The sequence below is a fragment of the Amycolatopsis roodepoortensis genome (assembly GCF_014873915.1).
GTDB lineage: Bacteria > Actinomycetota > Actinomycetes > Mycobacteriales > Pseudonocardiaceae > Amycolatopsis > Amycolatopsis roodepoortensis.
This window is the reverse complement of record NZ_JADBEJ010000001.1, coordinates 567,007-623,423: the sequence shown is the minus strand read 5'-3', so window position 1 is coordinate 623,423 and position 56,417 is coordinate 567,007. Positions and strand designations below refer to the sequence as shown.

53 protein-coding genes (2 of these 53 only partly in view) are annotated in these 56,417 nt (G+C 70.2%); 22 read left to right on the top strand and 31 right to left on the bottom strand.

Annotated features, from left to right (window positions below):
• Nucleotides 1–148 carry the 5' end (the start) of a hypothetical protein gene (locus H4W30_RS02975; RefSeq protein ID WP_192741369.1) on the bottom strand. Its footprint begins 287 nt before the window's first position, so 148 of the gene's 435 nt are visible here — the first part of the coding sequence; it begins with the start codon at nt 146–148; the stop codon falls past the left edge of the window.
• A gap of 49 nt (nt 149–197) precedes the next feature.
• On the opposite strand from H4W30_RS02975, the gene H4W30_RS02970 reads away from it, so the two are divergent.
• On the top strand, nt 198–1,148 hold the full coding sequence (locus H4W30_RS02970; protein WP_192741368.1) for an ArsR/SmtB family transcription factor: 951 nt from the start codon (nt 198–200) through the stop codon (nt 1,146–1,148).
• A gap of 4 nt (nt 1,149–1,152) precedes the next feature.
• On the opposite strand, the gene H4W30_RS02965 is transcribed toward H4W30_RS02970, so the two are convergent.
• The 4 genes from H4W30_RS02965 to H4W30_RS02950 all read right to left on the bottom strand — a co-directional run bounded on the left by H4W30_RS02965 (nt 1,153) and on the right by H4W30_RS02950 (nt 4,699).
• Nucleotides 1,153–1,488 carry a hypothetical protein gene (locus H4W30_RS02965; protein ID WP_192741367.1) on the bottom strand — a complete coding sequence of 112 codons (336 nt, stop codon included), beginning with the start codon at nt 1,486–1,488 and terminating at the stop codon, nt 1,153–1,155.
• A 128-nt stretch (nt 1,489–1,616) separates the two neighbouring features.
• The gene (locus H4W30_RS02960) at nt 1,617–3,596 is read right to left on the bottom strand and encodes an APC family permease (protein ID WP_192741366.1); all 1,980 of its coding nucleotides are present in this window, start codon (nt 3,594–3,596) and stop codon (nt 1,617–1,619) included.
• A 145-nt stretch (nt 3,597–3,741) separates the two neighbouring features.
• Nucleotides 3,742–4,290 (bottom strand): PadR family transcriptional regulator, encoded by a 549-nt coding sequence (locus H4W30_RS02955; protein ID WP_225948738.1) that lies wholly within the window; start codon nt 4,288–4,290, stop codon nt 3,742–3,744.
• A 19-nt stretch (nt 4,291–4,309) separates the two neighbouring features.
• Nucleotides 4,310–4,699 (bottom strand): VOC family protein, encoded by a 390-nt coding sequence (locus H4W30_RS02950; RefSeq protein WP_225948737.1) that lies wholly within the window; start codon nt 4,697–4,699, stop codon nt 4,310–4,312.
• A 258-nt stretch (nt 4,700–4,957) separates the two neighbouring features.
• Between H4W30_RS02950 and H4W30_RS02945 the strand changes: the two genes are divergently transcribed.
• The 4 genes from H4W30_RS02945 to H4W30_RS02930 all read left to right on the top strand — a co-directional run bounded on the left by H4W30_RS02945 (nt 4,958) and on the right by H4W30_RS02930 (nt 9,146).
• The gene (locus H4W30_RS02945) at nt 4,958–5,923 is read left to right on the top strand and encodes an anti-sigma factor RsbA family regulatory protein (protein WP_192741364.1); all 966 of its coding nucleotides are present in this window, start codon (nt 4,958–4,960) and stop codon (nt 5,921–5,923) included.
• Between the two features lie 350 nt (nt 5,924–6,273).
• Entirely contained in the window at nt 6,274–7,665 is a 1,392-nt protein-coding gene (locus H4W30_RS02940; protein WP_192741363.1) for an NAD(P)/FAD-dependent oxidoreductase, read from the top strand.
• 22 nt (nt 7,666–7,687) lie between these two features.
• On the top strand, nt 7,688–8,548 hold the full coding sequence (locus H4W30_RS02935; protein WP_192741362.1) for an alpha/beta fold hydrolase: 861 nt from the start codon (nt 7,688–7,690) through the stop codon (nt 8,546–8,548).
• Nucleotides 8,549–8,588: 40 nt separating this feature from the next.
• The gene (locus H4W30_RS02930; RefSeq protein WP_192741361.1) at nt 8,589–9,146 is read left to right on the top strand and encodes a PadR family transcriptional regulator; all 558 of its coding nucleotides are present in this window, start codon (nt 8,589–8,591) and stop codon (nt 9,144–9,146) included.
• Between the two features lie 264 nt (nt 9,147–9,410).
• Here the strand turns inward: H4W30_RS02930 and H4W30_RS02925 are convergent, their stop codons facing one another.
• Nucleotides 9,411–10,448, bottom strand: coding sequence for an ion channel (locus H4W30_RS02925; protein ID WP_192741360.1), 1,038 nt, complete (start codon nt 10,446–10,448; stop codon nt 9,411–9,413).
• A 188-nt stretch (nt 10,449–10,636) separates the two neighbouring features.
• Nucleotides 10,637–11,494 (bottom strand): SDR family oxidoreductase, encoded by an 858-nt coding sequence (locus H4W30_RS02920; protein WP_192741359.1) that lies wholly within the window; start codon nt 11,492–11,494, stop codon nt 10,637–10,639.
• Nucleotides 11,495–11,584: 90 nt separating this feature from the next.
• On the opposite strand from H4W30_RS02920, the gene H4W30_RS02915 reads away from it, so the two are divergent.
• Nucleotides 11,585–11,986 carry a winged helix-turn-helix transcriptional regulator gene (locus H4W30_RS02915; RefSeq protein WP_378233729.1) on the top strand — a complete coding sequence of 134 codons (402 nt, stop codon included), beginning with the start codon at nt 11,585–11,587 and terminating at the stop codon, nt 11,984–11,986.
• Nucleotides 11,987–12,479: 493 nt separating this feature from the next.
• Nucleotides 12,480–13,724, top strand: a complete 1,245-nt coding sequence (locus tag H4W30_RS02910) for a hypothetical protein (RefSeq protein WP_192741358.1) — start codon at nt 12,480–12,482, stop codon at nt 13,722–13,724.
• A 54-nt stretch (nt 13,725–13,778) separates the two neighbouring features.
• On the opposite strand, the gene H4W30_RS02905 is transcribed toward H4W30_RS02910, so the two are convergent.
• Nucleotides 13,779–14,591, bottom strand: coding sequence for a class I SAM-dependent methyltransferase (locus tag H4W30_RS02905; protein WP_192741357.1), 813 nt, complete (start codon nt 14,589–14,591; stop codon nt 13,779–13,781).
• Between the two features lie 96 nt (nt 14,592–14,687).
• A complete protein-coding gene (locus tag H4W30_RS02900) occupies nt 14,688–15,260 on the bottom strand; it encodes a helix-turn-helix transcriptional regulator (protein WP_192741356.1) in 573 nt (190 codons plus the stop codon).
• A 76-nt stretch (nt 15,261–15,336) separates the two neighbouring features.
• Here H4W30_RS02900 and H4W30_RS02895 point away from each other — a divergent pair, with 76 nt between their 5' ends.
• Both H4W30_RS02895 and H4W30_RS02890 read left to right on the top strand, forming a co-directional pair.
• Entirely contained in the window at nt 15,337–16,881 is a 1,545-nt protein-coding gene (locus H4W30_RS02895) for a DHA2 family efflux MFS transporter permease subunit (protein ID WP_192741355.1), read from the top strand.
• A 65-nt stretch (nt 16,882–16,946) separates the two neighbouring features.
• Nucleotides 16,947–17,714 carry an AfsR/SARP family transcriptional regulator gene (locus H4W30_RS02890; RefSeq protein WP_192741354.1) on the top strand — a complete coding sequence of 256 codons (768 nt, stop codon included), beginning with the start codon at nt 16,947–16,949 and terminating at the stop codon, nt 17,712–17,714.
• Nucleotides 17,715–17,773: 59 nt separating this feature from the next.
• Here H4W30_RS02890 and H4W30_RS02885 read toward each other — a convergent pair whose 3' ends face one another.
• The 3 genes from H4W30_RS02885 to H4W30_RS02875 are packed head-to-tail and all read right to left on the bottom strand — an operon-like array spanning nt 17,774 to nt 19,670.
• Nucleotides 17,774–18,502 carry a hypothetical protein gene (locus H4W30_RS02885; RefSeq protein ID WP_192741353.1) on the bottom strand — a complete coding sequence of 243 codons (729 nt, stop codon included), beginning with the start codon at nt 18,500–18,502 and terminating at the stop codon, nt 17,774–17,776.
• Between the two features lie 35 nt (nt 18,503–18,537).
• Nucleotides 18,538–18,930: a hypothetical protein gene (locus H4W30_RS02880; protein WP_192741352.1), complete on the bottom strand. Its 393-nt coding sequence runs from the start codon at nt 18,928–18,930 to the stop codon at nt 18,538–18,540.
• Nucleotides 18,931–18,935: 5 nt separating this feature from the next.
• A complete protein-coding gene (locus H4W30_RS02875) occupies nt 18,936–19,670 on the bottom strand; it encodes a hypothetical protein (protein ID WP_192741351.1) in 735 nt (244 codons plus the stop codon).
• A 127-nt stretch (nt 19,671–19,797) separates the two neighbouring features.
• On the opposite strand from H4W30_RS02875, the gene H4W30_RS02870 reads away from it, so the two are divergent.
• Together H4W30_RS02870 and H4W30_RS02865 are read left to right on the top strand one after the other, a co-directional pair.
• Entirely contained in the window at nt 19,798–21,018 is a 1,221-nt protein-coding gene (locus H4W30_RS02870; RefSeq protein WP_192741350.1) for a serine/threonine protein kinase, read from the top strand.
• Nucleotides 21,019–21,074: 56 nt separating this feature from the next.
• Nucleotides 21,075–22,286 (top strand): serine/threonine protein kinase, encoded by a 1,212-nt coding sequence (locus tag H4W30_RS02865; RefSeq protein WP_192741349.1) that lies wholly within the window; start codon nt 21,075–21,077, stop codon nt 22,284–22,286.
• A 221-nt stretch (nt 22,287–22,507) separates the two neighbouring features.
• Here H4W30_RS02865 and H4W30_RS44445 read toward each other — a convergent pair whose 3' ends face one another.
• Genes H4W30_RS44445 through H4W30_RS02835 form a run of 6 tightly spaced genes read right to left on the bottom strand, consistent with a single transcriptional unit; the run spans nt 22,508 to nt 30,874 of the window.
• Nucleotides 22,508–24,631 carry a transglutaminase family protein gene (locus H4W30_RS44445; protein WP_192741348.1) on the bottom strand — a complete coding sequence of 708 codons (2,124 nt, stop codon included), beginning with the start codon at nt 24,629–24,631 and terminating at the stop codon, nt 22,508–22,510.
• On the bottom strand, nt 24,628–25,800 hold the full coding sequence (locus H4W30_RS02855; RefSeq protein ID WP_192741347.1) for a DUF58 domain-containing protein: 1,173 nt from the start codon (nt 25,798–25,800) through the stop codon (nt 24,628–24,630). Before H4W30_RS02855 ends, H4W30_RS44445 begins: the two co-directional genes overlap by 4 nt.
• 5 nt (nt 25,801–25,805) lie before the next feature.
• The gene (locus tag H4W30_RS02850) at nt 25,806–26,759 is read right to left on the bottom strand and encodes an AAA family ATPase (RefSeq protein ID WP_192741346.1); all 954 of its coding nucleotides are present in this window, start codon (nt 26,757–26,759) and stop codon (nt 25,806–25,808) included.
• Nucleotides 26,760–26,781: 22 nt separating this feature from the next.
• Complete coding sequence (locus H4W30_RS44440) at nt 26,782–28,884, bottom strand: fibronectin type III domain-containing protein (protein ID WP_192741345.1); 2,103 nt, start codon at nt 28,882–28,884, stop codon at nt 26,782–26,784.
• A gap of 29 nt (nt 28,885–28,913) precedes the next feature.
• Nucleotides 28,914–30,209, bottom strand: coding sequence for a sensor histidine kinase (locus H4W30_RS02840; RefSeq protein ID WP_318780515.1), 1,296 nt, complete (start codon nt 30,207–30,209; stop codon nt 28,914–28,916).
• Entirely contained in the window at nt 30,206–30,874 is a 669-nt protein-coding gene (locus tag H4W30_RS02835) for a response regulator transcription factor (RefSeq protein ID WP_378233722.1), read from the bottom strand. The genes H4W30_RS02840 and H4W30_RS02835 overlap by 4 nt, the downstream gene beginning before the upstream one ends.
• Before the next feature lie 119 nt (nt 30,875–30,993).
• On the opposite strand from H4W30_RS02835, the gene H4W30_RS02830 reads away from it, so the two are divergent.
• Nucleotides 30,994–31,650: a response regulator transcription factor gene (locus H4W30_RS02830; protein WP_192741343.1), complete on the top strand. Its 657-nt coding sequence runs from the start codon at nt 30,994–30,996 to the stop codon at nt 31,648–31,650.
• A gap of 133 nt (nt 31,651–31,783) precedes the next feature.
• Here H4W30_RS02830 and ligD read toward each other — a convergent pair whose 3' ends face one another.
• Complete coding sequence (gene ligD, locus H4W30_RS02825; protein WP_378233849.1) at nt 31,784–33,772, bottom strand: DNA ligase D; 1,989 nt, start codon at nt 33,770–33,772, stop codon at nt 31,784–31,786.
• A 244-nt stretch (nt 33,773–34,016) separates the two neighbouring features.
• On the opposite strand from ligD, the gene H4W30_RS02820 reads away from it, so the two are divergent.
• Complete coding sequence (locus tag H4W30_RS02820; RefSeq protein ID WP_192741341.1) at nt 34,017–34,853, top strand: SDR family oxidoreductase; 837 nt, start codon at nt 34,017–34,019, stop codon at nt 34,851–34,853.
• A 96-nt stretch (nt 34,854–34,949) separates the two neighbouring features.
• On the opposite strand, the gene H4W30_RS02815 is transcribed toward H4W30_RS02820, so the two are convergent.
• From H4W30_RS02815 to H4W30_RS02775, 9 genes are read right to left on the bottom strand one after another with little or no spacing between them, the layout of a single operon-like run.
• Entirely contained in the window at nt 34,950–36,410 is a 1,461-nt protein-coding gene (locus H4W30_RS02815) for a class I adenylate-forming enzyme family protein (RefSeq protein WP_192741340.1), read from the bottom strand.
• Nucleotides 36,410–37,780, bottom strand: coding sequence for a CoA transferase (locus tag H4W30_RS02810; RefSeq protein ID WP_192741339.1), 1,371 nt, complete (start codon nt 37,778–37,780; stop codon nt 36,410–36,412). Before H4W30_RS02810 ends, H4W30_RS02815 begins: the two co-directional genes overlap by 1 nt.
• Entirely contained in the window at nt 37,777–38,568 is a 792-nt protein-coding gene (locus H4W30_RS02805) for a class I SAM-dependent methyltransferase (protein ID WP_192741338.1), read from the bottom strand. The genes H4W30_RS02810 and H4W30_RS02805 overlap by 4 nt, the downstream gene beginning before the upstream one ends.
• Nucleotides 38,559–40,052 (bottom strand): class I adenylate-forming enzyme family protein, encoded by a 1,494-nt coding sequence (locus H4W30_RS02800; RefSeq protein ID WP_192741337.1) that lies wholly within the window; start codon nt 40,050–40,052, stop codon nt 38,559–38,561. Before H4W30_RS02800 ends, H4W30_RS02805 begins: the two co-directional genes overlap by 10 nt.
• Nucleotides 40,049–41,353 carry a protoporphyrinogen/coproporphyrinogen oxidase gene (locus tag H4W30_RS02795; protein WP_192741336.1) on the bottom strand — a complete coding sequence of 435 codons (1,305 nt, stop codon included), beginning with the start codon at nt 41,351–41,353 and terminating at the stop codon, nt 40,049–40,051. Before H4W30_RS02795 ends, H4W30_RS02800 begins: the two co-directional genes overlap by 4 nt.
• Entirely contained in the window at nt 41,350–42,276 is a 927-nt protein-coding gene (locus tag H4W30_RS02790; RefSeq protein WP_192741335.1) for a UbiA family prenyltransferase, read from the bottom strand. Before H4W30_RS02790 ends, H4W30_RS02795 begins: the two co-directional genes overlap by 4 nt.
• On the bottom strand, nt 42,273–42,911 hold the full coding sequence (locus H4W30_RS02785; RefSeq protein WP_192741334.1) for a class I SAM-dependent methyltransferase: 639 nt from the start codon (nt 42,909–42,911) through the stop codon (nt 42,273–42,275). The genes H4W30_RS02790 and H4W30_RS02785 overlap by 4 nt, the downstream gene beginning before the upstream one ends.
• Nucleotides 42,911–44,032, bottom strand: coding sequence for a DegT/DnrJ/EryC1/StrS family aminotransferase (locus H4W30_RS02780; protein ID WP_192741333.1), 1,122 nt, complete (start codon nt 44,030–44,032; stop codon nt 42,911–42,913). The genes H4W30_RS02785 and H4W30_RS02780 overlap by 1 nt, the downstream gene beginning before the upstream one ends.
• Nucleotides 44,029–45,093 carry a DegT/DnrJ/EryC1/StrS family aminotransferase gene (locus tag H4W30_RS02775; RefSeq protein WP_378233716.1) on the bottom strand — a complete coding sequence of 355 codons (1,065 nt, stop codon included), beginning with the start codon at nt 45,091–45,093 and terminating at the stop codon, nt 44,029–44,031. The genes H4W30_RS02780 and H4W30_RS02775 overlap by 4 nt, the downstream gene beginning before the upstream one ends.
• A 250-nt stretch (nt 45,094–45,343) precedes the next feature.
• On the opposite strand from H4W30_RS02775, the gene H4W30_RS02770 reads away from it, so the two are divergent.
• From H4W30_RS02770 to H4W30_RS02745, 6 genes are read left to right on the top strand one after another with little or no spacing between them, the layout of a single operon-like run.
• Complete coding sequence (locus H4W30_RS02770; RefSeq protein ID WP_192741332.1) at nt 45,344–46,363, top strand: Gfo/Idh/MocA family oxidoreductase; 1,020 nt, start codon at nt 45,344–45,346, stop codon at nt 46,361–46,363.
• Nucleotides 46,353–47,171, top strand: a complete 819-nt coding sequence (locus H4W30_RS02765; protein WP_192741331.1) for a sugar phosphate isomerase/epimerase family protein — start codon at nt 46,353–46,355, stop codon at nt 47,169–47,171. The genes H4W30_RS02770 and H4W30_RS02765 overlap by 11 nt, the downstream gene beginning before the upstream one ends.
• The gene (locus H4W30_RS02760) at nt 47,168–48,388 is read left to right on the top strand and encodes a M20/M25/M40 family metallo-hydrolase (RefSeq protein ID WP_192741330.1); all 1,221 of its coding nucleotides are present in this window, start codon (nt 47,168–47,170) and stop codon (nt 48,386–48,388) included. Before H4W30_RS02765 ends, H4W30_RS02760 begins: the two co-directional genes overlap by 4 nt.
• A complete protein-coding gene (locus H4W30_RS02755; RefSeq protein ID WP_192741329.1) occupies nt 48,385–49,434 on the top strand; it encodes an Ldh family oxidoreductase in 1,050 nt (349 codons plus the stop codon). The genes H4W30_RS02760 and H4W30_RS02755 overlap by 4 nt, the downstream gene beginning before the upstream one ends.
• Entirely contained in the window at nt 49,431–50,375 is a 945-nt protein-coding gene (locus tag H4W30_RS02750) for a Gfo/Idh/MocA family protein (protein ID WP_192741328.1), read from the top strand. The genes H4W30_RS02755 and H4W30_RS02750 overlap by 4 nt, the downstream gene beginning before the upstream one ends.
• Nucleotides 50,308–50,709, top strand: coding sequence for a DUF6917 domain-containing protein (locus tag H4W30_RS02745; protein WP_192741327.1), 402 nt, complete (start codon nt 50,308–50,310; stop codon nt 50,707–50,709). The genes H4W30_RS02750 and H4W30_RS02745 overlap by 68 nt, the downstream gene beginning before the upstream one ends.
• A 36-nt stretch (nt 50,710–50,745) precedes the next feature.
• On the opposite strand, the gene H4W30_RS02740 is transcribed toward H4W30_RS02745, so the two are convergent.
• The 3 genes from H4W30_RS02740 to H4W30_RS02730 form a co-directional block, all read right to left on the bottom strand.
• On the bottom strand, nt 50,746–51,282 hold the full coding sequence (locus H4W30_RS02740) for an EF-hand domain-containing protein (protein ID WP_192741326.1): 537 nt from the start codon (nt 51,280–51,282) through the stop codon (nt 50,746–50,748).
• A gap of 81 nt (nt 51,283–51,363) precedes the next feature.
• A complete protein-coding gene (locus H4W30_RS02735; protein WP_192741325.1) occupies nt 51,364–52,611 on the bottom strand; it encodes a nucleotide sugar dehydrogenase in 1,248 nt (415 codons plus the stop codon).
• Nucleotides 52,612–52,645: 34 nt separating this feature from the next.
• On the bottom strand, nt 52,646–52,954 hold the full coding sequence (locus tag H4W30_RS02730; protein WP_192741324.1) for a hypothetical protein: 309 nt from the start codon (nt 52,952–52,954) through the stop codon (nt 52,646–52,648).
• 372 nt (nt 52,955–53,326) lie between these two features.
• Here H4W30_RS02730 and H4W30_RS02725 point away from each other — a divergent pair, with 372 nt between their 5' ends.
• The 3 genes from H4W30_RS02725 to H4W30_RS02715 all read left to right on the top strand — a co-directional run.
• Nucleotides 53,327–54,601: a threonine/serine exporter family protein gene (locus H4W30_RS02725; RefSeq protein ID WP_192741323.1), complete on the top strand. Its 1,275-nt coding sequence runs from the start codon at nt 53,327–53,329 to the stop codon at nt 54,599–54,601.
• A gap of 195 nt (nt 54,602–54,796) precedes the next feature.
• Nucleotides 54,797–55,171, top strand: coding sequence for a hypothetical protein (locus H4W30_RS02720; protein WP_192741322.1), 375 nt, complete (start codon nt 54,797–54,799; stop codon nt 55,169–55,171).
• An 813-nt stretch (nt 55,172–55,984) separates the two neighbouring features.
• Nucleotides 55,985–56,417, top strand: partial view of a peptidase inhibitor family I36 protein gene (locus H4W30_RS02715; protein ID WP_192741321.1) — the 5' portion only. Its footprint extends 428 nt past the window's final position; the window shows 433 of its 861 coding nt (coding positions 1–433); its start codon is at nt 55,985–55,987; its stop codon lies beyond the right edge, outside the window.

Below are 56,417 nucleotides of genomic sequence, written 5' to 3'. Positions count from 1 at the left end.
AGTTGGCCGATCCGTAGACCTCGTTCCCGGATCCGGTGGCCGCGCCCGTCGCCGCCGACGCGGTGCCCGTGAACGCCAGCGTCGCCGCCGACGCCACCACGGCCGCCGTCGCCACCCGCCGCAGGTTCCTGCTCAGAAAACGCTTCATGGTCCCCTCCGATGTGATAAATGAATGACGACTCCAGGGGGGAGGCGTCATGCTTCGTGTTCACTTCACCGACCGTGACCTGGCCCGTGTCCGGGTCGCGGCCGCACCGGATCCGCTGTGGGAAACGGTTCTTGCCATGCAAAAACTCACGCTCGACGGCATTCCCGCCTTCGCGCGCTGGCGGCGCCGGGTGCGGGAAGGACTGCGGGAACGCGACGCCCGGACGGCGGTGCGTTTCCTGCAGACGATCGCGCCACCGGCCCGGTACTTCCCGGACTTCCTCACCCCCGCCGAGTCCGAGGGCGGGCTGAAGGCCGGGCTGGCGGCACTACGCGGAACCCCGGCGGACCGGCTCGGGCGCGAAGTCGGGCTGATGGCACAGCACCGCCGCCTGCCCAGTTGGACACACGGACTCGCGGCGGGCACGGCGCTCGATCAGGTCACCGAAGCGTTGCGGATCGCCCACGACACCCTGGTCGCTCCACAGTGGACTACCGTGCGCACCCAGGTCGACACCGACCGGGCCGTACGGTCACGCCTCGCCGGCGAGAACGGCGCCCTCGGCCTGCTCGAGTCGCTCCGCCCGGCCTTCCGCTGGGAGGCACCGGTCCTGACCGTGCGCTACCCCGTCGACCGCGATCTCCACCTTCGTGGACGCGGCATCCGGCTCGTCCCGTCCTACTTCTGCTGGGACACCCCGGTCGCCCTCGCCGACGACGACCTCCCACCGGTCCTCGTCTTCCCGGTGTCCCACGAGCACGAACCCGCTCCTCTGCCGAAACACCTCGCCACCCTGCTCGGCCGGACCCGCGCCGCCGTCCTGTACGCGGTCGCGAGCTGCCCCACCAGCGGCGAACTCGCCGACCGGCTCGGCATTTCGGCGGCCGCGGTTTCGCGGCACACCACGGTGCTCCGCGACGCCGGGCTCATCACCAGCCGACGCCACGGAGCCGTGGTCCTGCACAATCTCACGCCAGTAGGCGCCGCGCTGCTGGGCTGAGCCGTCAGCGCACGATCCGCCACGGCGTGCAGCTGTCGTCTCCCGCGTCGTCCTCGCAGAGCCGGAACGACGTCACATCCGGGATCGTGGCGTGACCGCAGCCGATCTTCGAACCGTTGTTGTCGCGAAGAGTCAGAAAACCGATCTTCTGCCTGTACTGGGCGTAGACGCCGTTGCCGTCCTGCTCCTCGTCGCAGACCTCGGCGAAATCGCGGGTGGTCTCGTACTGCGCGTAATCGTGTCCCTGTTTGATGAGGTAACCGGCCGCCTCCGCGGTCGAAGTCCCCAGCACCAGCGCGGAGATCATCGCGCCACCGACGAACATCACTTTCCGGATCATCGTTCCCCTCCCCTTGCGCCCTCCCCTGGGCACGGGAACAGCCTGCCGCCTCTCCCCGCCGGACGACGACACTTTTGCGCCAGAGTGGAAAACCGCAGGCAGGGGCGCGGCTCGCCACCGGACTCCGGTCAGCCGACGTGGATTCCCGGCCGGAGCGCCGGATCGCGTTCGCTGGTGCGGATGATCTCCCGGACGACTGGCGCGGTGTCGCCGCGGCCGAGGATCAGGTAGCGGAACAGGTGTCCGAGTGGATTACCCTCGCTCCACTCGAAATGACATTGGGGCCGCACGCCGGTGGCGTCGCGCAGCGCGAGCAGGACAGCCGCGATGGCGTTCGGCGCGGCCGGGCTTTCCACCCGCAGGACACGGAATCCCTCGATCTCGACACCGCGGACCTTCAGCACGTCGCTGAAACCGGACGGATCGATGACGTCGATTTCGAGGAACAGGACGTCGGCGGCGCCCGGTACCGGGTTCAGGCCGCGCTGTTCGGCTTCCTTCGCCCGGTATTCGTCGGCGTCCCCGGCCTGGCGCCGGTTCGCGATGATGGTGAGCGCGCCGTCGTGCGCGATCGACTCGGTGACGAACCGGCGCGCGGGCTCGTCGAACTCGATGTGGTCCACGCGCAGTTCCGTGGTGCGGGTGACCCGCGACACCAGCGACACCACGATGATCCCGAGGATGAAGAACGCGGAGATGGTGAGCCCGTCGGGTTTCTCGATGACGTTCTCCACCAAGGCGTAGATCAGGATCAGGGTCAGCACGGCGAACGCGATCGCCGCCTTGCGCTGCCGTTTCTTCGCCGCGGAGATGGCCACCGCCACCGACGCCGACACCATCATCGCGAGGATCCCGGTGGCGTACGCCCCGGCCTGGGCGTTGACGTCGGCGTTGAAGATGATCGTGACCAGGACGCAGATCGCGGTGTAGACCAGCACCACCGGGCGGACCGCCCGCGCCCAGTCCGGCGCCATCCCGTACGCGGGCAGGTAGCGCGGCACGATGTTGATCAGCCCGGCCATCGCCGAGGCCCCGGCGAACCACAGGATCAGGATGCTGCTGATGTCGTACGCCGTACCGACCCATTCGCCCAGCAGCTCGTGTGCGAGGTACGCCAGCGCCCGGCCGTTGGCCTCGCCGCCCGGCTGGAACTTCTCGGCCGGGATCAGGACCGTGGTGACGAAGCTGGTCGCGATCAGGTACACCGACATGATCACCGCGGCGGCGGTGAGCAGTTTGCGGGTGTTGCGGATGCGGTTCGCCAGCTTCCGTTCGGCGTTCTCGCCCTTGGCCGCCACCAGCGGCATCATGCTCACACCGGTCTCGAAACCCGACAAACCCAGTACCAGCAAGGGAAACGCCAGGATCGCCGGGCCGATGACGCCGCCGAACCCGCCTCCACCGGAGGTGAGCGCGTCCAGCCAGCGGTCGAACGCGGCGGGATCCGCGATCACCTCGCCGATCCCGGCGACCACGACCACCGCGTTGAGCAGCAGGAAGATCGCGACCAGCGGGATCGCGACCCCGACCGCCTCGCTGAACCCGAGCAGGAACACCCCGCCGAGGATCAGCAGCAGGACGACCGTGATCAGCACCTCGTGCCCGTGCAGGAACGACGGCGCGATCGGATTCTCCAGCGCGTGCACGGTGGCGTCCGCCGACGACAGCGTGATCGTGATGATCCACGACGTGGCGACGAAACCCAGTAGCACCAGGACGAAGATCTTGCCGCGCCAGAACGGCAGCAGATTCTCCAGCATCGCGACCGAACCCTGACCGTGCGGGCTCTCCTTCGCCACCCGCCGGTACATCGGCAGCATGCCCAGCAGCGTCAGCGCCACGATCAGCAACGTCGCCAGCGGCGACAGCGCGCCCGCCGCCAGCGCGGCGATCCCTGGCAGATACGACAACGTGGAGAAGTAGTCCACGCCGGTGAGACACATGACCTTCCACCACGACTGCGGGGTGGCGTGCTCCTCGTGACTTTCCGGCCCCACCGGCTGGACCCGGTGCTCCATCAACCACCGGCCGACCTTCCCCGACGGCGCCGCCTGCCGGACCGGGCTCTCCACCCGCTCCGGCACAGCATGCTCCGGTACCTCGGTCATTCCGTGCCCTCCCCGATCGCGCACCCGGCAAGCCACCCTGACCCGTGATGGCCGCACACCGACGCGGACACTAACGAGCCGGCGCTAAGAATCACGGCGCCGGCCGTAAAGAAAACGTAAGTGTCGTAAAGGCGCACGTCCGCCCCTAGGCCTCGCCCGCCATCCGGTAGGCGCCGTCCTCCAGGCGCCGGATCAGCCGATCGGTCCATTCGACGCGGTGCCCGGCGGTGTGCAGCCACAACCCCACGACCTCGCCGACCGGGCCACAGTCGTCGAGGTCGGTGCCCGGCGGCAGATGCGCGGTGATACTCGCCTGCCACTGCCGCATGGCCTCGGCGCGTTGCCGGAGAAGGTCGATCGCCTCGGCGCGGGTCAGGTCCTCGATGAGGCCGACCGCGGCGGCGAGCATGTCCAGCCGGGGTTCGCGACTGCCGAGTGCCTTGCGGAGCAGGGTGAAGTAGCTCTGTTCGCCCTTCGCGGTGATCTCGTATTCCATCCGCGGCGGCCCGCCCGCCTCACTGGGGACGGTTTCGTGGAGAACGAGCAAATCCTGCCCGGTCATAGCCTTGAGCGCGTGGTACACCGAACCGGAGGTCGCCGTGGACCATTCGTGCGCGCCCCACGACTCCAGGTCGGAACGAACCTGGTAGCCGTGGGCGCGGCCACGCCGCCGGACCGCGCCCAGAACCAGCATGCGAACCGTCGACACGTATTCAGCCCGGCGAGTTCGTGCTGAGCCACCACAACGTCCCGAACGGGTCGACGAAGCCGCCCATCCGGCTGCCGTCGTCCTGCGCCGTGATCCGCATGGCGGGCTTCGCGCCCGCCTCGACCGCCCGCGCGAAGACGTCTTCGGGATCCGGCACGGTGACCCACAACTGGACGTGCACCGGCTCCGACGGCGACTCCAGGCAGCGCATCCCTCCGGCCCCGGAGTCGGCGAAGAACACCACACCGGTCCCTATCCGCGCTTCCGCGTGCACCATCCGTTCCGGATCCTCCGGCAGCGGAATCACGTTCGACACCTCGGCGGCGAACGCGTCTTCCAGAAACCGTCTGTAAGCCTTCGCGCTGTCCACCATCACATAGGGCGTAACCGACATCAGCCTCTCCCTACTAGCCAAATTTAGCTACTCGAACTCTACCCGCCTGCCGCCCATAGGTGAACCACCGGATTCGGGCCACTAAGCTGTCGGGGAGGAGTACTTATCGGTCGGCGGTCTCGACCCGCCGGCCTGGGAACGGAGTTCGGAGATGGTGGTGGCCGCCGGTGGCGGGACGAACGACCTGTCCCGGGCGTCGCGGAAGACACCGAGCCTCTTCCGGTACATGAATCCGCTGAACGAGGGCATCCGGTCACCGTGAATCCGAGCACGACGGCCGCGGATACCGACCCCTTCGTCCACCCGGCGCTGTTCTACCGCGGGCGGGACGACTACTTGACGGGCACTGTCCCCTTCATCCGGCAGGGCCTGGACAACGGTGAACCGGTCGCGGTCTCGGTTCCGGGTGCCAACCTGGAACTGCTGCGCACCGCGCTGGGCGACGACGCCGAGCGGGTACGGCTGCTGGACATGACCGAGGAAGGCCGCAACCCCGGCCGGATCATCCCCGGTGTCCTCCGCGCGTTCGCCGACAGTCATCCCGGACAGCGCGTCCGCATCATCGGCGAGCCCATCTGGGCCGAGCGGTCGGAGCTGGAATATCCGGCCTGTGCCCAGCACGAGGCCTTGATCAACCTGGCGTTCACCGGCCGCGAAGTCACCATCCTGTGCCCTTACGACGTCACCCGCCTCGACGCCCGCGCACTGACCGACGCCGAAGCCACCCACCCGCTCCTGATCGACTCCACCGGGGAGCGCGCCAGCCCCGGCTACGACCCCGGCCGCATCATCAACGGCTACAACACCCCACTGCCCGCACCGTCCCCGACCGAACCCGCCGCCCACACCACCCTCGACGCCGTCACCGGAGACGCGGCCTCCCTGGCCCGAGCCCGTGCGATGGCCCGCGGTCAGGCACAACGGGCGGGCCTCACCGGCGATCGAGTGGACGACGTCGAACTAGTGGTCGCCGAACTCGTCGCCAACAGCGTCGACCACGGTGGCGGGCAAGGACGGCTCAGCATCTGGCCGGAGGGCGGCCTGCTGGTCTGCGAAGTCCGCGACACCGGCCACCTGACCGATCCGCTCGCCGGACGGCGGCCCGCCTCCCCCGGGCAGCTGCGCGGCCGCGGGCTCCTGTTGATCAACCACCTGGCCGATCTCGTACGGCTTCACACCGGGCCGCAGGGCACCACCGTCCGCGCTTGCTTCGCCACCGCTTAGCGCTCCCGCCCTAGCGGATAGATCGTTTCGTAGCCCTGAGCTTTCGCTGCCCAGAGGTGACGTGTTGCGAAAGCCACTTTCGCAACCTTCAACGTTGGCAAAGTGGCTTTCGCAACGCCAGCCGGGACAGCTGACGCACCCAGGGAGTCGGTCGTGGCGGGCGGTTCGGACGCGTGTCGCGAAAGCCACTTTCGCGACGTCTGATGTCCCGAAAGTGGCTTTCGCAACCCCAGCCGGGACAGGTGACCGCGCCGGGCGGGCCGGTCGCGACACGCTCCCCAGGCACGAGTCCCACCGGATCACCGACATCGACGATTGACGTCCCATACTCAACAAGTTATATATGAAGAATGTCATATCGACACACCGGCCGCGCGGCGGTGCTCGGCGCGGGGATCGCCGGTCTCGTGACCGCACGGGTCCTGTCCGAGCACTACGACGAGGTGCTCCTGGTCGAGCGTGACGAGCTCCCGGACCAGCCTGGGCATCGGCGCTTCGTCCCGCAGTCGCATCACGCGCACGGTCTGCTGGGGTCCGGCCGCCGGGTGCTGGTCGGGCTGTTCCCCGGCCTGTCCGCGGAACTGGCCGCCGGTGGCGCGCTCACCCCGGGTTCCGCCGATCCCGCGCTGGGAGATCGTTCGCTCTTCCTGGTCCGCGGCGCGACGACCATCCGGATCCCGGCCTGGTGGAGCGGGGGTTTCGGGGCGAGCCGGATCCTGCTGGAGCACGCGATCCGCGCCCGCGTACGGGCACTGCCGAACGTCACGGTCCTGGACGGGACACCCGCCACCGGCCTGCTGACCGACCGGTCCCGCCGCCGGGTCACCGGGGTCCGAACACCGAACAGGAACCTGGACGCCGACCTGGTCGTCGACGCCTCCGGCCGGAACTCGCCGCTGCCGGAGTGGCTCGAGCGGATCGGGTACCGGCCGCCACCACGATCGGTCGTCCACTCCGACGTCCGCTACGTCAGCGTGGTCACCGAGCCCGATCCGTCCTTCGACCCCGAATGGCTGGCCATCCTCGGCGGCCAGGCCGCATCCGGCTCCTCCGTCGGCGGCGTCGTGCTTCGCGTCGAGCACGGCCTGCTGCACATCTCGTTCGGCTCGATCGGCCGGGGCGGGCCGGTTCCGGCAGACCTGGCCGAGTTGCGCGATTTCGCCGATCGGCTGACGGCACCGGTGGTGGCCGAGGCGCTTCGCCGCTCGACCCCGGTCGGCCCGATCCGCACCTTCCGCGTCCGCAGCAACACCCGGCGGCACTACGACCGCGCTCGCGAAATGCCCGGCGGTGTCCTCGCGCTCGGCGACGCCGCCAGCGCGGCGAATCCCATATACGGCCAGGGAATGAGCGTCGCCGCCCTCTCCGCGGTCGCGCTCGGCAGGGTACTCGCCGCCGACGACGGCGAGGGGTTCGGACGGCGGGCGGCGCGCGCCATCGCCGCCACGTCCGCCGAGGCGTGGCGGCTCGCGGTCGGCGAGGATCTCCGTTACGGCTGCCGCACCGAAGGGATCCGCTCACCTTGGGCCGCCCGGTTCGGTGAGGGCTACCGCAACCGGCTGGAACGAGCGGCGGCGCTGGATCCCGAGGTGACGGCGGCCTTCAACGACGTGCTCAACCTCCACCGGCCGCTGTCGTCACTCGGTTCGCCGCGGATCGCGCGCCGGGTGCTGCGGCCGTTGCGTGACCGCGATCCCGGTCCCCTGTCCGCCACGGTCGCCGCCGTACTCGGCGCGGCCTGAACCCGCCCGAGCGAGGAGGCCCATGTTCCGGCCACAGTTCGTCGACGTCGATGACGTCCTGCTGCACGTCGAGACCGACGGCCCCGACGACGGTCCGGCCGCCCTGTTCCTCCACGGCTGGCCCGACCTCTGGTTCACCTTCGAGCCGCAGATGACCGCGCTCGCCGAACAGGGGTACCGGACGCTGGCGCCGGATCAGCGCGGCTACGGCCTTTCCTCCAAACCCGCCACCGTCGCCGACTACGAGATGCCCCGCCTGGTCGACGACATCGTGCTCCTCATCGAGCGGCAGGACGCGGCGCCGGTCCATCTGGTCGGGCACGACTGGGGCGGGGCGGTGGCCTGGGCGGTGGCGACCGAACGGCCCGATCTGGTCCGCTCGCTGACCATCGTCAACTGCCCGCATCCACAGGTGTTCGCGGACTCGTTGCGGCGCAAGCCTTCCCAGCTGCTGCGGAGCTGGTACATGGTGGCGTTCCAGATCCCCGGTCTCGCCGAGGCCGTCCTCGGCGCGCGCGGCGGCGCGGTCCTCGCGGCGATGCTCGAACACGGCGCCCGGCTGAGCGAAGCCGACCTCGACCGGCACCGCACCGTGTGGCGCCATCCCGGCACGATCCAGCGGCCGCTTTTCTGGTACCGCGCGATGTTCAGGACCATGTCGCCGCGCGCCGCGCCCGCCCGGCCGGTACGCGTGCCGACGCAGATAATCTGGGGACGCCGCGACGGTGCGCTCGGAAAGCACCTCGCCGAACCCAGTGCAGCCCTGTGCGAACGGTCCGAACTACATTGGCTCGACACGGGCCACTGGCCGCACCGCGAACGGCCCGGGCAGGTCACCGAACTCCTCGCCGCCTGGTTCGCACGGCACGCGGACCGGAGTTGATCGATTGCTATCCTCCGGGTCACCCGCCGGAAGGAGCCCGATGCTCAGATCCGCCCTGCTGGGTTTCCTGCTCCGGCAGTCGATGACCGGCTACGACCTGGCCACCGCGATCCGTGCCAGCATCCACTTCGTCTGGCCCGCCCAGCTCAGCCAGATCTACCGGACGTTGAGCCAGCTCGAAGACAGCGGGCTGGTCGTGTCCGAAGTGGAGCCACAGCAGAGCAGGCCGGACCGCCGCGTGTACACGATCACCGACGCCGGGCGGGCGGCGTTCGATTCCTGGCTGAGCGAACTGGTCACCGAACTCGACCCCGTCCGTGTGCCCTTCATGGTCCGCTTCTTCTTCGCCGGATCCCGTCCGCTGGAGGACACCGTGACCCAGCTCCGGGTCATGCGCGACCTCCACGTCAAGGATCGCGAGCGGCTCGCCTTCGAACTGCCGGACCACATCGCGGCGGCCGCGGCCCTCCCCGGCGGCAGCGAACTCGATCCCCTCGTCTGGGACTCGGTCCGCCGGGCAGGCGAGATGATGGCCCAGACCTGGGTGGACTGGATCGACGAAACGATCGAACGACTCCAGAACGCCGGCCGCGAGTAGTCCGATCCTCGGTCAGTTCACCGTCACGGTCTCGATCACCGGCTGCGAAAGCCGAGCGTGACGGTGCCCGGAGTCGTGAAGGTGACCTGCTCGGTGCCCTCGATGTACCAGTACCCACCGACCGGGATCTCCGTCGGATTGATCAGCGGGTCGAACTTGATCTCGGAAGACGGGCACGGGCACCCCGCGGGTCACGGTGGCAGGCGCGGAGCGCAGCGTCTTCCAAAGTGCGATCGGCCCAGGTGTCCCTCGCCGGACCTGAGGTCAGCGGCCGAGGCCTCGCAGGGCGGTCTCGATCTCCGCGTCGGCGAGGCGCCGGGGGCTGACGTAGTAGAGCACCGAGCCGGCCGGGAGATCGCCGTCCCACGAAGGATTGACCACCAGGTCGTCGCCGGTCCGTGCGGCCAGGACCGTGGCGCCGAAAGCGCGTCCCAGCGCCATCCGGCATTTCTCGGTGCTCAGCGATCCCAGCGACTCGGGCAAGGTCACCGAGTACGTCGCCGCTCCGCCCGCCGTCATCAGCTCGGAGTAGACCTCGGCGATCCCCGGTGAGGTCAGTTCTTCCGTGACCATCCGCGGCGTGTGCCACTGCACGCACTTGATCCGCGGATCGACGTAGCGGACCAGCTCGGTTTTCTCCATGTCCCGCAACGTCACCACGACATGCGCCGACCGGTTCGCGTGGTCCACGGTCACCGCGACCGCCAAGGCCTCGTTGTCGTCGCGCATGTCGACCAGGATGGTGCCCGCCTTCGCGACGGCGGCACGGGCGAGCACTTCGGCCGCGGTCGGGTCGCCACGGACGAAGTCCACCGGCTGCGACGGCATGGGGTGCACCTGCACTTCGTCGCTCGCGCAGAGGACGAGCCCGGTCACGCCGTCGGCGATGAGCTGGGCGACGATGCGCTCGGTGCGGCCCGGCGTGTAGCCGATCAGGAGCGTGTGCCCGCTCGCCCGTACGGCTTCCATCCCCTGCATCCGCCGTCCCTTCGCCTGTTCGAGCCTGGAAGCGAGCTTGGTGAACACCGTGGTGAGCGTCGCGATCCCGCCGATGATGACATAGGCCCCGACGAAATGGCCCGCGGTGGTCTCCGGCGAGAAGTCGCCGTATCCGACCGTCGCGGCCGTGACCACGAAGTACCACCAGTAGTTCCCCGCCTGGACGAGCTCACTGCCCGCGGGCTCGGCCAGCGTCATCAGCGGCCAGCTGGTCGCGAAGACGAAGACGACCACGACGACCGGAAGCATCCAGCCCTGCTGCAACACCCAGCGGGTCAGCAGCCGCGCCAAGACGAACGACACCCCGCCTCCTCACCGGCCGCGACCGTGAACTCACTCGAACCCCGCTCCACCTGGCCGCGGGTTCCGATACCAGACCACACCGTTCCCACCGGCGCAACGGACGTTACCCGACCGCTATGGCGGATATCGTCGAATGGGAAAAGGTGTCTGAAAAGGACAGTCCAATGGCGACGCTTCGCGGGGTCGTGTCAGTCCTTGAGCGCGAGGGCGATCGAGTCGGCGATCGGCGTGGTGGGCCTGCCGATCAGACGGCCGAGATCGCCGCCGGTGCCCGCCAGTTCGCCTTTTTCGATGGCCAGCTCCACCCCGGTCAGGGTCGCGGCGAGCGGCGCGGGGAGCCCGGCGTGATCGGTCAGGATCTCGGAGAAAGCCTCGGCCGAGACGGATTTGTAGGCGATTTCGCGGCCGGTCTGCTTGCCGAGTTCGGCCGCGAACTCGGCGAAGCCCCATGCGGTGTCGCCACTGAGCTCGTAGGTCTTGTTCTCGTGGCCTTCACCGGTGAGCACGGCGACCGCGGCGGCCGCGTAGTCGGCCCGGGCAGCGGAGGCGATGCGCCCGTCGCCGGCGGCCTGGGTGACGGTGGAGGACTGGAGTACCGGGGCGAGCCGCTCGGTGTAGTTCTCGTTGTACCAGCCATTACGCAGGAACACGTACGGCAGACCGGATTCGAGGATCGCGGCCTCGGTGTCCCGGTGGTCGTCCGCGAGCGCGGCGGTCAGAGCGCCGGGCGCGCTGGTGTACGCGAACAGGGCGATTCCGGCCGCACTCGCGGCGTCGAGGACGATCTTGTGCTGCCCGACGCGGCCCTTGTCGAACTCGTTGCCGGAAATGAGGAGCACCTTGTCGCCCGCCGTGAACAGGCCGTCGAAGCTCTCCGGGTCGTTGTAGTCGGCGATGGCGACCCGGACTCCCCGGGCCGCGAACCCGGCGGCCTTCTCCCGGCTGCGGGCGACGGCGGTGATCTGCTCGGCCGGAACCTTCTCCAGCAAGCCCTCGATGACGAAACGGCCAAGGCTTCCGGTGGCGCCGGTGACGACGATGCTCATGCTCGTACTTCTCCTTCTGGATCGCTGTGGCCTAACCTTGAGGCCCCGCTCACCGCTTGGGAAGTACCCACCTTGGAGTAAGGTACTGATATGGACGTAAGTGGAATGACGCTGGTGGACCGCGTCCGGCTCGCCGGCGGCGACACGATGTGCCCGCAACGCCTGGTCCTCGAACACGTCACGAGCCGCTGGGGCACGCTCGTCCTGATAGCCCTGCTGGATCGCCCGTACCGCTTCAACGAGCTGCGACGGCAGATCGGCAAGGTCAGCGAGAAGATGCTCGCCCAGACACTGCAGACCCTGGAACGCGACGGCCTGGTCCACCGCGACGCCAAACCGGTGATCCCGCCCCGGGTGGACTACTCCCTCACCGAACTCGGCAGAGAAGCCGCCGACCAGGTGAACGGCCTCGCCCGCTGGACTGAGCAGCGGATGACCGCCGTCGAGAAGGCACGAGAGGTCTACGACGCCACGAAGGCGGAACTCGGCTGACCGCATCCAGGCCTGCCGCGGCTATGGTGCGGCGAGCCAGGCCGCGTGCACTCCGGTGGCACCGCCGATATCGAGCACACGTTGGGGTCCGGCAGGCAGATGGCGACGTACGATCTCTTGTCCGTACGAACTCCAGGCGGCCGGAGGCCCCGGTGAGTCGCGTTCCCTCGTCGGCCGCCCGATAGTGCTCGACGATCTCGTGCGGTAGCTCCATCACCTCACGAACGCTACGGTCGAGCGCCGGTCGGCGCACCGCGATTTCAGGCCGGCTACGGAGTTCCGGGCGCATGGAGCCGGGAGATCGGCCCGGTCGGCGATTCCGTCGGTCGATGCGCAGGGTTCGACTCGATGTACCGAGAATGTATGTCCGCTGAACCGGCCGGCTTCAGAGTTGCCCTGTCACGGGCCGATCGAGAGGCGGGACCGAGGAACGCCGGGCAGGTCGCTTTCGCCCTCCACTCGCCGTTCGTGCACTCGAGAGGAGAGGAGCATCGTGAAAACCACGGGAAGTTCCGCCGGCAGGACAGCGCTCTACGCCGTGTCGGGTGGCGCGCTGTCCGCCTTTTTCGCCCTCGCTGGAGCCCAGCAGGCGGAAGCCGCCCCACAGCCGCCGCCCCCGCCCGCGAAGAAGGCGGAGGCGGACAAGCAAGTCGCGAACCGGAAGGCCGTGGATGCCGAGCCGTCGGGGCGGAACGAGCAGACCGGCAAACGTGAACGCCAGACGCGGGCGGTGAAAAAGGCGGAGAGCGACAAGAAGGTCGCGGAGCGCAAGGCCGTAGACGCCGGGCCATCCGGCCGCAACGAACAAACCGGCAAACACGAACGCCAAACCCAAGCCAACAAAAAGAAAACCGAAGACGACAAAAAGGCCGCCGAACGCAAAGCCATAGACGCCGGACCATCCGGCCGCAACGAACAAACCGGCAAACACGAACGCCAAACCCAAGCCAACAAAATCCGCAAGGCGGCCGACCAAGCACGCCGGGACGAAGCCATGCGTGATCTGCAGCGGACAGCGCCCGGGCGGGCCGATTACGCGGCCTCGCAACGGGGTGGCGCACCGGGGACAGGACAGGCCCGCCAGCTGAGGGACGCGCGTGAGCGTGCGGAGGAGGCTCGCGCCGCCGCGGCGCGCCCCGCTGGATCGACTCGCGCGTGGGAGATCAGGCAGCAGCAGGCCCGCGCCGCCGACGCCGAGGTCCAGCGGCTCGAACGCCGGAAGCCGGCAGGCGGTGCCGGCCCGCAAGGCGTCCCGAACGGATGGCAGCGAGCGGCCGAGGACACCGGGCGGGTGGCCAACGATGCCCTGCAGAAAATGCGGGAAGACTATTCCCACGAGGTGAAGGGCTTGCTCTCCGCGGCCGCCACCGCCGGCGAGGCCCCTGGCGCCATCAAGGAGCGCGAGGCGAAGACCCAGCGGAAACTCCAAGGCCGGGTCGATCCGGACCTGAGCAAGAAGGTCGGCTTCCTCCGGAACATGGGCAAGGCCGGCGGTATCGTCGGGGGCACGCTGGGCGCGATCTACGATATTCGCGAGGGGAAGGATCCGGCGCAGGCAACGGTTTCCTCGGTTCTCGGCACCGTCGCCGGCGGCGCCTTCGGGGGCATGGTGGCCGGGGCCGTCGGTGGACCGCCCGGCATCGTCGCGGGCTTGGTCGGCGGCGCGGCCGCCGGCCTGGTGACCAGCGGCGCGGTCGACGCGACGTGGGAATACTTCGCAGGCAAGGAAGAAAAGTAGCGCCTCCGGCCCGGATCGGTCCGTCATCGGCGAGAAGTGCCGGTGACGGACCGATCATCGGCGTGCGGCCCAGACGGCGCGTTCGGTGCGCACCATCAAATCGTCGCGCCGCATGATGCCGTCGGAGTCGAGTAGCCGGTCGAGCGCCGCGAGATCCTCCGGGGAAAGCGTTTCGGCGGCGGCACCGCGGACGCGCCGCAGGATTCCGAGCGCGTAGCGGCCGATCGCGTCGCTAGTGGCGCCTTGGATGTTCACCGTGACGGTGCGCTCGCCCTCGACCGTGAATCCGGCCGCGGTCAGCATCGGGCCCCAGTCGGCGCCGCGATGGGTCGGGTGCCCGGCGTGGCGGCGATCGGCCGCGGCGTGCACGCGTTCCTCCAGGCCTGGCGCGTCCTCGGGAGCGTTTTCGGGCAGGAACCGGGGCTGCCCGGCCAGCTCGACGACGGCGAACAGACCGTCGGGAGCGAGCACGTCGTGGACGGCTCGCAGGGCTCGGTCGGGGTGGGCCATGTGGTGCATGGAGGCCGAAGCCCACACCAGGTCCGGTGAGCCGAGCTCGGGCCACGCGGTGTCGTCGAGGTCCGCGTGCACGGTGTGCACGCGCTCTTCGACGCCCCGTGCGCACGCCTTCTCGCGGACGCGCTGGAGGTGGGCGACGGAGGCGTCGACGGCGGTGACGTGCGCGTCGGGGAAGCGGTCGATGAGCGCGAAGGTGCCCGCACCCGTGCCGCAGCCCAGATCCACGATCCGACGTGGCGGCGTCTTCAGCGGCAGCCACGCGGTGATGGCGGCCGTGTGCTCGGCGAGAATCTCGGCATCCAGGTCGAGGATCTCCGTCAGGTCTGCGTGGTGGTGGGCGTGGTTCATGACTTCACCGTAGAGCGAGTATGCGCCTAAGGCACATTCTATCCCGGTTTACGCAAGACAAAGGCGCCTGCCGCTGCCCGAGACGCAAGACGCGGCTCATTCGAGGTCGTTCTCCTGCTGGTGGCCGCGACGCGCGTCTCGGTCGTAGATGCCGAGGATGTCGCACGGGCCGCCCTCGGCGCCGATCGCGTGCGGCATCATCGTGGGGAACTCGGCGGCCTGGTTGGTCTCGACGCGGATGCGGCGGTGGCCGAGCATGAGCACCGCGGTGCCGGACAGGACGACGAGCCATTCGCGTCCCGGGTGCGCGCGCATCCGCGCCGGGTTCTCGGGCGGCGGCTCGGTCACGCGGTGCCGCACCACGGTCATGTCGGGATCGCCCTTGATGGTCCAGCGCATCCGGCCGTGGGCGCCGTCGATCGACGGGCTGGAGACCACGTCGTCCGTCGCGGTCTCCACGAGCTGGTCCAGCGTGGTGTCGAGCGCACGGGCGAGCGTCACCAGCTGGTCCAGCGCGAGCCGGCGCTGCCCGTTCTCGATCCGGCTCAGTGACGACTGACTGAGGTGCGCGCGGGCGGCCAATTCCTCCAGAGACCAGCCCTGCGCCACTCGCAGAGCCCGGATGCGCTTGCGCACGAGGCTGTCCAGATCGTCATCTTCTTGCGTCATGAGCAAGATTGTATGCCTTGCTCGCAAGAGACGGTTAGCTTCGGCCTCGACTCGACCTGCCGTCCGAAGGGAATCCATGAGTACGAACCAGCTCGCCCCCGCCGCGGAAGCCGATGGAGGGGCGACACCGGACGCACGCCGGCTGCGCGCGATCCTGATCTCCGTCTCGATCGCGCTGATGGCGGTCATCGCCTCGGTGTCCGGACTGAACGTCGCGCAAACCCAGCTGGCCGTGGAGTTCGGCGCCTCGCAGACCACGATCCTCTGGATCATCAACATCTACACGCTCGCGCTCGCCGCGCTGCTGCTGCCGCTCGGTGCCGTCAGCGACCGGCTCGGCCGCAAACCCATGCTGATCACCGGACTCGTCGTCTTCGGCGTGGCCACCGTGGCCGCGGGGCTGGCTCCGTCGGCGGGGGTCATGCTCGCCGCGCGGGTGACCAGCGGCGTCGGCGCCGCGATGATCATGCCCATCACGCTGGCCGTCATCACCTCCACCTTCCCCGAAGACCGGCGGGGCAAGGCGATCGGTGTCTGGACCGGCGTGGCCGGAGGTGGCGGGATCCTGGGCATGTTCCTCTCCGCGCTCCTGGTCGACGTCGCCGACTGGCGCTGGCTGTTCGTCCTGCCCGCCCTTCTGACGGTCGCGGCGCTGGTCACGACGCTGACCTCGGTGCCCAACTCGCGCGAGACCTCGGCTCACCGCTTCGACACCGTCGGCGCGCTCGTCTCCGTCATAGCCGTGGCCGCTCTCATCTTCGTGCTGCAGGAGGGTCCCGAACGCGGGTGGGCCTCCCCCGCGACGCTGATCAGCCTCGCCGTCGGGGTCGTCGCCGCGATCTGTTTCGTGGTCTGGGAACTGCGCCGCCGCGATGCCTCGCTCCTGGACGTGCGCCTGTTCCGGGAGCGCGGCCTGGCAGGTGGCTCGATCACGCTCCTGGTGGTGTTCGGCGTCCAAGCGGGTATCGCCGTGGTGCTGTTCCCGTTCTTCCAGGCGGTGCTCGGCTGGTCGGGCCTGCTGTCCACGGCGGCCCTGATGCCGATGGCCGTCGCGATGATGCTGACCTCCGGGCTGGCTCCCAAGCTCGCCGCGCGGATCGGCTCCCGCTCGACCATGGCCACGGGGATCGCGCTGGCCGCCGCCGGCCTGGTGTCGATGGCCGTGCTCGTCTCCGTCGACGGCGGCTACCCGGCGATCCTGCCCGGCATGATCGCCATGGGTGTCGGCATGGGCCTGTCGATGGCGCCGTCCACCGAGGCCATCACCGCTTCCCTGCCACGGGCGAAGCAGGGCGTCGCCTCGGCCCTGAACGACGTCACCCGCGAGTTCGGTACCGCGCTCGGCGTCGCCCTGCTCGGAGCGCTCGTGGCCACCGGCTACCGCGGCGCGATCGACGGCCGGTTGACCGGCATCCCCCAGGGAGCCGCGGACGACGCCCGCGAGGGTGTCGCCAACGCCGTCGCGGCGGCGGAGAACGCCGGCCCGCGCGCACAGGAGCTGATCCACGCCGCCCAACAGTCCTTTGTGGACGGCTGGCAGCAGGCCATGTGGGCGGGCGCCGCCGTGCTGGGGGTCCTGTTCGCCTACGTCGCCGCCCGTGGCCCCCGGAGACTGTCATGAAATCCTAATACCGTGTCGGGCACGCTGTCCGCTGACAGCACAAGCACGCCACGGGGGGACATCCGATGCTCTTCCAGCTCCTCGGACCGATCGAGGTCACCGTACCCGGCCGGCCGCCGCTCGCGATCAAACCGGGCAAGCCGACCACCGTGCTGACCGCGCTGCTGCTCGACCGCGGCAAGTGGGTCGGCGTCGACCGGCTGATCGACGCGGCCTGGCACGGCCGGGCCGCGCCGGCGTCGGCCGGGGGCAACCTGAAGTCCTACATCTGCGGGCTGCGCCACGCACTGGCACCCGCGGCGGACAGGACACGCATCGAGAGCAGGCCCGGCGCGTACCGGATCGTCGTCGACCGCGAGGACACCGACGTCGACCACATCGGCCGCGACTTCGCCGAAGGCCGCGAGGCGCTCCGCGAAGGCGATCACGAGCGGGCGGCCAAGCTGCTCACCGGCGCGCTGGACCTGTGGCGCGGCACGCCGTTCGAGGGCCTGCGGACCCCGGACGCCCTCGCGGAAATCGCCAGGCTGGAACGTCTGCACACGCAGATCCGCGAGGATCTCGCCGAAGCCCACCACGCGCTGGGCAGGCACCTCGACGCGGTCTCGCTCCTGCACGGCCTGATCGACGAGGACCCGCTGCGCGAGCACGCGTGGGCGAAGCTGGTGATGGTGCTGAACGAAACCGGTCAGCGCAGCGAAGCACTCGCCGCGTTCCGCCGCGCCCGCGCGATCATCGTGCGGGAGCTCGGGGTCGAACCGGGAGCCGCCCTCACCGACGCTCACCGGACCGCGTTGCTGGGCCACGCCACCGGATACCGTCAGGCCGCCTGATCCCCACCTCGTGAGCGGCGATTCGGGACCGATCCCGAATCGCCGCTCACTGGTTCGTGCTATTTGACCGTGACCGTGGCGCTGGACCAGGACGAGCCGTCCGGGCTGGACGTCGTGACCGTCCGGGTCTGGCCCGGCTTCAGGCCCTTGCTGTCCACCGATACGTGCCCGGGCTTGGTCTGCTTCCGGCTCTCGCTGTTCTTCCCCTTGTCCTTGCTGTGCTTGTGCTTCTCGGCCTTGAGCTTCTTCAGCTCGCTCTTCGCCTTGTCCAGCTCGCTCTTGGCCTTCTTGACCTCGTCGCCGGCCTTGTCGACCAGCTTCTTGGCCGTGTCCAGCGAGCCGTTGGCCTTGGCGACCGACTCGATGATCTTCTTCGTGCTTTCCCGTACGACGGGAGCGGGCTTCTCGACCACGATCACGTGGGGCCGGAGCTCGGCGCGGCTGTCCTTGGTGACGGCCGCCTTGACCACCGGGAGCCGCGTCTTCTGACGTTCCACCTTCTTCACCGTCACCGCGGCGGGCTTGATCTTGGCCACCTGCTTGACCGGAACCGGTTTCGCGGCCGGAGCCGCGGGGAGCGGCGCGACCTGCTGGACGAGCGGGTTGACGGGGGCGGCCTGCTGCTGCTGCGGGGCGGCGGCCGGTTTCGGCGCGGTGGCCGCGGCCGGGGCGGGAGTGGCGGACGCGGTCGCTTCGTCGGCCCCGTCGAAGGCGCCGAAGGTCCACGCTCCGACGGCGGCGGTCGTCAGGCCCGCGACGCCGAGCACGCCTGCACGCTTGATGTTCATGGAATACCTCGATTTCCTGTTGCCCGCCGTGACGTTCACAGCTGGGATTCGTCTTCGTGACGGCGTTCGTAGAACTCTTCGGCCAGGGAGCGGCCCATCAGGCCGCCGAAGATCCCGGCGGCCACGCCGACGGCGATGCCGACGGGCGTGGCGATGACCAGTCCGGTGGTCACCCCGAAGACCAGTGACGCGGTCCCACCGCCGAAGCCGGTGACCGCGCTCTTGCTGAGCGGCTTGTCCTCGTGTTCCAGGTAATAGTCGTACTCGACTCGTTCTTCGTCTTCGGTGTCCGGAGTGGACGGTCGCTGGTTCAGCCACGCCTCCTCCGGGATCACCAGATACCGGGGCTGCGGGGCACGGGGGACGGAGAACTTCCGGAAGGCCGCCCACAGCGACAGTGCCGGTCGTTCGGCGAGGTTCGTGGCCATGGCGTTCAGTCCCGGTCGCCGGTCATGATCTTGACCGGCTTGTCGTGGTCCTTCATCTTCTTGGCGCTCTCCCGGAGCTTCTTCAGCTCGCCTTTGGCCTTCTTCAGGTCGTCCTTGGCCTTGTCCAGCACCTTGCCCGCCCGTTCCACCGCTTCGTTCGCGGTGTCGACGGCCTTGGCCTTGTCCCGCAGCTGCTCCCGGACCGTGCGCGGAGCCGTCTCGGCGACCGCGGCGCGGACGACGAACTTCTTCTCCGGGAGGACGTTCGCCAGTTTCGGCACGGCCGTCTTCACCACGCGTGGTTTGACGACCGCCGCCTTCTTCACCACCGGTACCGGGTGAGCCACCTTCTTGACCGGCTGCGCGGCCTTCACCGTGCGCTGCACCGGAACGGCCTGCTTGACGACCGGGGCCACGGATACCTTCGCCGGCACGACTGGGGCCACGGGCACCTTCGCCGGCACGACGGGGGCCACCACCGCCGACGGCGGGGTCGCCTTCCGCGGCGCGGGCGGTTCGGCCCGGGGGTCGGCCTTGGGCTGGGGTGCCGTCTGCTTCGGCGGCGCCGGCTCCAGAGCCTGGACCTGCTGCGGTTTGGCCGCCTGCGCGGTGTCCTGTACCGGTTTCTCGTCGGGCCGGTCGTCCAGCATGGCGTTCGCGGTGGTGGCGCCGATGGCCGCGGTGGCGAGACCGGCGACGCCGTAGACGGCCGCCCGCCGGAGATTGTTCTTCTGCTTCATCCGTCCCACCTCGCTTGTTCCGTGGCGTCGCTGCTGAGAAGCAGCGTGGCGCGGGGCGGTTCAGCGCCGGTACATCGGCGGTTCATCCGCACTCCCGCGATCGCGTTCTCCGCATTACTCTGCGGATATGCGACCGGAGGACGGGGAAGCGCTCGGCAGCGGATCGGCCGGTGCCGTCTTCGCCCTGCCGTCGGACGAAGGCGACGTCGCGGTCAAGGTGTTCCCCGGCAGGCTGTACGAGCGCACCCGCCTCCGGCTGGAACACGAACTGGAGCGGCTTTCCGCGCTGGACGGGCAGATCCTCGTACCCGGCGCCATCGAGGAACTGCCTGACGGCCGGTGCGCGCTCCGCAGCGAACTCTGCACCCGGTCACTGCTCGATCTGGTCGAGAGCACCGGCCCGCTGTCGGTCTCGGACACCCTCGTCCTCGGCTCCGCGATCGCGTCGACGCTCGCGAGAGCGCACGAAGCCGGGATCGTCCACGGCAGGCTCACCCCCGCCAACGTGCTGTTCCGCGCGTCGGGTGAACCCGTGATCAACGATTTCGAACGCACCCTGCGCCCGGTTTTCGTCCGGGATCCGGACCACGGAAGCGATTTCCTCGCCCCGGAAGGCCCCCACGGCGAAGGCGCGGATCTCTACGGGCTCGGCGCCGTGCTCCATTTCGCGCTGACCGGCCTGCCGCCCGGGCCGGACCGGCCGGAGCTGCACCGGGTCGACGCGCCGATCGATCTCCTCTCCCTCACCGAGAACCTCCTCGCCGAAGACCCGGATTCCCGGCCTGCCGGGATGGCCGTGGTCGAAGAGATCCTCATCGCGCTGACCCCGGAACCGTCCACTGTGGACGAAGAAGCGCCGGTCGTGGTGTCACGAGGGATCCAGGGATATCCGCTCCTGACCATCGGACCGGAACCGGCGCCGGCACCCGAGCCCCGCAAGAGGTCCGCCTGGCCGGTGCTCGCCATCGGCGCGGCCACCGTGCTCGCGACCGCGGCCTGGTTCCTCATCCCCGGTTCGCCGGAACCGGTGCCTCAGGCTCAGGCACAGCCCAGCCTGGCGAAGACGAGCACGAACCCGAAACCCGCACCGCGGGTGGAACTGGACGCACCGATCGACCACGGCTCGATGGTCGAGCTGACCTGGCGGGCACCGGCGGGGTTCGACTCGGCCGTCGTCGTCGCGGACGGCACCGGCGAGGCCAAGACCACGATCGTCCGCCAGCAGCGGACGATGAAGATCCCCGTCGACCCTGGCCGGAAGTACTGCTTCCTCGTCCAGATCACCGACGGCGGTGACGTGCAGGAGAGCGCGCCGCGTCCCATCCGGGGCGCGGTCTGCCGGAAGTGAACCGGCCCTGTTGTACCGTGGAGGGGTCCACGGTGGAGAGGGGATCCGGCCGTCGTATGAGCAGCGCCTCCGCCACCATCGTGCCCGGCCCCGGCGATACGGTGCTCAAGGTGTACCCGGGTTCGCTGGACCGCGAAACCCGGGCGGCGCTGGAACGGGAACAGGCCGCGCTCTCCGGAATCGCGTCGATCCTGCAGGTGGACGAGATCGGCAAGCTCGCCGACGGCCGGACGGCGCTGCGCATGCCGCGCTGCGACCGGTCCCTCGCCACCTTGGCCGAACCCCTGCCGGTCCAGGACGCGCTGATCATCGGCGAAACAGTCGCGCGGGTGCTGGCCGCCGCGCACCGGGCCGGCGTGGTGCACGGTTCGGTGTCGCCCGGAAACGTCCTGATCCGGCACACCGGCGAACCCGTCGTCGCCGACTTCGGAGTGGCGCTCCGGCGGCGGTTCCCGCGTGACCCGCTGCACGGCCTCGAGTTCACCGCCCCGGAGACCGTGCGCGACCAGACCATGGACGAGCGGACCGACCGCTACGGCCTCGGCGCCGTCCTGTACCTCGCGCTGACCGGCGAACCTCCACACAGGACGGTCGTCGGCGAGCAGCCGGGTACTCGCATCCACCGCGTGCTCACCGAGCCCGTCGCACCCATCACCCGGCCGGACGTCCCGGACGAACTCGTGGCGCTCGTCGGCGAACTGCTCGCCAAAGACCCGGAGCGCCGGCCGGAGGACCCGGAAGCCCGGCTGAAGCAGCTGCATCGGAGACTCACGGCGGCCCGGGCCGGCATCCCGCTCGACCTGCCCGCGGAACCGATCCTGGTGCTGGAGCCGTCCCGTCCGGAGCAGCCGCCGCCGGAAGCTGCGGCATCGAAGCGGAAATACGTCATCGCGGCCGCGGTCCTGGCCGGGATCTGCGGCGCCGTCGCCGTTCCGTGGCTCCTGTCCGGCAGCGAGGAGACTCCCTCCGCGCCGCCGCCCACGGCCGCTCCCCCGTCGAGCGGCGTCGCGATCCAGCTGGCCCCGCCCGTCGACCACGAAACCTACGTCGAACTGTCGTGGACGGCGAACGCCGAACTGGACTTCGCGATCATTCTCGCCGAGGAAGGCCGGGCGGAACCGCAGGTGATCTTGACGCAGCGGACCAAGCAGCGCCGGGTCGACGTCCGGCCGGGCCTGCGGTACTGCTTCCAGATCCAGGGCAGCAGCCCGCAGGGCACCTACGAGAGCGCGTTCCAGCCGCTCCGCGGCGCCGTCTGCAAGCACTGAGCCGCACCGCGCGAAGCTCCGCTGAAGGTTGCGAAAGCCACTTTCGCAACTTTCAACGTTGCGAAAGTGGCTTTCGCAACGCGCCTCTCCGGTGGTTTCGCGTGACCAGATGGACGACACAAGTGATCAGACGGACGACACGCGTGATTGGGCGGACGACTCACGTGTCGTCCGTCTGATCACACGTGTCGTCCGTTCAAGCACGCGTGTCGTCCATTCGATCACGCGGCGCGGGGTGGGAACAGGACCCGGACGTTGACCGCCGCCCGCAGCCTCGCCGCCCAAGATCGGCGCCGTAGTCCTTTTCGGACGGTTCGCACCGCGGCCCAGGCCTCGTGGGCGACGTCCGGCGCCATCCCGGACCACAGCGCGGCGTCGACGGATCTCGCCAGCGAGTACAGTCCGTCCACTGTGGACTGATCACCGAAGACGCCGGCGGAGGCGGCCAGATCCCGCACGGTCATCCCGGCGGTCACCCGGAGACCGTGTGCCCGCAGCCGGTCCCTGGCCTCGGCCCAGGCGCCGATCACCGCGTCCCGGCCTTCCTTGCGACGTCGCCGCCAGGCGCGGAACGCGGTCACGCCGGGAACGCCCGCGCCCCACAGCACCAACAGGACCACGAGCCCGGCGGCGGCGATGATCGCCACCGTCCGCCAGTTCCCCGCGCCCGACGCGGTGTCCTCTTCGGATTCCCCGGGTGGCAGCGGCGGGTTCTCCATCTTCTGCACCGGCGGCAGCTGGGTCCGCACCTCCGCCACCGCGGCGGCGATCCCGTTCGCGGCCGCGGTCCCGCTCTGCGCGGCGGCGCCGGACGGGTCGAGAGGAACCCAGCCCACCCTCGCCACGGCGACCTCCGGCCACGCGATGATGTCGGAGTTGCGGACGACGTGCGCGCCGTCGGCCTCGGCCCGTTCCGGCGCGCGGTAGCCGACGACGAGCCGCGCCGGGATTCCCTTCAGTCTGGCCAGCACCACATACGCGGCGGCGAACTGCTCGCTCGTGCCCCGTTTGTCACCGTCGATCAGGAACCGGCGCAGCTGCGGCCAGCCGTGCCCGGTGGGCAGGTCGTCGCCCGTGGCGAGCCGGTGGTTTCCGGCGAGGTACCGCTCCAGCGCGACGGCGGTCTGGAACGACGGCCGCAGGTCGGGCGGCAGCACCCGGTCGGCGAGTTCGCCGATCTCCGGGGGAACCGTGCCGAGACCGCCGAGACCACCCGGGAGCGCGGGATCCGTTCCGGCGCCGATCAGGTCTTCCGGACCGACCTGGGGCTCCCACCAGCCGAGGGTGTACCGGGGCGGTGACGGTTCCGTGGTGACCAGGGTTCCGCGTGTCTCGTCGACGAGCGCGTCGACGCCGGTGACCGACGCGGGCGACGTCTGGCCGGGGAGCCACGGCCCGGACGGAGCCGACATCTCGATCGTGGCCTGGCGCCTGGCAGCCGGGACTTGTTCTCCCGTACGGGGCGGGATCTCCGCGCCCAGTCGGCGGAAACCCCCACTGGGCAACCAGTTCGAGCCGTCGAACTCGTCCAGTACGGCCAGCGGCCAGCGCCGGGAGGCCGGGGTGTCCCCGGTGTAGCGGAACACCTGCGGCGACGGATTCTTGGTCCGGTACGCGATCTCGGACAGCGGGCTCGTGACGGACTCTTCGGCCAGCGGGACCGATTCGTCGTCCTTCAAGGAGTACGCGGGGCGCGCGAGCGGATCGGCCACGGCCAGCGCGAGCGCGCCGACGACGCCGAGCACCACGGCGGGCGCGACCAGCTTCAGCAGCCGGGGCAGCGCGATCCCCCCGCCGCCGACCAGCAGCAGTCCGGCGATCACCGCGTAGCCGATGCCCGTGGCCACCGCGGCGACGCCGGTCACCGCGACGTAGGCCTGGCTCAGCACGAGGACGAGCAGCCCCGGCACGAGCGCCAGCAGTGGCCGGCGCAACCGGTGCAGCAGTTCGATCCCCAGGACGGCGGCGACCAGGACGGCCAGCGGCACGAACGAGATCAGTTCCGGTTCCGGCCGGGCCGGCCAGGTCGTCCGCAGGGTCAGCTGCCAGCCGTCGACGGCCCCGGCGGCGAGCACCGCGAGCGTCTCCCCCGTCGGGATCCCCGCCACCGTCGTTTCCGGCAACGCCGTCTCGATCACCGCGAGCAACCCCGCCAGTACCGCGATCACCGGCCGCCACGGCACGACTTTCGGGAACCGCCTGCCGAGTTCGGTGGCCCCGTAAACGACCAGCACCACCGCGCCGATCGACAGGAGCAGCGCGGTCACCCCGAAGACCGGCGCGAAGAGCAGTCCTCCGATCGCCGCCGCGGCGAGTACGGCGACGTCCGCGATGCGCGGGGTCACGACACCAGCTCGTTCCACCGGTTCACCGCCTCGGCCGCGTCCGCCGCGCTGACCCTGCGGGCGCGGGGGACGCCCTCGACACCGTGCACGCCGAGCCCGTCCATCCCCAGCCCGTGCGTACCCACCCCGAGCACGTACACCGACGAGAAATGCGGCCGGACGACCGCGAGCCCGCGCAGGTCCGGCCCGGCCCTGCCGGTCACGACGACCAGGCAACCACCACGGACTCCCTTGCGGGACAACGAAATCGGGATCATCGGCCGGTCGGCGGCGGGGTCCTGGCCGACCTCGCACAGCACGTCCAGCAGCCGCCTCGCCGCCTGCGCGCCGCCGAAGGTCGTCAGATCCTCGCCGGTCGAGGTGAGCAGGCGGCAGCGGTGCCCGGCCGTCGCCGCCGCGTTCACCAATGACGCCGCCAGCTCGGCGGCCTCCTCGAATTCGTTCTCCGACAACACCTTCGCCCGCGTGTCGAGCAGCAGCGTGAACCGGGGGTGGTCGGGATCGACGTAGTCCCTGACCATCAGCTGCCCCGTCCGGGCCGTGGCCTTCCAGTGCAGGTGACGGACCTCGTCCCCGACGACGTACTCGCGCACGTCCCGCAGATCCGCCGAACCGTGCAGCGAATCGTCGGTCGTCGGCCCGTCGTGATGGTGGCGGGGATGACCGGTCGCGAGCGCGCGCACGGGATGCAGTTTCGGGTAGACCCACAGCGTCGCGGTGTCACCGGCCGGAAGCGGGCGCCGGACCAGGCCGAGCGGATCGGCGCGCTCCAGGATCAACGGACCGACCGTGAATCGCCCGCGCCGCCTCGTCGGCAGTTCGTAATGGTAGGTCGCCTCGCCGCCCGGTGGCAGCGGGCGGACCGTGACGGCCAGTTCGGCGCCGTGTTCGCCGTGCTCCCGCGCCGTGAACCCGGCCTGCCGCCGCGTTCCCGGGTTCCCGACCAGCAGCCGGGCCATCGCCGGGCGTCCGCGTTCGACGCGGTCCGGGAAAACGTCGCGCCGCACCTCGACCCGCGGGCGCCGGATCGCCAGCGCCACCCCGGCGAGCAACGCGCCCACCGCGGCTCCCGCGAGCACGCGCAGCAGTGGGTATCCGGCCACTTCGCCCGCGCCGTACAGCAGCACGGCGGCGACGAGCAGGCCGGTCCCGCGTCCCGTGAGCCGCATCCGGCTCAGACCGCGTTGATCGCGGGCGCGGGCGTCGCCGCCAGCGCCTCGTCGACGACGTCGGCCGCGGACCGCTGGTTGAGCTCGGCGTCGGCGGTGAGCACCAGACGGTGGGCGAGCACCGGTTTCGCGATGAACTTGATGTCGTCCGGCGTCACGTAATTGCGGCCGTCGGTGGCCGCGATCCCTTGCGCCGCACGGACGAGGGCGATGCTCCCGCGCGGGCTCGCGCCGTACCGGACCGCCGCGTGCTCCCGCGTCGCCGAAGCCAGCCGCACCGCGTACGAACAGATCGCGGGATCGAGGTAGGCGTCCCGCACCTGGTCGATGGCACGGCGCAGGGTCTCCAGGTCCACGACCGGTCCCAGCTCGTCCGGGCTGACCCGCGCGCAGTCGCTCATGAGCACCCGGACCTCGGAGTCGTGATCGGGGTAGCCGACGGAGATCCGCATCATGAACCGGTCGAGCTGCGCTTCGGGCAGGCGGTAGGTGCCCTCCATCTCGATCGGGTTCTGCGTGGCGACCACCAGGAACGGATGCGGCACCTCGTGCGGCACCGAATCGACCGTCGCCCGGCGCTCCGACATGACTTCGAGCAACGCGGACTGAGTCTTGGGCGTGCCCCGGTTGATCTCGTCCGCGAGGACGATGTTGGCGAAGATCCCGCCCGGGTGGAACTCGAACTTCTCGTTGTTCTGGTGGTAGACCATCACTCCGGTCACGTCCCCGGGCAGCAGGTCGGGCGTGAACTGGATCCGGTTCCAGCTTCCGCCGATGCTGCGGGCGAGACACCTCGCCAGCGTCGTCTTCCCCAGGCCCGGAACGTCTTCGATCAGCAGGTGTCCCTCGGACAGCAAAGCCGCGATCGCGAGCCGGACGACGTCCGGTTTGCCGCGCAGCACGCGCTGCACGTTCTCGGCGACCGCCTGGTAGACCCCGGTCGCGGCCGGCTGGTTCATCGTGCCCCCTGTTTCGTGCCCGTCATTTCCAGATGATCGTCTTCGTGATCGGCTCGTAGCCGTTGGGATCCAGCGACACGGTGACCTCGTCCCCCTTGGCACCGGGATAGCGGAAGAGGTCCGTGCCGGTGTTGTGCTGGCCGGTGAGCTTGATCGTGAACTCCTCGCGCACGCCGCCGGGTCCGGTGACGACGACGGGGAGCGTGGCGTTCCAGTTCGAGCTCTCGGTGATCGTCCTGGCCACCAGCCGCACCATCCCGTTCCGCTGCGTCACCTCGATATCCGGCCGTCCCTTGGGCGTCGTCGGATCGTCTCCCGCCGGGCCGTTGCCCGCGGCGCTCATCGCCTCGACGTAGAACCGCAGTTCGGTGCCCACCAACAGGAAGTCGGCGACGTACTGCCGCGCCGACGCCGCCACGGTCGCCTCGCCGCAGTCCGGCGGATCGTGCGGCTGGTTGATGCCCTCGCTGTCCGGGCACCAGTAGATCCGGTAGCCGGTGATCGGCGAGCCGTTCGCCGTCGCGGGTGTCCAGGTGATGAGCGCGCCGCCGTTGCCCTGCGGTTGCGCGGCGACGTTCCCGGGGGCGCTCGGCGGCTTCGGTACCGCCGGGGTCACCGGGGCGGAACTGGCACCGGGCCCCGTTCCCGCGCGGTTGATCGCGGCCACGGTGAAGACATACGAGGCGCCGTTCGTCAGCCCATTGATCGTGGCCGTCCGTGCGCCGCCGCCGACCGTGGTCTCGCCGCCGGACCACGTGACCCGGTAGTTGGTCACGGCAGCACCGTTCGCGGCCGCGGCGTTCCACCGCACCGTCGCGGAGCCGTTGCCCGGCGTGGCCGTCACCGACCGCGGCGCGCCCGGTGGGCTCGCCGCGACGGGCGGCGGCTTCTTCGTCGGCTGCGGCACGACGGGCCGGTCCGGCTTACCGGCCGGCGCGGGCGGTGGCTGGGGCTGCGTGACAGGTCCTCGCGTGTCCGGAGGGTTCTGGGGTGGCGGCGGAGCCACCGGTTTCGGATCCTGCGCGGGATCGGGAGCACCGGTCACCGGGACCTCGTTCACCGCGCCGTCGTGCTCCACCACCAGCACGTGGGAACCGTCCACGCCGTCGACGTAGACCCTGGAGTCCTGGCCGCGCACCGGGGGCCTGCCGCCCTCGCCGGGGATCGGTTTCTTGTCCCGCTCCCGGCCGTCGCGGTCGTAGGTGCGCAGTGTCTTGCTGGTGCGGTCGACCACCGCGACGGCGGTCCGCGAGGCGGCGACGCCCGCGTAGTCACCCGGCGGGAGGCCGACGGTCACCGGAGGGGTCTTGGCCTGCGGCGCGGCGTCCACCAGATGCAGCCGCGACCCCTGCGGGTCGAGGATCGCCATCCTGCCCTCGACGTCGTTCGCCGCCGCGACCGCGGTCTCCGGAACCTCGACGCCGAGCTTCACCGGATCCCCGAGGCCGGTGACGGCGACCGTCCGCGCGGTGTCGTCGGTGGTGTCCACGAACATCGCGGTGTCGCCGACGACGGTGAGGGAACCCTTGTGCCCCTGGGGAACCACGAACGGGCAGGACAGCCGCTCCGAACCGGGAGCCAGTTCGCACAGCAGCCCGGTGTCGAGCCGGTGCAGCCAAAGCCGCCCGTCCGGGGTCGCGACCGGGGTCCCCAACGGCCCCCCGGCCTTGACGGTGACGGCGTGCTCGCCGAAGCGGCTCACCGTCCCGGCCGCGCGGTAGACGGCGTACGGTCCGCCTCGGACTTCAAGGGTCACCGGACGCTCGGGAGCGGGCGCGGGATGGCTGCCTTCGACCGACAGGGTCGACTTGCCGAACTCGATGTTCTTCGAAGGGCCGACGACGTATCCCTGCGTCGGACCCTGCACGACCTGGCTGTCCTTGTCCGCGCCAGGGACGCTCACCTCGGCGTCCGCCCGCTTGCCCGCCCCGTCGATGTGGAACGCCTTGCCGAGCACGGAGTTGTAGATCCAGTGCCCGGTCGGCACCACGTCCAGCCCGGGCAGCGGTTTCGAAGCGCCGCCCACGGCGATGCCGACCACCGCGACACAGCCCGCGACGATCAACGCGATCGGAGCCCTTGCCCGCCAGCGCGCCCCGGCGGTCCCCTTACCTGCACGGATCACATCAGGCAGGGTAACCCGTTCGTTCGGCGTCATGGCTTGTCCACCGGCCCCATCGGCAACGCGAGCTCGAAGATCGCCCCGCCCTCGTCACGGTTGTAGAGACGCAGCGTGCCGCCATGGATGTCGGCGACCCACTTGACGACGGCGAGGCCGATCCCGGTCGATCCCCCGCCACTGACGAAACGTTCGAACAATTCCGCCGCCCCCTCCGGATCGACGCCGGGCCCGCGGTCGGCGATGATCACCCTGCCGTCGAGCACGGTGACCTGGATGTCGGCCTCCTCGCCGGGCGCGCGGCCGTGGTTCACCGCGTTCCCGATCAGGTTCGCGACCGCGCGCCGCAGCAACGTGGCGTCGCCCTCGACGCGGGTCGGCACGGAGGTGACCGAGATCCGCGCGCCGTCGGCGGGCATGTCCTCGACGACCATCTCGACCAGCTGATCGAGCATCAACGGCTCCATGGCCGGTTTCTCGACCCCGGCGGTCATCCGGGCACGGCTCGGCCAGAGATCGATGATGTCGCCCATCATCGAGGCGAGCCGGATGGTCCTCGGCAACATCTCGGCCTGTGCGGCCGGGTTCCGCGACGCCGTCTCGGCCAGCGCCCGCAGGCCCGCCACCGGCGTCTTGAGGTCGTGCACGACGCCGTCGAGCAGCTGGGAAACCCCGTCCAGCAACGACTTCTGCTGTTCCAGCGCCGCGGTCGCCGGGCGCATGGCGCGTCCCGCGATGAAATATCCGGCCGCGCCGAGCCCGAGCACCAGGAGCACGCAGCCGCCGATCACCAGCAGCGTCCACTCGCCGTGCTGCTCGTCGACGACCTCGGCGTCGGCCACCACGACGACGGCGCCGACGATCTGCTGTGAAGTGTCCTTGATCGGATCGGCGGCGACGTAGACGGACCGGCCGGCGGCCGTCTTCTCGTAGCCGGTCTTCGAGAGGTTCGTGCCGGTGGCCTCGGTCGCGAGCCGGTTCAGCAGCGCGTCGTCGACGGGGACGCACTCGCGTTTGCCGCGGTAGGGCTCGAAGCGCGGGGCGGTGCCGGGGAGGACGGCGAACTGCGGGCACTGCTCGTTCACCGTGTCGGTGCCGATGTAGGCGGTGACGATCGCGCCGCCGTCCGCCGCGATCAGCCTGGCCAGCGTCGCGGAGACCTGGCGGACGTCGCTGTCGAGCCGCTGCCTGCCCTGATCGGCGTCCGCCTCGATCAGCAGCCACGCCAGGATCACCAGGCCGACCGCGTTCATCGCGGTGAACAGCAGCGTCAGCAGACCGCGGAGCCGTCGCAGCCGCCCGGTCGAGGTGTCGGTCGAAGTGTCGGTCACGAGAGCCGGAACCCGACTCCGCGCACCGTCTCCACCGGATCCGGCTCGCCCAGTTTGCGGCGCAGCCGTTTGACGACGGCGTCGACGACGTTGGCCGTGGGCTCGTTCTCGAGGTCCCAGCAGTGCTCGACGAGATCCGCCCGGGACACCGCCATCCCGGGTCGGGTCGCGAGGTATTCGAGGATCGCGAATTCACGGTTGCTCAAGGAGAGCAGCACGCCTCCGCGGCGGACCTCGCAGCGCGCGAAATCGACTTCGAGGTCGGCGTGGCGCAGCACCGGCGGCCTGCTGTCCCGGCGGCGGCACAGGTTCATCACGCGCGCCAGCAGCTCCGCCATCACGAAGGGTTTGACCAGGTAGTCGTCCCCGCCGTGTTCGAATCCCTCGATCCGGGCACTGCTCGAATCCAGCGCGGTCAGGAACAGCACCGGCACGGCCCAGCCCTGCCGCCTGCGCTCGTCGACGAAGCCGATGGCGTCACCATCGGGCAGCATCCGGTCGAAGACCGCGCAGTCGTGCGCTCCGGTCGCGTCGAGCGCCGCGGCCGCGGCCGCCAGCGAACCGGCGGCGTCCACGGTGAACGAGGCGGCGCGCAGCTCGGCGGACACCGCCAGCCGGATGTCCTCGTCGTCCTCGACGACCAGCACCCTCGCGTTCATCGGCATCCAATCCTCGCACCAGAGAGGGAGGTCATGGGGTCACCGTGGGAGATTAGCGCCCCGCGCTGCGCTGAACGGGCGATCACCCCGATACGGCCGTCCGGCGGCTCGGCTACCTTGGCCGTGTGCGGATCCTGGTCATCGAAGACGACGAAGCGCTCCGGTCGTCTGTGCACTCGTCCCTGCGTTCCGCCGGTTTCGCCGTCGACGCCGTCGGCGATCTCCGCCCCGCCGACGAGGCCCTGTTCGTCAACGCCTACGACTGTGTCGTGTTCGACCGGATGCTCCCCAGCGGCGACGCGCTGGACTACGTCGAGCGGAAACGGGGCACCGGATGGACGACCCCCGTGCTGTTCCTGACCGCGCTGGGCGATCCCGATCAGCGCGTCGCCGGTTTGCGGCGAGGCGGCGACGACTATCTCGAAAAGCCTTTCGCCATCGCGGAAATGGTGGCACGGGTGCGCAGCCTCTGCCGTCGTGGCCGGGTCCCGCTGCCGTCGGTGCTGCGGGCCGCGGACCTCGAACTCGACACCGGCCGGCACGAGGTCCGGCGCGACGGGGTCCTCCTGAGCCTGACCCGTACGGAATTCGCCGTGCTGCGCTGCCTGCTGGAGAACGCGGGCCGTCCGGTTTCCCGTGATCAGCTCATCAGGGCGGGCTGGGACGAGGTGGCCGATCCGACGTCCAACGTTCTCGACGTCCTGCTGACGAGCCTCCGGCGGAAACTGCTGAAGCCGCCGCTGATCACCACGGTGCCGAGGGCCGGTTACCGCATCGGCTGACCTCGCCGTCCGGACGTCATCGCCGCGCAACTCGTCACCTGTCTCCTGAGCCTGGGGTCGCCGGCCGCGAACCGTCTCGATGATGGCGGACGCCGGTTCATCGCCGGTTCATTCAGGCGGGGCGGGTCGCGAGCTAAGGCAGTGCCGCCCGTGTGACGTCGAGATCGGCGAGCAGGTCACCGTGTTCGTCGACGCGGTCGAGCACGTCGTCCGCGGTGAACACCAGCTGTGTCGCGCGGCGGCAGGCGCGGACTTCGTCCCAGGTGAGCGGGGTGGAGACGGTGGGGTGGTCGCGGCCGCGCAGCGAGTACGGGGCCACCGTGGTCTTGGCGGGGTTGTTCTGGGACCAGTCGATGAACACCCGCCCGGTCCGCTGGGCTTTGGCCATCACGGCGGTCACCCGGTCCGGCGTTTCCCGGGCCAGGCGTTGCGCGAGTTTCTTGGCATAGGCCGACGGCGCCGCGGGGTCGCCGGTGGTGATGGCGCAGTAGAGCTGCATGCCCTTCGAGCCGGACGTCTTCGCCAGCGGGGTCAACCCGTCCTCGGCCAGGGCGTCGTGCAGTCGCTCGGCGACGCGGCAGCAGTGCACGATCGAGGTGCCCGGCCCGGGGTCGAGATCGAACACCAGCCGGTCCGGCGGACGGCGGGCACCGTCGGCACCGACTGTCCATTGTGGAACGTGGAGTTCGAGGGCCGCCATGTTCGCCGCCCACACCACGGCCGCCAGTTCGCCCAGCAACGCATACGTGATCGGCTCCCCCGTGCCGCGGCTGCCGCTGCGCGCGATCCGGACGGTCGGCAGCCACGAGGGTGCGCCGTGCGGGACGTTCTTCTCGAAGAACTGTTCACCGCCGACGCCGTCGGGAAACCGGATGAACGTCACCGGGCGGCCCTCCAGATGCGGCAGCAGGACCGGCGCGATCCGGGAGTAGTAGTTGATGACCTCACCCTTGGTGAACCCGTCCGGGTACAGCACCTTGTCCAGATTGGACAGTGTCAGCCGCCGCTCCCCGGCCTGGACGGTGATCTTCGTTCCCCGCGCCGGTGGCGCCGCGGGCGGCTCCTCGATCGCCGGTTCGGCCTTCGCGTGGTCGCCCGTTCGAGGTTCGGCGACGGAAGGCACTTCCCGTCGCGGCGCCAGGACCTCGGCGGGGCGTTTGTCCTCGCGCAGCCCCCGCCACGAGGTGTGCCGCAGGCGGCCGGCGCCGCGGGTGAACTGCCGGAACACCACCTCGCCCACCAGCACCGGTTCCACCCAATGCGCCCGCGCGGTGTCGGCCCGGGGCGGCGCGACCGCGAACGGCTGCCGTTTCCGCTCCAGCGTGTCGAGCCTGCCCTGCAGGCGGCCGCGTTCGGCTTCGGTGAACCCGGTGCCGACGTCGCCGAGGTAGACCAGGTCACCGGTGTCCGGGTCGTGGGCGCCCAGCAGAAGCCCGCCCATCCTTCCGTGCAGACGCCCCTGTCCCGGCCGGTAACCGCAGACGATCACCTCGGTCGTCTGGATCAGCGGGTGTTTCGCCCAGGCGTCGCTACGGCGGCCCGGGGTGTAAGCGGCGGTGCGGAGCTTCGCGATCAGACCTTCGTGACCACTGGCCTTCACATGTTCTAGCAGATGCCGGGGAGTCCGGCGGTCGGCGGCGAGGTCGGTGAAGGTGAACCCCCGCACCACCTCGACCCGGAACGGGTCCGGCATCGGGAGTTGCGTCAGCCGACCGCGCCGCTCCTCATACGGCTCGCCCAGCAAGGAGACTCCCCCGAGCCGGAGCAGGTCGAAGGCCAGGAACCGGATCGGCACGTCCTCGAACGGCTCCTCACGGCGAACGGAACCGCGATGGGTCTGGTAGCGGCCGCGGCGCTCCTGCAGCATCCCGAAGTCGATCTGTCCCGCGTCGTTGTAGACGACGATCTCACCGTCCAGCACGGCGCTCCGCCCGTCCAAGGCCTCGGTGAGGACCCCGGCGAGACACGGGAACTCGTCGGTGAAGTCGATCCCGTTGCGACTGGTCAGGACCGTGGTGCCGTCGGCGGCGATCCTCATGCACGCCCGGTAGCCGTCGAGCTTGTACTCGTACGCCCACTCCGGCCCCTCACGCAGCCGGCCCCCGTCCGGCTTGGCCAGCATCGGTTCCACCCACTCAGGCGTACTCGCTTCCTCTCGGCCGCCTGCCGACTTCCGCGTCATCACGAGCTCCCGTCACCGAGCGGACCAGGGCGAACACACTCGTCCGACCGCCTGCGTCGACGGTAACCCGAACGGCCTAACAACGCTCGGTATCACCTCGTGGGGTTCCCGCGAGATCGTTTCGGCCTCGACGTACGGGGTACGGACAGAGGAGTCGTGGAGAGATCCGTGCCAGGGAGAAGCCGTGAACGGTCATGAAGCCGCCCCCGCCCCGCTGCCTGCCGAGGCCGAACCACCTCGGCGGGCCGTCGTCACCGGCTCCGATTCGGGGATCGGCCGCGCGGTGGCCATCGCCCTCGCCAAGGACGGTCTCGACGTCGGCATCACCTATCACTCCGACGCGGACGGCGCGGAAGCCACCGCCGCCGAGGTGCGCGAACACGGCGTGGCGGCGCACGTACGCCGGCTCGACCTGACGGAACTGCCCGGCGCGGCAAGTGTCATCGACGCCTTCGCCGAGGACCTGGGCGGAATCGACGTCCTGGTCAACTGCGCGGGAACGGGCAGCGCCGAACGGGCGATCGACATGCCCTACGACCGCTGGCGCCAGGTGCTGGACGTCGACCTCGACGGGGTGTTCCTCTGCGCCCAGCGCGCGGCGCGGCAGATGGTCGACGCCGCGCACGGCGGCCGGATCATCACCATCACCAGCGTCCACGAGCACGTTCCCCGCGTGGGCGCGGCGCCGTACTGCGCGGCGAAGGCGGGCGCGGGCGCGCTCACCCAGGTGCTGGCCTTGGAACTGGCGGAACACGGGATCACGGTGAACTCCGTCGCGCCCGGTGAGATCTCCACCCCGATGACCGGGCAGACCGACGCGGACCCTCGCGAGCAGGAACGGCCCGGTATCCCCCTCGGCCGGACCGGGCACGCCGACGAGGTCGCGGCGGCGGTGGCGTTCCTCGCGCGGCCCGCCGCCGGTTACATCACCGGCGCTTCACTCGTCGTGGACGGCGGCCTGATGTTGATGGGCGCCCAGGCGGGGACGGCCTACCCCGCTCACGACTGGCGCTCGCCGTGACCCGGTCAGGCACGGGATTCCAGGCCGATGTTCTCCGACGTCTCCGTACCGGTCACCCGAAGTGCCTGCCTGTGGGACCGGTCCGCGTGCGCGGCTTCACGTACTCCGGTGCAGGCGGACCGCGAGATCCGCCAGCGTTCGGTGGCACGTCTTGCCGGTGCGGCCCAGCGGAAGCTCGGGAAGGGTCACCAGGAATTCCGGCAGCTTCCGCACGGCGAGGCCGTTGGCGGTGAGGAACGCGGTCAGCTCGGGCAGCGTCGGCGAGTGGCCGTTCCGGGGCGCCACGCAGGCGCAGAGCCGTTCCCCCAGTTCGGCGTCCGGTACCGCGACACAGGCGACCTCCCTGATCGCGGGATGTTCGCCGAGCGTGCGCTCCACCTCCGCCGGGCTGATCGTGTACCCGCCGCGGATCACCACGCGTTTGCTCCGGCCGGTGACGTGGAGCCTGCCGCGCTCGTCGAAGCGGCCGTTGTCTCCGGTCCGCACCCAGCCGCCGTCGGGCCGGTACGCGGCGTCCAGTTCCGGCGCGGCGACGTAGCACAGTGGGGTCATCGGGCCCCGGGCGTGGATTTCGCCGTCGACGATCCGGATCTCGCATACCGCGGGGTCCGGTACGCCCACCCCGTTCTCCGGTTCCGTCGTATGACAGTTGACGCCGTCGGACGAACCGTAGACGTCGATCATCTCGACGCCGAACCGCTCACGGCACGCGGCCAGCGTCGAAGGAGGCAGTGTGTCGCCGCTAGACACGATGGCCGCGAGCCCGGTGGTGTCCACCGCGGCGGGATGGTCGGCCATCCGCCGCCACATCGCGGGTACGGCGAACACGTGGGCCGGGCGGTGTTCGGTGATCAGTCGCAGCGCCGCGCCCGCCTCGAAGCGGCGCGCCAGGATCAGCGTGCCGCCGACCCGGCACAGCGTCACCGGCACCCCGAACGAGCCGAAGCCCGACGTCGGCGAGACCAGGACGAGGTCGCGGGGAACCTTCGTGTCGCCGTGGACGGCACGGAGGTAGTTCGCCCGCCCGCCGGCGAAGGCGTTGTGCGAATAGGCGACCATCTTCGGCGCCGACTCCGAGCCGGACGACACCAGGATCCGTGCCGGGGCCTCCGGATGCGGACTGACGATGCGCGTCGCACGTCGCGATTCACCCGCCACCCGCCCGTTCTCGACGACGAACCGCACACGCGCGCGTTCGAGGAGGTCGTCCGAGCCCGGCGGCAACGGCAGCACGACGGCCCCGAGCGCGAGGACGGCCAGCTCCGCGACCACCGAGGCCCGCCCGGTGGGTTCCCGCACCCCGACGATCTCCGTGGAGCCGCATCCGGCGGCCGCCAAACGCGCTGCCAGCTCCCGCGCCGCGGCGTCCAAGCGCGCGTAATCGAGCGAGCCTTCGTCGTCGATCACCGCCGTACGAAGCGGATGCTCGTGCACCCGCTCGCCGAAAAGCGAGTACAGATCCCTGTCCGGACAGTGTCCACATCGGACCCATTCGCGGCGGAGCCCGGCGGGCACGAGATCACGCAGCACCACCCCGGTCGCGGAAACCCAGGTCATCACGTGAATTCCCACGGCGACGCGACGAGGACGCAGTCGTCGTGGATCAGCGCGCGGGAGAACCGGGGATCCACGGCGAGCGCGGTGAGGTCGTCGCACACCGGCACGGTCAACGGACGGTCACAGCGCCGCCGGGCACCCGCGTTGAGCCTGCTCGCCGCGGACAGGAGCGACGAGTCGACCCGCGTCGCGCCGCGCGCCAGTGCCGTCACGATGCCGTGCGCGCAGACCACCCCGCCGAACACGTCGACAATCGTCATCAGCGACGGCGAGACGCCGGCGTGGGCCTGCACGACGAAATCCGTGCCCACCGGCGGTTCCGGCCCCAGCTCGGCGCCCCAGCCCGACGCGTGCGCGTACAGGATCCCCGGCCGGGCACGCGCCAGGTCGAGCGCGCTCAACGACCACCGCCCGGCCTTTCCGGGCGCCCAGTTGTGCAGGAACACGTCGGCCCCGACGGCGAGGTCGAGCAAATGACCCCTGCCGTCCCGGGTGCTCAGGTCGATCTCGATGACCTCCTTGCCGTCGTTGAGCGCGCGGAATCTGGCCGACGCGTCACCGGCGATCGGCGGGACCCACCGCAGCGGATCCCCACCCGGCGGCTCGATCCGCAGCACCGTGGCGCCGAGCAGCCGCAGCAGGTGCCCGGCCAGCGGCCCCTGTACCCGGCGGCAGGATTCGAGCACCACCAGACCGGACAACGGCAGCGGCATCGACGGCCGGGCGGGCCGGTGCCCGCGGCCCAGCCCGCTCACCACGAACGCGGGCAGCCGGTCGAACCTCCGATCCGCCACCCTCACCAGCGTCATCCCGGTCCGGACTGCGATCCGCTCCACCGCCACGATCGGGCGTTTCGCGAGCGCGTCGAGCAGCGCCGGCGGCAGTGGGCAGGTCGCGGTCGCGAAGCGCTGCACGAAGGGCCGCCAGGCGGTGGAGATCACCCGGCCCTCGACACCGAGTTCCCGCCAGAACCGTTGCCACACCGCGGGATCGAGAGTCTCGATCTCGTAGGCGACGCCGTCGGCCGAGCGGAACGGCGGCCCACCGGGGAAGAAGTCCTCGGTATGGTCGTCTTCGGCCGTCGCCGCGGCCAGGTATTGGGAAACCGCCAGCAAAGCCGCCTGCGCCAGCGAAGTGGACACGCCGCGCAGCGGGATACCCCGGTCACGAGCGAGCCCTACCGCGACGCCGCCCAGTTCGGCGAGTTCCGCAGCGAGGATGGACGCGTAGTCGAGTCCGAGCGGGGTCGGCCTGCCGAAGCGCCGGCCGTGTACGTGCATGATCCCGCAGGCCGCCTGCACGTCGAGCTCGCCGGCCAGCGGCAGGCCGACCGGACCCGCGACGGTCACGGCGTCCACCTCGGTGATCATTCGGGACGCCTTCCCTGCACGGAGTACAGCACACACGACGAGGCCCGGAACCCCGGATCCGCCATGACCGCACGCACCTCGGCGAGTTCGCCGTCGGTCATCCCCGCGGCGAGCAACCGGTCGCGCAGATGATGGGTGTGGTGGATCAGCAGCCGCAGACCGGGCGAACCCGCCCGCCACGGGAAGATCAGGGGTACCGGGTCGACGTCGACCAGGCCCGCGTCGGCCATCGAGGCGGCGACCCGGCGGCCCCAGGTCCCGTCCCCGCCCGCGGTCTTGAACGTCCTTTCCTTGGCCGCCAGAAACTTCTCGTAGACACTCGCCGCGCGGGCGTCGGGGGCGAGCAGCACCGGACCGTAGGAGATGTCGAACTCGTCGATCTGCATCCAGCCGCCCGGTTTTAGCGCCCGCGCCAGCTTCCGGAGGACGGCCTCCCGCTCCGGCAGATGCTGCAGGACCAGGCGGGCGTGGACGAGGTCGAACTCGCCGCCCGGCAACGGATCGTGGACGACGTCGTGCCGGAGGACGGTCATTCCCGGCTCCGGCTCGATGTGATCGGGTTTGATGTCGGTCGCCAGCACCACCCCGGTCGGCGCCACCCTGGCGGCGAGCCACCGCGCGACGCCGCTGCCGCCCGCCCCGACTTCGAGGCAGGACCAGCCCTCTCGCACGCCGGTCTGCTCCAGCCGCGCGAAAGTGACCGGGTCGTACGCCTCGGAGAGGCACCGATGCTGCTCGGTCGCGTGATCGCTGTGGTTGTCGAAGACGTAGGCCGTGGTCACGTCCACCTTCCCGATCCGTTCGTGGCGGCCGTCCCGGTCAGCCGCTCCAGCAGTTCCAGCCGCCGCACCTTCCCGGTTCCGGTGCGCGGGACGTCGTCCCACGCGAGCGTCACCGGCTCCCCCATCGGCGGCAGATCGGCCACGGCGGCCCGCCACCGCGCCGGATCCAGTCCGGTGTCGGTCACGACGACCGGGATCGGCGCCCGTCCCGCCGCGGAAAGCACGACGCATTCGGCGATGGCCGGAAGCCGGTCCTCGATCGCGTCCTCCACCGAGAGACAGCTCAGCCCGGGGACGCTGTCGACCTCCCGGTCCAGCAACGTCACCGCGCCGGTCCGGCTCACCACGCCGAGATCACCGGTGTTCCACCACGATCCGTGCGCCTTGGCCGCCCAGCGGTCCTGTTCACCCACGTAGGCCACGCAGCGAGCCCGAGTGCGTGCCAGGAGAAGCCCCGGTGTGCCTCGCGGGACCGGCTCGATGGTCTCCGGATCGACGACCCGCAGCCTGGCGAGACCGGGCAGCGGCCTGCCGATGTCCCGCGTCGCCCGCACGGTGCGCCGGGTGAAGAACCGGAACGAGAGGGGGCCGGTTTCCGATTGTCCCCAGCCCTCCATCCACAGTGGACGGTTGTGGCGGGTGGCGTTCAGCATGGTCCTGATCACCGGTGGATGCACGGCGTCGTAGGTGCTGACGAACCGCCGCACCCGGTGGAACGGGTTCTCCGGTGAACGCGCGAGCGGCCGCCAGCGCACGAAGGTCGACGGGAGTGCCTCGATGACCGTCGGCCGATGCCGTCCGAACACCCGCTCCGCCGAAGCGGGATCGCTCACGATCACGATCTCCCGGGGAGCGAGGCACAGCGCCGACGCCGTCCAGCAGAAGGTCCGGCCGTGCGCGTAGGCGCTGGCGTTGCCCAGCACGTCGTCACGCCGGACGCCGAGGACGGGCCAGCGGATCGCCTCCGGCCGGGCCAGCCGGTCGATGATCGTCCGCGTCGTGTGGACCACCAGCTTCGGTGTCCCGGTCGTCCCCGACGTATGGCAGATGAGCAGCGGTTCGTCGGGGTGCCTCCGGTACGGCTCTGGCGGCGGGGCGGCGGCGAAACCGTCGATGGGCAGGACGCGGTCAGCGCGCGGCGACGGCCGGTCGGTGACCACGACCGCGGCGTCCAGCCGTTTCAGCAGGACTTCCAGCGTGTCGTCCGGCAGGTGCCCGGACAGCTTCGCCGCGACCGCCCCCAGCCGCGCGACGGCGCACGCCAGCAGGTCGTAGTCCCAGTGGTTCCGCTTGACGATGGCGACCCGGTCCCCCGGCCGCACACCGGCTTCGGACAGCCATCCCGCCGCGTCCCGCACCAGTTCCGCGAGCCCGGCGACCGAGTGGACGGTTCCGCGCTCGGGCGCGATGTCGAAGGGCCGGTCGAGGCGCACCGTCGTCCGCGTGCGCGCGCATTCGTCGAACAACGTTCCCATGTCGTGCGGTTTCATCCGGCTCGTTCCTCCTGGACGGGACACGCGATCCGCTCGGTCAGGCGCCGCGCGGCCCGGACGCCCGAGCGGACGGCCGCTTCGCTGCACGGGCTCAGGAACACCCAGTCGCCCGCGTAGTCGACGACGCCCCGGCCGAGCTCCGCCTCGAAGGCGGAACGCAAGGCGAGCGCACGCGGCGTCGCCTCGGGCGCCGCGTGCCGCACCCGCCGGACGAGTGCGCGGCGGGTCGCCGCCCGCAGCCCGGGGACGAGACGCTCGGCCGCGCCGGTCAAGCGGGTCACGACGTCCTCGTCGGTGGCGGCCAGCAGTTCGGGCACCGCGTGTGGATGGGCCATGACCGTGACCAGGCCGCGGCCCGCGGGCGCGCGGCCGGGATGCTTCAGATGGTCGAAGATGATCGTGGCCACCGTGCCGTTCTCCGCGGTCGGCACGATCACGGCGTAATCGGGACCGCCGAGCGGGCGATCGAGCAGCAGATGCGCCTTGACCACCGGCGTGAACGAGCAGGCGGCGAGGAAGGCCGACCCGTGTCCCGGGTGCAGCTCGGCCGCGACGGGGGCGGGCACGGCCAGCACCACGGCCTTCGCGCTGATTTCGCGGGTACCGCTGATGATCCGCGCCACCGGCCCGTCGTCGACGACCTGGTCGACGCGGAAACCCGTGCTGACGTCGGCCTTCTCGGCGAGGGCGCGGGCGAAGGTGTCCATTCCGTCGCGGTACGCCCGCCACGTCGGCGGCGGGCCGACCGAGGTGAGCAGGGCGAGCAGGGGCGCGGCCGCCGAACGCGCCGGATCCCAGCCGAAGAAACCGGAGACGACCGGCTGCAGCAGGTAGTTCAGCAGATCCGGGTGGTGCGGCGCGGCGAAATCCGCGACGGTCCGGCCGCCCAGCCGCGAGATCTCCGGCCGTTCGGTGTCGAACTCGCCCCGCATCGCCCGCACCCCGGCCAGCCGGGCCCGCAGGGACAACCCCGCACCGGTGAGCAGTCCCCTGGTCTCGGCGACGCCGGACCGGGCCCTGCCTCGCCACATCGCGATGCCGCGGCCGATCCGGGGCGCGGCGTCGCCGCCGATGCCGAGCTCCGCGAGCAGCCGCCAGGTCTCCCGATAACCCCGCTCGGCCATCTGCTCGGCGCAGGTGTCGATCAGGAAGCCGTCCTCGCGCAGCGTCGTCATCCGGCCGCCGACCACGCCGGCCGCTTCGAACACCCGCACTTCGCGCCCGGCCTTGCCGAGCTCGTACGCGGTGGTGAGCCCGGCGACGCCGGCGCCGACCACCGCCACCTCGATGTCGGTCACGCGATCACGACCAGGTTCACCACGACCAGGCTCAGCACGGTGATCCGGTGGATGTGGATACCGAGCTTCCTGGCCCGCATGATGTCGCCCCGAACGAACCCGAGCCAGAGCTGCCGGACGCGCGACACGAGGGTCGGGAGCAACGCGAGGGGGAACCACCACGGGCCACCGAGCGCGGGCACGGCGAAGATCAGGGCGAACTCCGCCGCCGACACGGCGACCACGAAGTACAGGTTGCCCCGCGGCGAGGTCAGCGCCGCGACCGTCGGCCTGCCGACCCGCCGGTCGCCGTCGACGTCGTTGGTGTTGGAGTACACGCCGAACAGCAGCGGTCCCAGCCCGAAGAGCAACGCCTGCGCGAGCACGAAACCGGTGAACTCGCCGGACGCGAGGCCGTACGGCGCCAGCACCAGCGCCCAGCCGAGCGCCGCGATGAAGAACTCCTGGAAGCCGTGGTAGCTGAGCTTCACGCCCCAGGAGTACTGCAGTGAGAAGAAGTAGGTCACCGCGATCAACACTACAGTCCACAAAGGACGGTGTGGTGCGATCGCGATGGCCGTCAGCCACAGCGCGGCGCCGACGACGGCCGTCGCCCACGCGAACCGGAGCACCTGGCCCTCGTCGAGGGTGCCGGCCACCAGCGGCTTGCGATACCGCTTGCGCTTCGGGTCGTCCGGCGAATAGTTCGTGATGTCGCTGCCGTCCCGGTACCCCGTGAGGTCGTCGAGGGCGACCATCGCCGCGATCACGAACACCTCGCCGAGCAGGAACACCCCGACCGACGCCAGGACACCGCCGTCGAACCTCGCCGCCGGCGCGAGCAGTGTCCACACCACGACCACGCCGAGGTAGTAGTCGACGATGTCGAGTTTCGCGAGCCGGAAATACGCCTTGCCGCGCGTGGCGGCCAGTGTCGCGGTCATCGCCCGTCCAACGCGATCAGCGCGGCGAAGGACCGGTCGCCGCCGTAATGCAGGTCGTGCCGTTCGAGCAGGCGGGCGCCGGGGAGCAGCGCCAGGTACTCCTCGACGGTCCGCAACCGCGAGAACCTGCCGACGGGGATGTCCGCCTCCTCGTACTCCACGAGCACGAGATGACGGGCCGCCCCGGCGATCGACCGGCACGCTTCGGCGATCTCGTCGTCGTCCAGTACGTGCATCAGCACCCACACGCAGACGGCGACGTCGAACCGCCTGTCCTGCCACGGCAGCCGCTGGACCGTCGTGCGCACGAAGTCCACAGTGGACAGATGTGCGCAGTTCTCCCTCGCCAGGGCGAGCATGCGCGGGGTCATGTCGATCGCCGTCACCGAACGGGCGTGCGCCGCGATCGCCGGGGTGATCCGGCCCATCCCGCAGCCGATCTCCAGCGCGGCACCGACGTCGCCCAGTGAACGCAGGAGACGGGTGACGAGCCGGATGGTGCGGGCGGTCGTCTCGGCCGCGAGTTCGGCGGGCTGCGAGGCGCGCATGACACGGGACAGACCGGCGCGCTCCGCCCGCCTGTGCCACTCCTCGGCGACCTCGCTCGGCGCGGGCGTGCTGGTGATCTGCTGCATCACGGCTCCTTCGCGAACTCGCACACCGCGTCGGCGATGTGTTCCACCTGCTCGTCCGTCAGATGGGGGTAGATGGGGATGGCGAGAGTGCGCCGCGCGGCCAGCTCCGCCGCGGGCCAGGTGTCCGACGGCTTGGTGAACCGCGCGAACGCGGGTTGCCGTGGCAGCGGGGCCGGGTAGTAGACGTGCGAGCCGATCCCCCGCGCCGCCAGGTACGCGCGGAGTTCGTCCCGGCGCTCGGCGAGCAGCGAATAGACGTAGTAGCACCGTCCGTCCTTCGCCGGAGGCGGCGCCAGCACCCCGCAACCCGCCAGATCGGCGAAGCGTTCGGTGTAGTACTCCCCGATCCGGGCCCGGCGCGCGAGCCGCCCGGGAAGGCCGGGGAACCGGTACAGCTGGAACGCGGCCATGATCTCGTCGAACCGGCTGTTGTAGCCGACGCGGTGGTAAAGGAACCGGTTCTTGCCGTCCTGGCCGTGATTGCGCAGCATCCGCACCGCCGTGGCGAGTTCCGGATCGTCGGTCACGACCATGCCGCCCTCACCCGGCATCCCGAACGTCTTCACCTGGACGAACGAGTACACCCCCGCGTCGCCCCATCTCCCGGCCGGCGTGCCCGCGAGGGTTCCTCCTTGCGCGACGGCGGAATCCTCCAGCAGCCGCACCCCCGCCGCCGTCGCGATCCGGCGCAGCGCGGGCATGTCCGCCATGACCGAGAACATATGCGCCGGCATGATCACCTTGGTCCGCGAAGTGACCAGGCTTGCGACCGCTTCGGGATCGACGACCATGGACCACGGGTCGATGTCGGCGAACACCGGCGTCGCGCCGAGCAGAGCGGGCGCGGCCGCGAGCGGCGCGCAGCCGAACGCGGGCACGATCACCTCGTCCCCGGCGCCGACGTCCATCGCGCGCAGCACCAGCGTCAGCGCCGAAGTCCCGCTGCCGCAAGCGATCGCGTCGGCCGCGCCGACCGAGTCACGGATCGCCGCCTCGAAGCGGGCCACATGGTCGCCGAGGATGAATTTCTGCTCCGGTGCGACGCCGACGCGGCGGACGATGTCCAGCAGTTCGGCGCGGTCTCCGTCGAAGAGATCGGGCGGGAAGAACGGCAGTGTCATCCACGCCGCCCGCGGTAGAACGCGCGGATCGAGTCGCAGACGCGATCACAATCCCCGGTGGACATGTCCGGGTACAGCGGGAGCGCGAGGGTGCGGCGGCAGGCGTTCTCGGCGTTCGGGAACTCGCCCTTCCGATGGCCGAGCGCGGCGAAGCAGGGCTGCAGAGGCAGCGGCGCCGGGTAGTAGATCTCGGTCTGCACGCCATCCGCGGACAGATGCGCCGCCAAGTCGTCGCGCGCGTCGACCTCCACCACGTAGACGTAGAACACGCTGTCCGGCCCAGCCGACGGCAGCTTGCGCACCCCTTCCACGCCCGCGAGCGCCGCCGCGTACCGGGCGGCCAGTTCCGCGCGGCGAACGATGTCGAGGTCCAGCCTGGTGAGCTTCGCGAGGAGAACGGCGGCCTGGATGTCGTCCATCTTGCTGTTCACGCCGGGCAGGCCGGTCGCCGTGGAGATGGCGGGGAAGTCGGCGATCGTGCCGCCGAACCGGCCGTGGTGGCGAAGCGCGTCGACGGTCTCGGCGATCCGCCGGTCGTCGGTGAGGACCGCGCCCGCGTCGCCGAGCGCGCCCAGTGTCTTGGTCGGGAAGAACGACAGCACCCCGCCCGCGCCGAACAGCCCGGCGTGCCTGCCGCGAAGGCGCATGCCGATGGCCTCCGCGCTGTCCTCCACCACGGTGAGCCCGAGCCGCCGGGCCACGCCGAGGACGCCGTCGATGTCCGCGAGTCGCGAGAACAGATGCGTCGGCATGACGAAGCGGGTGCGCTCCCCCGCGACGTCCGCCACCGCGGCGGGGTCGATGCCGTACCCGTCCGGCTCGATGTCGGCGAAGACCGGACGGCCGCCCGCGAGCACGACCGAGGTGGCCGACGCGCCGAAGGAGAAGGCCGGGACGACCACTTCGTCGCCCGGCCGCAGGCCCGCCGCTCGCAGCAGAAGGACCAACGCGTCCGTTCCGCTGTTGACCCCGATGACGAACTTCGCGCCGGTGTAACCGGCCAGCGCGGTTTCCAGCTCGGCCACCTTGCGGCCGTGCGAATACTTGCCATTTTCGAACACGTCGAGAATATGTCGTCTGGCACTGGGCCACGTTCGCTCGAATGTGCTCGATTGGTTGAAAAATGACACCGACAGCGTACCCACCTCCGGTGGCGTTGAGACCCGTTCCTGAGCGTAGGTCAGCAAAACCGGGCCCCCGGGAGGTTCGCACTTCCTGGTCAACCCAAGGGAAAAGTATTGACAGTTGATCATGGCGGATGTCAGTTTTGCGGTGGATTCCGAATGGAAACTCTGAGGAGCAGGCTCACCAGTGCGTTCACTCATTGTGGGACTCGGCCGGGCAGGCGCGGGTCTGCATCTGCCGGTATTGGCCAAACTCCGTACCCGGACCCCGATGCTCTTCGACGACGCTCCCGTCACCGCGTGCGAACCGCGGCCGAACGTCGCCGCGCGGGCGGGTCTCGAGGTCGTTCCGACCATCGAGGCCGCGGCCACCGGGCTCGACCCCGCTTGCACTGTCGCGCACGTCTGCACCCCGCCGACCGAACGCCTCGCCGTGCTCTCCGAACTGGCCACGCTGGGCTTCCGCAAGGTGATCGTGGAGAAGCCGCTCGCCGCGGACATCGACGACCTCGCCCGGATCATCCGCCTGCGCCGCAAGTACAAACTGCACGTCGAGGTCGTCGAACCCTGGCTCGCCAGCACGCTCACCGCGCGGTTGGTCGAGCTGATCCGCAGCGGCCGCTTCGGCGCCCCCAAATCCATCGACATCGTGCAGAACAAACCGCGGTTCCGCCGGTCGCTCGTGACGCCGGGACACCCGACCGCCTTCGACGTCGAACTGCCGCACGGGGTCGCGCTCGCGCTGCGGCTCGCGGGCGCCGCACGGGTCACCCACGCGTCCGGGACCGATCTCGAGGTCGAGGGGAACGTCGGCCCCCGGATGGGCGGCGCCAGCGTCGGTCTCCGGCACAATTCGGGAATCCACACGGAGATCCGATCGGATCTGACCTCGCCGGTGCGGGAGCGGCGGGTCACCGTCGACTTCGAAACGGGTACCGCGGTCGGGCATTTCGCGGTGAGCGGCGACGACCACCATTCGCAGCTGACCCTGCGGTCGACCGGCCGGTCCGAGCACGTCGTGCTCCGCGACGACGCCATGACCGAGTGGATGTTCCAGGCCTACCGGAAGTTCCAGGTGGCCGGGGAGCAGACGCAGGGCTTCACCTTCGCCACCGAGGTGGTGCAGCTGCTGTCGGTGGCCAAGAACATCTGCGCGGAACCGGTCTCCCGTCCCGAACCCGACGCGGTGGCGGCCCATGCCGACTGACCCGGTCTTCGCCGGCATCACCGACGAGGCGGCCGACGACCTCGGCGGCCAGATCGCGGCGCTCGACGCACTGGGATGGCGGATGATCGAGCTGCGCACCGTCGATCGGATCCCCGTCGCCGACCTCACCGACGAGCGGTTCGACAAGATCGCCACGACGCTGGCGGACGAGGCGATCGGCGTGGTCTGCCTGGCGTCCCGGATCGGCGGCTGGGGCAGGCCGATCACCACCGACTTCCGGCGCGACCTCGCGGAACTGGACGTCCTCGCCCGGCGAGCGCGGTCGATCGGCACGCGCTATCTCCGGATCATGTCGTATCCCGGCGACGGCCTGCGCGAGGAAGACTGGCGCCGCCGGGCCATCGCGAGGATCACCGTGCTCGCCGAACACGCCGAACGAAACGGCGTGACGCTGCTGCACGAGAACTGCTCGGGCTGGGCGGGCACGAGTGCCGAGCGGATGCTCGAACTGCTGGCCGAGGTCGCGAGCCCGGCGCTGAAGCTGCTGTTCGACACCGGGAACGGCGTGCCCTACGGTTACGACGGATTCGACCTGCTCGCCGACATCGCCGGCCACGTCGAGCACGTGCACGTCAAGGACGCGGACGAGCACGGCTTCACCCTCCCGGGTGAGGGTGAAGCACGCGTCGCGGACTGCGTGAAGTTGTTGCAGGCCAACGGATACCGCGGCGCCTGGTCGCTCGAACCCCATCTCGCGATCAAACCCCATGAACCGGGTGTGCTCGCGCACGACGCGGCGGCCACGTTCGTCACCGCCGGCCGGGCGATGGCCGGGCTGTTCCGGTGATCCGCGAGGACCGGGATCTGCTGTTACGGCTGCTCGACCTGCCGACGGCGGGCCCGCTCGAAACGACCGGCGAGGTCCGCCTCTGGGAGGCGATGCGGGCTTACGCCGACGCGGCGGCCGGGATCGGTTTCGAGACGCTGTACCTCGGCAGCCCGGAACCCTCGGTGCTGAACCGGCCCGGTGTCCCGGTCGCGGTCCGCGAAGCCGGGCCGGACTTCCTCGCCTGCCAGCCGAGCCTGGTGCTCCGGCTCGGCCCGGCCAGTCCCGCCGTGATGTTCAACGTCCACCTCGACACCGTGGCGCCGTTCGAACCGGCGGGATTCGACGGGGTCCGGTTCATCGGCCGGGGCGCGATCGACGCCAAGGGGCCCGCGGTGGCGCTGCTGGCCGGGGTCCGGGCCGCGGTCGCGGCGGATCCGGCGGTCGGCAGGGACGCCGGCGTGCTCATCCAGGCGGTCTCCGGCGAGGAAGGCGGCGCGATGGGCACGTTCGGCACGCGGCCGCTCGTCGAGGCGGGCTTCCACGGCGAGCTCAACATCTTCTGCGAGCCGACCGGCCTGCGCTACCTCCCCCGCTGCTCGGCGTCGATGACCGCGTGCGTGCGAGTGCGCGGGGACGACGCGATCGACGACGAGCCGCATCGGGGCCACAACGCCACCGTCCTGCTCGGTTTCCTCGCCCAGCACCTCGCGCTCGACCTGGCGGACCATGGCCGGGTCTGCGTGGCGGGGCTGCACACCGGCCACCTGCACAACCGGGTGTACGGCAGCGGGGAACTTCTGCTCAACATTCCGTACGACAGCCGGGAAGCGGCGGCGAAGATGACCTCGGCGCTGGAGGACGGCGTGCGGTCGGGTATCGCCGCGTTCGTCGCCCGGTTCAGCGAGATCCCCGCCTTCGCCCGTACCGCGGCCGACGCCGCGGCGATCACCGACGTCCGATGGCTCAAACGCGACCTGCCCGCCCTGACGGCGCGGGACATCCCGCTGCTGGACGGGTTGGTTCCCCGCTGGCCCGACGACGAGCCCGGCTTCACCTGCGACGCCCTGTGGCTCGCCGACGTCCCCGGCACCCGGACGGCCGTCCTCGGTCCCGGTTCGCTGGGCGGCAACAACGCGCACTCCGCCGGGGAGTACGCCGACGTCGAAGAGCTCGACAGGTTCAGCGACCTCGTCCGCGAGATCGTCGTGCGGTTCAGCCGGAACGGAGGAGCATGACCGTGCTGATGCCCTACCCCGAGCTTCTGTCCCTGGTCACCGGGATCTTCGTGGACCGCGGCGTCCCGCGGGACCGGGCGGCGATCGCCGCCGCCGCGTTGTGCCACGGCGACCTGACCGGGGTGACCTCGCACGGACTGGTCAACCTCACCCGGCTGTACCTGCCACTGCTCGACGAAGGCCGCGCGGATCCGGCTGCCGACATGGTGATCCAGACCGATCTCGGCGCGTGCGTCCTCGCCGACGCCCGCCGCACGCTGGGGTTGTGGTCGGCGTCGCAGGCCATGGAGCTGGCGTGCGCCCGGGCTTCGCGGCACGGGATCGGGATGGTGTCGCTGCGGGGCGCCACGCATATCGGCTGTGCGGGCCACCACGCCGCGCGCGCCGCCGCCCACGGCATGATCGGCCTCGTCGCGTCGAACTGCGGCGGGCAGCGTATCGCCCCGCCCCCGGGTGGCGCGGCGCCGATGCTCGGCACGAACCCGCTCGCGCTGGCCTGCCCCGCCGGTGACGCACATCCGTTCGTCCTCGACATGAGCACCACCGTCGTGCCGACCGGGCGGGTGCGGGCCGCGGCGAGGGAAGGCCGGGCGATCCCGCCGGGGTGGCTCTCCACCGATGACGGTGCCCCGGTGACCGACGCCGCGGCGTTCGACCGCGGCGACGCCCACCTGCTGTGGCTGGGCGGCGGCCCCGAAACGGGCGCCTACAAGGGATTCGGGCTTGGCCTGCTCGTCGAGGTGCTCGGCGCGCTGGTACCCGGCGCCATGCTCGGCGCGCTGTCCTCCGACGGGAACCGCGACGACGACATCGGCGTACTGACGCTGGCGATCGCACCGGAACTCCTGCGTGGCGGATTCGCCGCCGACGCGACCGCGCTCTTCGCCGCCGTGCGCGGCTGGCCCGCCCGCGACCCCGCCGCCCCGGTCGTCTATCCGGGCTGGCACGAGGGTGAACGCGCGGCCCGGTTCCGCGCGCACGGGGTGCCGGTGCCCGACGAGGTCTGCGAAGTACTGCACGCGGTGCGGGAAAGGGCGGCCGGATGATCCGGGTCGGTGTCGTGGGGCTCGGTGTCATCTCACGCTTCTACCTCGCCGCGGTGCAACGGTCCCGGGCCTTCGAGCTCGCCGCGGTCTGCGACCTCGATCCGGCGGCGCTCGCCGGGATCGGCGTGCCCGGCCACCGGGATCACCGGGAGATGCTCGCCGCCGGAGGGCTCGACGCGGTGATCGTGACCGCGCCCAACGACGTCCACGCGGCCGTGTGCCGGGACGCGCTGGACGCCGGCCTGCCGGTGTGCGTCGAGAAGCCGCTCGCCACCGGGCTCGCCGACGGCGAGGATCTCGTGGCGAGAGCGGCGAGGCGGGATGTCGCCCTGTTCACCGCGTTCCATCGTAGGTACAACGGCAATGTGCGGGCGCTGCACGAGGCCCTTGCGGGCCGGGCGCCGATCGCCTCACTGAGGGTGCGTTACCTGGAGCGGATCGAAGAGCACGTCGGCGGTGATCGCTGGTACCTCGACACCGAGCGCTGCGGTGGCGGCTGCGTGGCGGACAACGGACCGAACGCGCTCGATCTCGTCCAGCTGTTCCTCGGCTCGGTGGCGCTGCGGAGCGTGCGGATCACGCGGGACTCCAACGGCGTCGACAGGCAGGCGACGCTCGTGCTCGACAACGCGGTCGTGGAACTCGACTGGTCGTTTCCCGGAGAGGTCAAGGACATCGAAGCGACCCTGACCGACGGCACCGTCCTGCGCGCCGACATGCTCGCCGGCTTCCCGGCGTTCAAGGAATCCCTTTGGCACGAGTACGACGGGCTGCTGCGGGAATTCGAGGAAGCCGTGCGCAAGGGCGGGGCCTGGCGCGACAGCGGTCTCACCACTCTGTCCATAGTGGACGAGTGCTACCGGAAGGAACGCGATGCGCGAGGACGGGCCGAAGCGGGAGATCACCGGCACGATGGTGAAGGTGCTCGTACATCACCGTGACAACCGGGGAATGAGCCTCGAACCCTTCGCGAGCCGATGCGTTCGCGCCGGTGAGGTCCACGAACTCGTCACGACCGGCCACGAGGACACGGTGCCCGGAGCGCCGATCGACCGGGTCGGTTTCCTCGGCTTCGCCGAAATAGACCGGGCGGGGGTGATCGACCGCGGCGACGAGCTGTGGATCGGCGGCGAACTCGTCGGCACCGTGCTCGGCTTCGACGGCTGCCATTTTCCCAATCACTACAACATTCTCATCCACACCGCGCGGCCCGTCACCGGCGAACAGCTCGGCTTGAAGCCGGAACTGGAAGTGCGGTTCCGCGGCCGGTGGTGAGTGTTCCCGGCTCCGGGAACACTCACCACTTCGCCGCTACTTGCCGAGCAGGGGCACGTCCGATTTGCCGAGATGGTAGTCGCGTACCGCGTGCACGAGTTCGTCGACGGTCAGCTTGCCGTTGCCGTTCACGTCGATGGCGCGGAACGCGGACGCCACGGCCGAGGACTCGACCCCGATGGCCGCCAGCCACTTGCCGAACTCCTGCTGGTTGACCTCGCCGTCCCCGTCGGTGTCGCACAGGCCGACGATCGCGGCGATGGTGGGCCGGACCACCCGGTCGAATCCGGAGTCGCCCTCGGAGAAGATCTGCGCCTCGATCACCTCGGTGAACTGTTGCTCGCTCAGCGCACCGTTCGGGCCGGTGCCCGCCTTACCGGCCAGGTACTCGTACATCGCCACGAACGAGTCCTTCACCGCGCGCGCCTGGGGCGACGCCGGGTCTTCGCCGAACGCCTTGATGATCCGGCCTGCTTCGGCCTCGAGATCGGACTTCTCGATCCTGCCGTTACCGTTGACGTCCCACTTCTCGAAACGCTTCTTGAGCCTGTCGTTCTTGACCGCCGTGGTCATTCGTGGACACTCCTTTTCGCGTGAACTAGGAAGAATCTGCGGTACGCGCGTGTCCGGCGGCTCTCGACCCGCCGGGCACGGTCAAAGGCGGACGACCTCCTCTCCGGGCACCTGACCCGTCACGTCGAACAGCAGCCTGGCCGTCGAGGTCAGCCGGCTGAGGTCGTAGGCGCGGTGCGCCACCAGCAGGACGGTGACGTCCGCGGCTCGGAGCACCTCGTCGAGGTCGGCGGCCGGCGGCCCCAATTCGGGGACGGCCGCGGCCACCGGGTCGTGGTAGGCCAGGTCCGCGCCGAGCTCGCGCAACCGGACGGCGATCCGGATGGCGGCGGACTCGCGGGTGTCCGGCACGTCGGCCTTGTACGCGACACCCAGCAGCAGGACTTTCGCTTCACCCAACGGTTTTCCCCGCTCGGCGAGCAGTCGCGTCACCCGGTCGACCACATGCTCGGGCATCCGGTCGTCCACGAGCCGGGCGGCGTGCACGACACCGAGCGGGGTTCCTTCCCGGTCGGCCTTGTCCAGCAGGTATTTCGGGTCGACCGGGATACAGTGCCCGCCGACCCCCGGCCCCGGAACGAAGGGCATGAAGCCGAAGGGTTTGCTCGCGGCGCAGTGCACCACGTCCCACACGTCGACCCCGATCCGGTCGCAGAAGATGGAGATCTCGTTGACCAGGGCGATGTTCACGTAGCGATAGGTGTTCTCCAGCAGCTTGGCCATCTCGGCCTCCCTGGTGCCGCGCGCCACCACGATCGTGTCGACGAAGCGTCCGTAGAACGCCGCGCAGTATTTGGCGCACAACGGGGTGTGCCCGCTGATCACCTTCGGCGTGTTCCGGATGCCGAAGCGGCGGTTGCCCGGGTCGACCCGCTCGGGCGAATAGGCGAGCGCGAAGTCCTCCCCCGCGGTCAGGCCGTGCTTCTCCAGGATCGGGCGAACGATTTCGTCGGTGGTGCCGGGAAAACTCGTCGACTCGAGCACCACCAGCGTTCCCGGCCGCAACTGTTCGGCCACCGTCTCCGCCGCGCCACGCACCGCGGCGAGATCCGGCCCGCCCGACGGGTCGAGCCCGGTCGGCACGCAGAGCACGATGGTTTCGGCAGTGCCGAGGACGCCGGGGTCGGTCGTCACGGTGAAACCGCTCGCCCGCATGGCCCGCAACCGGCTCGTGGTCACGTCGGGCACATGCGAACGCCCCGCCGCCACGGCGGCCGCGACGCTCGGCGAGATGTCGTACCCGACGACCGACAAACCCGCCTCGCAAGCGGCTTCGGCCAGCGGCAACCCGACGTAACCGACTCCGACCACGACAAGATCGACAGACACGGGACCCCCTCAGTCTCGATGTCACACGAAACGATCAGCTGACCGAGAACGACCCGGTGCCCGGTGGGACGTGGGAGCCGTAGCCCGCCGGGACGCGCATCCCGGGCGTCAGGCAGAGCGGATCGCCGTAGACGACCACCTCGGCCGAGGTCAGATTGGCCAGGACATGGGCGGCGATGGGGAGTTTGTAGCAGCCGTCGGGGTTCCGATAGGTGTCCAGGCGCTGGAACTCGGTCGAGAAGACCACCACTTCCCCGGCCGCGGCCTGAGCCGGTGGGCTCGCGACCATCAGCAGGGCGCCGGCGGACACCGCGCTCATCGCGGCGATGACAAGACGGTTCATCGTATGCCTCCTCCACATCCAAGATCATGACTTCAATCCGCACGCTAACAGTCACTCTTGGTGAAATCGGGGTCTCGCCGGAACTTCACGCGCGCAGGTTGCGGTCCGTCCCGGCGGGTCATTCGGATGGCGGCTTCAAGCACTCTTCGCGTGATCTTCGAGAGCGTCCGGTTCACATGAACGAGTGGCGCGGGCAATGAAGTCAGGGATGATCGGCGGTGAATCGAGACGCTGAGTGTCCCGGGCCCTCATCGGCCGGAAAAGCTTGCGCGGCCCGGCGTTCTCACTCTTCGTGCCACGATCGGGCTAAGCCGGGCCTCCGCTCCCGCCAGCGGCTCCGTCCCGCACGGGTCAGCCCTTACAGTGCCGACCATGTCGGAGGAGGAACGCGCGCGGGCGCGACGTGTGCTGGCCTTCGCGCTCGACGTGGCGATGCAGATGTTCCGTCAGGGCATCGAGACCGCCGTCGTCGTCCGCACGATCCGCCGGCTGGCGAACGCGGGCGGTATCGACGATCCGCGGATCTCGGTCGGGGTGCGGACGGTCCATCTGCAGTACTGCCCGAGTGGAGGCGGCGAGCCGGTGGTGCTGCTGGGCAGCGTCGAAGCGAACGACTCCCGCGACATCGGCCGGATGGGCGACCTGGAAGCGCTCGCGGTCCGCGCCGGCACGGGCGCGATCTCCCCCGGCGAAGCCGAACGCGCGATCGGCGAACTCGCCGAGGCGGGCCCGACCTGGCCGTGGTACGTCAGCCTGCTCGGCGGTTGCCTGCTCGCGGCGATGATCTGCCTGCAGGCCAACGGCACCCTGCTCGCCGCGGTGGTCTCGGCAGCGTTGTTCGTGCTCGCCAACCGCGTCGGCTGGGCGCTCGGCACCATCGGCATCGCGGAGTTCTTCCAGGTCGCGGCCAAAGCGAGCACTGTGCTCGTCGCCGCGATCTCCCTGCTGTCCCTCGGCCTGCTCGACGGACACGAGGCCGCGAGCCTCTCGGCGGCCAATCTCGTGCTGCTACTGCCGATCCTGTCGCTGGTGTCCCTGGTCGAAGACGCCGTCGGCGACTTCCATCTGATGGCCGCCGCGCGGATGGTCACGGTCCTGCTGCTCACCGGCGCGATCGTCACCGGAGTCATGGTCGTGGTGTCGGTGGCCAACGACCTCGACATCCTCGGGGAAGCGGGCCGGGTCCACCTCGCCACGCTGCCACTCGCCCTGGTGCCGGCGACCGCGCTGGTCGGCTCACTGGGCAACGCGATCCTCATGGGCACGCCCGCGCGGTGGTGGCTGCTCGCCTGCGGCGCCGGGGTCGTCACGTCCCTGGTGAACTGGGCGGGGCACTCGATACTCGGCCTGGCCACTCCGCTGTCGATCTTTCTCGCGACCACGGTGCTCGGCGCACTGGCCGGCGCGGCGGCCCGGACCTTGCGAGTACCGACCTCCGTCGTCACCATCCCCGGGCTGACCGGCGCCGTACTGCCCGGGCCCGCGCTTTATCTGAGCCTGTCGCAGGTCTTCGCCCGGGTCCCCGGCGCGTGGACCGCCGTGGCCGAAGCGATCGTCTCCACCGCGGCCATCGGCGTCGGCGTCGTACTCGGTCTCCAACTCGCCGCACTGCACCGCGCCGGGCGCCGCGCTCTCGGCGCACGCTGATTTCCGAAGTGTCTTCCGCCAAAAGGAGTCCTTCCGATTCGAGTGTCCTTTGTGGTCCGATCGACCCCTGCGTCCGGTATCGGGCGCGCGTTACCGTCGAGCCGAGGCGACAGCCGAACCGAAGGGAACGCAATGCCCCGTTTTTCGCGCATTCTCGCGCCAGTCGCGGCGACAGCACTGGTCTTCTTGTCACAGATGCTCGCCACGCCCCAGGTCGCCGCGGCCGATTACACGAGCATCGACGTCGGACCGGTCAGCATGGCCACCTCGATGGAGTGCATGGGAGAGCGACGGTCCGTGGGTGACGCCTGGGTCACCCTCAACGGGGACCGCATCACCGTGCGAGACCACTGCGCCGACGGGAATCCGGTCATGGCCAGGGTGCAGATGACGGTCAACGGGACCGCCCGTTATTGGACGTGCTACAACACCACCGGCGGCGGAACCACGAAGGTGTGCGACAACGATTGGCCCGAAGGATTCGTCGGGTTCAAGACGGTGATCTTCTTCGCGTGGGACGGTATCCGCGAATACCGGATGGGCACCCTGAGGCACTGGCGGGACGGATAAGCCACCGATAGTTCCGCCGACCGCCGAGACAAGGTCTTCGTGACGCACGCCGATCGTCCGCAAAGACCGCAAGGCGGTTTGGACGCTGTGCGCGAGTGGCGTTTCGGGTTCTAACCAAGGGTGTCTTGGATACCTACTGCCTCCCGGCCGCGGGGGTGTGTCGCGAAAGCCACTTTCGGGACATCAGACGTCTCGAAAGTGGCTTTCGCGACATGCCTGCCAGGACGGTGCCGAGACCGGCCGCGACCGACGTTGCGAAAGCCACTTTCGCAACGTTGAAGGTTGCGAAAGTGGCTTTCGCAACCCCTGCTCAGCACCCAACAGGACGACACGCGAAGAACGCCACCCGTGTACCGCGAAGACACCCGTGGCCCCACTCACGACCCGCGCTTGACCAGGGCCGACCGGCTCGAGAACACGCCATGTTCGACGTTCGACTCGATAGAACGATCATCGCCACTCACCGCCTCCCGCGCGAGCACTCGAACCGGACGGATCGAGGGCATGATTCGTCCCTTGTGGACACTGTGCCCCAGTTCGGCACCCTAATAGTCCACATAGGACAGCAAGCCTTGTCGACGGCCGCGGCGCGAAGGCGTGTCGCGAAAGCCACTTTCGGGACGTCAAGCGTCGCGAAAGTGGCTTTCGCGACATGCCCCGGTCGAGGCCGCCATCGGGCACCGATGGACCCGCGCCGCCATCGAGCGGCAGTTTTCCCTTTATGACTTCCCTGGTCGTCCCGCGGCTCCGTAGCGTCGCTCACTGGTTGATCCGCCGCGTTCACGGAGAAAGGGAAAGTCGTTGAGAAGATTGATGGCCGTACTGTTCGGCGTGGCACTGACGTTGAGCGGCACTCTCCTGGTCACCCCGGCGGCGCAGGCCGCGACGGCACGGAACGGTGTCTGCGAAGACGGTGAGTTCTGCTTGTACTACAACAGCAATCAGCAGGGATCGGTCAGCGATTTCGACGCGTCGGTCGCCAACTACGGCACGGGTTCCGACTGCTATCACTTCCTCGGCGCGGGCGCGGGAAGGGGCCTGTGCGTGAAGGACAAGGCGGCCTCGGTGTGGAACCGGCGGGACGCGGTCGTCACCGTGTTCTCCAAGAACGGTTGGACCGGGCCGATCGATTCGTTCCCGCACGGCGCCAAAGGCAACTTGAGCTCGGCGTACAACGAGAACGTCGGGCACCTGCTCGGCCTCGTGGGGAACGACTGGCTGGAAACCGGGCTGTACCACAGTGATT

What these genes read in the sequence shown, in the direction of transcription:
- H4W30_RS02750 (WP_192741328.1), top strand. Translation starts at nt 49,431, where the DNA reads ATGATCCGGGTCGGTGTCGTGGGGCTCGGTGTCATCTCACGCTTCTAC.
- H4W30_RS02765 (WP_192741331.1), top strand. Translation starts at nt 46,353, where the DNA reads ATGCCGACTGACCCGGTCTTCGCCGGCATCACCGACGAGGCGGCCGAC.
- H4W30_RS02720 (WP_192741322.1), top strand. Translation starts at nt 54,797, where the DNA reads ATGCTCGCCACGCCCCAGGTCGCCGCGGCCGATTACACGAGCATCGAC.
- H4W30_RS02835 (WP_378233722.1), bottom strand. Translation starts at nt 30,874, where the DNA reads ATGCCGATGAACGCGAGGGTGCTGGTCGTCGAGGACGACGAGGACATC.
- H4W30_RS02875 (WP_192741351.1), bottom strand. Translation starts at nt 19,670, where the DNA reads ATGAAGCAGAAGAACAATCTCCGGCGGGCGGCCGTCTACGGCGTCGCC.
- ligD (WP_378233849.1), bottom strand. Translation starts at nt 33,772, where the DNA reads ATGCTGGCCAAGCCGGACGGGGGCCGGCTGCGTGAGGGGCCGGAGTGG.
- H4W30_RS02790 (WP_192741335.1), bottom strand. Translation starts at nt 42,276, where the DNA reads ATGACCGCGACACTGGCCGCCACGCGCGGCAAGGCGTATTTCCGGCTC.
- H4W30_RS02950 (WP_225948737.1), bottom strand. Translation starts at nt 4,699, where the DNA reads ATGTCGGTTACGCCCTATGTGATGGTGGACAGCGCGAAGGCTTACAGA.
- H4W30_RS02895 (WP_192741355.1), top strand. Translation starts at nt 15,337, where the DNA reads ATGAGTACGAACCAGCTCGCCCCCGCCGCGGAAGCCGATGGAGGGGCG.
- H4W30_RS02965 (WP_192741367.1), bottom strand. Translation starts at nt 1,488, where the DNA reads ATGATCCGGAAAGTGATGTTCGTCGGTGGCGCGATGATCTCCGCGCTG.
- H4W30_RS02915 (WP_378233729.1), top strand. Translation starts at nt 11,585, where the DNA reads ATGGACGTAAGTGGAATGACGCTGGTGGACCGCGTCCGGCTCGCCGGC.
- H4W30_RS02780 (WP_192741333.1), bottom strand. Translation starts at nt 44,032, where the DNA reads ATGACACTGCCGTTCTTCCCGCCCGATCTCTTCGACGGAGACCGCGCC.
- H4W30_RS02955 (WP_225948738.1), bottom strand. Translation starts at nt 4,290, where the DNA reads ATGCTGGTTCTGGGCGCGGTCCGGCGGCGTGGCCGCGCCCACGGCTAC.
- H4W30_RS02900 (WP_192741356.1), bottom strand. Translation starts at nt 15,260, where the DNA reads ATGACGCAAGAAGATGACGATCTGGACAGCCTCGTGCGCAAGCGCATC.
- H4W30_RS02940 (WP_192741363.1), top strand. Translation starts at nt 6,274, where the DNA reads ATGTCATATCGACACACCGGCCGCGCGGCGGTGCTCGGCGCGGGGATC.
- H4W30_RS02865 (WP_192741349.1), top strand. Translation starts at nt 21,075, where the DNA reads ATGAGCAGCGCCTCCGCCACCATCGTGCCCGGCCCCGGCGATACGGTG.
- H4W30_RS02855 (WP_192741347.1), bottom strand. Translation starts at nt 25,800, where the DNA reads ATGCGGCTCACGGGACGCGGGACCGGCCTGCTCGTCGCCGCCGTGCTG.
- H4W30_RS02880 (WP_192741352.1), bottom strand. Translation starts at nt 18,930, where the DNA reads ATGGCCACGAACCTCGCCGAACGACCGGCACTGTCGCTGTGGGCGGCC.
- H4W30_RS02740 (WP_192741326.1), bottom strand. Translation starts at nt 51,282, where the DNA reads ATGACCACGGCGGTCAAGAACGACAGGCTCAAGAAGCGTTTCGAGAAG.
- H4W30_RS02785 (WP_192741334.1), bottom strand. Translation starts at nt 42,911, where the DNA reads ATGCAGCAGATCACCAGCACGCCCGCGCCGAGCGAGGTCGCCGAGGAG.
- H4W30_RS02885 (WP_192741353.1), bottom strand. Translation starts at nt 18,502, where the DNA reads ATGAACATCAAGCGTGCAGGCGTGCTCGGCGTCGCGGGCCTGACGACC.
- H4W30_RS02905 (WP_192741357.1), bottom strand. Translation starts at nt 14,591, where the DNA reads ATGAACCACGCCCACCACCACGCAGACCTGACGGAGATCCTCGACCTG.
- H4W30_RS02920 (WP_192741359.1), bottom strand. Translation starts at nt 11,494, where the DNA reads ATGAGCATCGTCGTCACCGGCGCCACCGGAAGCCTTGGCCGTTTCGTC.
- H4W30_RS02870 (WP_192741350.1), top strand. Translation starts at nt 19,798, where the DNA reads ATGCGACCGGAGGACGGGGAAGCGCTCGGCAGCGGATCGGCCGGTGCC.
- H4W30_RS02815 (WP_192741340.1), bottom strand. Translation starts at nt 36,410, where the DNA reads ATGACCTGGGTTTCCGCGACCGGGGTGGTGCTGCGTGATCTCGTGCCC.
- H4W30_RS02850 (WP_192741346.1), bottom strand. Translation starts at nt 26,759, where the DNA reads ATGAACCAGCCGGCCGCGACCGGGGTCTACCAGGCGGTCGCCGAGAAC.
- H4W30_RS02745 (WP_192741327.1), top strand. Translation starts at nt 50,308, where the DNA reads ATGCGCGAGGACGGGCCGAAGCGGGAGATCACCGGCACGATGGTGAAG.
- H4W30_RS02930 (WP_192741361.1), top strand. Translation starts at nt 8,589, where the DNA reads ATGCTCAGATCCGCCCTGCTGGGTTTCCTGCTCCGGCAGTCGATGACC.
- H4W30_RS02800 (WP_192741337.1), bottom strand. Translation starts at nt 40,052, where the DNA reads ATGAAACCGCACGACATGGGAACGTTGTTCGACGAATGCGCGCGCACG.
- H4W30_RS02810 (WP_192741339.1), bottom strand. Translation starts at nt 37,780, where the DNA reads ATGATCACCGAGGTGGACGCCGTGACCGTCGCGGGTCCGGTCGGCCTG.
- H4W30_RS02935 (WP_192741362.1), top strand. Translation starts at nt 7,688, where the DNA reads ATGTTCCGGCCACAGTTCGTCGACGTCGATGACGTCCTGCTGCACGTC.
- H4W30_RS02725 (WP_192741323.1), top strand. Translation starts at nt 53,327, where the DNA reads ATGTCGGAGGAGGAACGCGCGCGGGCGCGACGTGTGCTGGCCTTCGCG.
- H4W30_RS02730 (WP_192741324.1), bottom strand. Translation starts at nt 52,954, where the DNA reads ATGAACCGTCTTGTCATCGCCGCGATGAGCGCGGTGTCCGCCGGCGCC.
- H4W30_RS02890 (WP_192741354.1), top strand. Translation starts at nt 16,947, where the DNA reads ATGCTCTTCCAGCTCCTCGGACCGATCGAGGTCACCGTACCCGGCCGG.
- H4W30_RS02755 (WP_192741329.1), top strand. Translation starts at nt 48,385, where the DNA reads ATGACCGTGCTGATGCCCTACCCCGAGCTTCTGTCCCTGGTCACCGGG.
- H4W30_RS02960 (WP_192741366.1), bottom strand. Translation starts at nt 3,596, where the DNA reads ATGACCGAGGTACCGGAGCATGCTGTGCCGGAGCGGGTGGAGAGCCCG.
- H4W30_RS02970 (WP_192741368.1), top strand. Translation starts at nt 198, where the DNA reads ATGCTTCGTGTTCACTTCACCGACCGTGACCTGGCCCGTGTCCGGGTC.